58 protein-coding genes and 2 tRNA genes (2 of these 60 only partly in view) are annotated in these 54,140 nt (G+C 62.6%); 28 read left to right on the top strand and 32 right to left on the bottom strand.

Annotated elements, in window-relative coordinates; all coding sequences use genetic code 11:
• Nucleotides 1–643, bottom strand: the 5' portion of a protein-coding gene (locus AC0L3U_RS16975; RefSeq protein ID WP_473362480.1) for a hypothetical protein. Its footprint begins 116 nt before the window's first position; the window shows 643 of its 759 coding nt (coding positions 1–643); the start codon lies at nucleotides 641–643; its stop codon lies off the left edge, out of view.
• An 849-nt stretch (nucleotides 644–1,492) separates the two neighbouring features.
• On the opposite strand from AC0L3U_RS16975, the gene AC0L3U_RS16970 reads away from it, so the two are divergent.
• The 3 genes from AC0L3U_RS16970 (at nucleotide 1,493) to AC0L3U_RS16960 (ending at nucleotide 4,719) form a co-directional block, all read left to right on the top strand.
• Nucleotides 1,493–2,872, top strand: coding sequence for a hypothetical protein (locus AC0L3U_RS16970; RefSeq protein ID WP_473362479.1), 1,380 nt, complete (start codon nucleotides 1,493–1,495; stop codon nucleotides 2,870–2,872).
• A 399-nt stretch (nucleotides 2,873–3,271) separates the two neighbouring features.
• Complete coding sequence (locus AC0L3U_RS16965; RefSeq protein WP_473362478.1) at nucleotides 3,272–4,306, top strand: hypothetical protein; 1,035 nt, start codon at nucleotides 3,272–3,274, stop codon at nucleotides 4,304–4,306.
• Between the two features lie 68 nt (nucleotides 4,307–4,374).
• Nucleotides 4,375–4,719: a MarR family transcriptional regulator gene (locus tag AC0L3U_RS16960; protein WP_473362477.1), complete on the top strand. Its 345-nt coding sequence runs from the start codon at nucleotides 4,375–4,377 to the stop codon at nucleotides 4,717–4,719.
• A gap of 465 nt (nucleotides 4,720–5,184) precedes the next feature.
• Here AC0L3U_RS16960 and AC0L3U_RS16955 read toward each other — a convergent pair whose 3' ends face one another.
• From AC0L3U_RS16955 to AC0L3U_RS16915, 9 genes are all read right to left on the bottom strand, one after another.
• A complete protein-coding gene (locus tag AC0L3U_RS16955; RefSeq protein ID WP_473362476.1) occupies nucleotides 5,185–6,918 on the bottom strand; it encodes a DUF3987 domain-containing protein in 1,734 nt (577 codons plus the stop codon).
• Entirely contained in the window at nucleotides 6,915–7,415 is a 501-nt protein-coding gene (locus tag AC0L3U_RS16950) for a bifunctional DNA primase/polymerase (RefSeq protein ID WP_473362475.1), read from the bottom strand. The genes AC0L3U_RS16955 and AC0L3U_RS16950 overlap by 4 nt, the downstream gene beginning before the upstream one ends.
• Before the next feature lie 416 nt (nucleotides 7,416–7,831).
• The gene (locus AC0L3U_RS16945) at nucleotides 7,832–8,029 is read right to left on the bottom strand and encodes a hypothetical protein (protein WP_473362474.1); all 198 of its coding nucleotides are present in this window, start codon (nucleotides 8,027–8,029) and stop codon (nucleotides 7,832–7,834) included.
• Nucleotides 8,030–8,213: 184 nt separating this feature from the next.
• On the bottom strand, nucleotides 8,214–8,378 hold the full coding sequence (locus AC0L3U_RS16940; RefSeq protein ID WP_473362473.1) for a hypothetical protein: 165 nt from the start codon (nucleotides 8,376–8,378) through the stop codon (nucleotides 8,214–8,216).
• Nucleotides 8,379–8,393: 15 nt separating this feature from the next.
• Nucleotides 8,394–8,585, bottom strand: coding sequence for a helix-turn-helix transcriptional regulator (locus AC0L3U_RS16935; protein WP_473362472.1), 192 nt, complete (start codon nucleotides 8,583–8,585; stop codon nucleotides 8,394–8,396).
• A gap of 121 nt (nucleotides 8,586–8,706) precedes the next feature.
• A complete protein-coding gene (locus AC0L3U_RS16930; protein WP_473362471.1) occupies nucleotides 8,707–9,162 on the bottom strand; it encodes a hypothetical protein in 456 nt (151 codons plus the stop codon).
• 2 nt (nucleotides 9,163–9,164) lie between these two features.
• Nucleotides 9,165–10,436 carry a tyrosine-type recombinase/integrase gene (locus AC0L3U_RS16925; RefSeq protein WP_473362470.1) on the bottom strand — a complete coding sequence of 424 codons (1,272 nt, stop codon included), beginning with the start codon at nucleotides 10,434–10,436 and terminating at the stop codon, nucleotides 9,165–9,167.
• Between the two features lie 340 nt (nucleotides 10,437–10,776).
• Nucleotides 10,777–11,808: an LLM class flavin-dependent oxidoreductase gene (locus tag AC0L3U_RS16920; RefSeq protein WP_473362469.1), complete on the bottom strand. Its 1,032-nt coding sequence runs from the start codon at nucleotides 11,806–11,808 to the stop codon at nucleotides 10,777–10,779.
• Nucleotides 11,809–11,957: 149 nt separating this feature from the next.
• Nucleotides 11,958–12,887, bottom strand: coding sequence for a LysR family transcriptional regulator (locus AC0L3U_RS16915; protein ID WP_473362468.1), 930 nt, complete (start codon nucleotides 12,885–12,887; stop codon nucleotides 11,958–11,960).
• A gap of 109 nt (nucleotides 12,888–12,996) precedes the next feature.
• On the opposite strand from AC0L3U_RS16915, the gene AC0L3U_RS16910 reads away from it, so the two are divergent.
• Genes AC0L3U_RS16910 through AC0L3U_RS16900 form a run of 3 tightly spaced genes read left to right on the top strand, consistent with a single transcriptional unit; the run spans nucleotide 12,997 to nucleotide 16,114 of the window.
• A complete protein-coding gene (locus AC0L3U_RS16910) occupies nucleotides 12,997–14,355 on the top strand; it encodes an MFS transporter (protein ID WP_247437775.1) in 1,359 nt (452 codons plus the stop codon).
• Nucleotides 14,352–14,849 (top strand): GAF domain-containing protein, encoded by a 498-nt coding sequence (locus AC0L3U_RS16905; protein ID WP_473362467.1) that lies wholly within the window; start codon nucleotides 14,352–14,354, stop codon nucleotides 14,847–14,849. Before AC0L3U_RS16910 ends, AC0L3U_RS16905 begins: the two co-directional genes overlap by 4 nt.
• Before the next feature lie 17 nt (nucleotides 14,850–14,866).
• Nucleotides 14,867–16,114 (top strand): metal-dependent hydrolase family protein, encoded by a 1,248-nt coding sequence (locus AC0L3U_RS16900; protein ID WP_473362466.1) that lies wholly within the window; start codon nucleotides 14,867–14,869, stop codon nucleotides 16,112–16,114.
• Between the two features lie 30 nt (nucleotides 16,115–16,144).
• Here AC0L3U_RS16900 and AC0L3U_RS16895 read toward each other — a convergent pair whose 3' ends face one another.
• Together AC0L3U_RS16895 and AC0L3U_RS16890 are read right to left on the bottom strand one after the other, a co-directional pair.
• A complete protein-coding gene (locus tag AC0L3U_RS16895) occupies nucleotides 16,145–17,125 on the bottom strand; it encodes an NADPH:quinone oxidoreductase family protein (RefSeq protein WP_473362465.1) in 981 nt (326 codons plus the stop codon).
• Between the two features lie 57 nt (nucleotides 17,126–17,182).
• Nucleotides 17,183–19,240, bottom strand: coding sequence for an ATP-dependent helicase (locus AC0L3U_RS16890; RefSeq protein WP_473362464.1), 2,058 nt, complete (start codon nucleotides 19,238–19,240; stop codon nucleotides 17,183–17,185).
• 128 nt (nucleotides 19,241–19,368) lie between these two features.
• Between AC0L3U_RS16890 and AC0L3U_RS16885 the strand changes: the two genes are divergently transcribed.
• Nucleotides 19,369–19,959 (top strand): TMEM175 family protein, encoded by a 591-nt coding sequence (locus AC0L3U_RS16885; protein WP_473287611.1) that lies wholly within the window; start codon nucleotides 19,369–19,371, stop codon nucleotides 19,957–19,959.
• A 9-nt stretch (nucleotides 19,960–19,968) separates the two neighbouring features.
• On the opposite strand, the gene AC0L3U_RS16880 is transcribed toward AC0L3U_RS16885, so the two are convergent.
• On the bottom strand, nucleotides 19,969–20,349 hold the full coding sequence (locus AC0L3U_RS16880; RefSeq protein WP_473287610.1) for a YciI family protein: 381 nt from the start codon (nucleotides 20,347–20,349) through the stop codon (nucleotides 19,969–19,971).
• A gap of 197 nt (nucleotides 20,350–20,546) precedes the next feature.
• Here AC0L3U_RS16880 and AC0L3U_RS16875 point away from each other — a divergent pair, with 197 nt between their 5' ends.
• Nucleotides 20,547–20,738, top strand: coding sequence for a hypothetical protein (locus tag AC0L3U_RS16875; RefSeq protein ID WP_473348110.1), 192 nt, complete (start codon nucleotides 20,547–20,549; stop codon nucleotides 20,736–20,738).
• Between the two features lie 29 nt (nucleotides 20,739–20,767).
• Nucleotides 20,768–20,971, top strand: a complete 204-nt coding sequence (locus tag AC0L3U_RS16870) for a hypothetical protein (protein ID WP_473362463.1) — start codon at nucleotides 20,768–20,770, stop codon at nucleotides 20,969–20,971.
• A gap of 7 nt (nucleotides 20,972–20,978) precedes the next feature.
• Here AC0L3U_RS16870 and AC0L3U_RS16865 read toward each other — a convergent pair whose 3' ends face one another.
• Entirely contained in the window at nucleotides 20,979–21,692 is a 714-nt protein-coding gene (locus tag AC0L3U_RS16865; protein ID WP_473362462.1) for a substrate-binding periplasmic protein, read from the bottom strand.
• 361 nt (nucleotides 21,693–22,053) lie between these two features.
• Here AC0L3U_RS16865 and AC0L3U_RS16860 point away from each other — a divergent pair, with 361 nt between their 5' ends.
• Together AC0L3U_RS16860 and AC0L3U_RS16855 are read left to right on the top strand one after the other, a co-directional pair.
• Nucleotides 22,054–24,465, top strand: coding sequence for an ATP-binding protein (locus AC0L3U_RS16860; RefSeq protein WP_473362461.1), 2,412 nt, complete (start codon nucleotides 22,054–22,056; stop codon nucleotides 24,463–24,465).
• Nucleotides 24,466–24,811: 346 nt separating this feature from the next.
• Nucleotides 24,812–24,885: transfer RNA gene (locus AC0L3U_RS16855), tRNA-Gly, on the top strand.
• A gap of 889 nt (nucleotides 24,886–25,774) precedes the next feature.
• Here the strand turns inward: AC0L3U_RS16855 and AC0L3U_RS16850 are convergent.
• From AC0L3U_RS16850 to AC0L3U_RS16830, 5 genes are all read right to left on the bottom strand, one after another.
• Entirely contained in the window at nucleotides 25,775–26,107 is a 333-nt protein-coding gene (locus AC0L3U_RS16850) for a hypothetical protein (protein WP_247287070.1), read from the bottom strand.
• A 64-nt stretch (nucleotides 26,108–26,171) separates the two neighbouring features.
• A complete protein-coding gene (locus AC0L3U_RS16845) occupies nucleotides 26,172–26,435 on the bottom strand; it encodes a GlsB/YeaQ/YmgE family stress response membrane protein (protein ID WP_018459399.1) in 264 nt (87 codons plus the stop codon).
• Nucleotides 26,436–26,460: 25 nt separating this feature from the next.
• Nucleotides 26,461–26,919: a YidB family protein gene (locus AC0L3U_RS16840; RefSeq protein ID WP_473362460.1), complete on the bottom strand. Its 459-nt coding sequence runs from the start codon at nucleotides 26,917–26,919 to the stop codon at nucleotides 26,461–26,463.
• A gap of 227 nt (nucleotides 26,920–27,146) precedes the next feature.
• Complete coding sequence (locus tag AC0L3U_RS16835; protein ID WP_473362459.1) at nucleotides 27,147–27,353, bottom strand: hypothetical protein; 207 nt, start codon at nucleotides 27,351–27,353, stop codon at nucleotides 27,147–27,149.
• Between the two features lie 95 nt (nucleotides 27,354–27,448).
• Nucleotides 27,449–28,312: a formate/nitrite transporter family protein gene (locus AC0L3U_RS16830; RefSeq protein WP_473362458.1), complete on the bottom strand. Its 864-nt coding sequence runs from the start codon at nucleotides 28,310–28,312 to the stop codon at nucleotides 27,449–27,451.
• A gap of 209 nt (nucleotides 28,313–28,521) precedes the next feature.
• Here AC0L3U_RS16830 and AC0L3U_RS16825 point away from each other — a divergent pair, with 209 nt between their 5' ends.
• From AC0L3U_RS16825 to AC0L3U_RS16810, 4 genes are read left to right on the top strand one after another with little or no spacing between them, the layout of a single operon-like run.
• Nucleotides 28,522–28,974, top strand: a complete 453-nt coding sequence (locus tag AC0L3U_RS16825) for a DUF2231 domain-containing protein (protein WP_473362457.1) — start codon at nucleotides 28,522–28,524, stop codon at nucleotides 28,972–28,974.
• Nucleotides 28,971–30,305 carry a PQQ-dependent sugar dehydrogenase gene (locus tag AC0L3U_RS16820; protein WP_473362456.1) on the top strand — a complete coding sequence of 445 codons (1,335 nt, stop codon included), beginning with the start codon at nucleotides 28,971–28,973 and terminating at the stop codon, nucleotides 30,303–30,305. The genes AC0L3U_RS16825 and AC0L3U_RS16820 overlap by 4 nt, the downstream gene beginning before the upstream one ends.
• A gap of 18 nt (nucleotides 30,306–30,323) precedes the next feature.
• A complete protein-coding gene (locus AC0L3U_RS16815; RefSeq protein WP_007611681.1) occupies nucleotides 30,324–30,527 on the top strand; it encodes a hypothetical protein in 204 nt (67 codons plus the stop codon).
• A gap of 36 nt (nucleotides 30,528–30,563) precedes the next feature.
• A complete protein-coding gene (locus AC0L3U_RS16810; protein WP_473287601.1) occupies nucleotides 30,564–30,734 on the top strand; it encodes a hypothetical protein in 171 nt (56 codons plus the stop codon).
• A gap of 55 nt (nucleotides 30,735–30,789) precedes the next feature.
• Here the strand turns inward: AC0L3U_RS16810 and AC0L3U_RS16805 are convergent, their stop codons facing one another.
• Together AC0L3U_RS16805 and AC0L3U_RS16800 are read right to left on the bottom strand one after the other, a co-directional pair.
• Nucleotides 30,790–31,173 (bottom strand): type II toxin-antitoxin system VapC family toxin, encoded by a 384-nt coding sequence (locus AC0L3U_RS16805; RefSeq protein ID WP_473362455.1) that lies wholly within the window; start codon nucleotides 31,171–31,173, stop codon nucleotides 30,790–30,792.
• A complete protein-coding gene (locus AC0L3U_RS16800) occupies nucleotides 31,170–31,427 on the bottom strand; it encodes a type II toxin-antitoxin system Phd/YefM family antitoxin (protein WP_456769398.1) in 258 nt (85 codons plus the stop codon). The genes AC0L3U_RS16805 and AC0L3U_RS16800 overlap by 4 nt, the downstream gene beginning before the upstream one ends.
• Before the next feature lie 348 nt (nucleotides 31,428–31,775).
• On the opposite strand from AC0L3U_RS16800, the gene AC0L3U_RS16795 reads away from it, so the two are divergent.
• From AC0L3U_RS16795 to AC0L3U_RS16765, 7 genes are all read left to right on the top strand, one after another.
• A complete protein-coding gene (locus tag AC0L3U_RS16795; RefSeq protein WP_473362454.1) occupies nucleotides 31,776–33,167 on the top strand; it encodes an MFS transporter in 1,392 nt (463 codons plus the stop codon).
• A gap of 123 nt (nucleotides 33,168–33,290) precedes the next feature.
• Nucleotides 33,291–34,139: a 3-oxoadipate:acetyl-CoA acetyltransferase gene (locus tag AC0L3U_RS16790; RefSeq protein ID WP_473362453.1), complete on the top strand. Its 849-nt coding sequence runs from the start codon at nucleotides 33,291–33,293 to the stop codon at nucleotides 34,137–34,139.
• A 114-nt stretch (nucleotides 34,140–34,253) separates the two neighbouring features.
• On the top strand, nucleotides 34,254–35,459 hold the full coding sequence (locus tag AC0L3U_RS16785; protein ID WP_473362452.1) for an MFS transporter: 1,206 nt from the start codon (nucleotides 34,254–34,256) through the stop codon (nucleotides 35,457–35,459).
• A gap of 170 nt (nucleotides 35,460–35,629) precedes the next feature.
• Nucleotides 35,630–36,859 (top strand): CaiB/BaiF CoA transferase family protein, encoded by a 1,230-nt coding sequence (locus tag AC0L3U_RS16780; RefSeq protein ID WP_473362451.1) that lies wholly within the window; start codon nucleotides 35,630–35,632, stop codon nucleotides 36,857–36,859.
• Nucleotides 36,860–37,059: 200 nt separating this feature from the next.
• On the top strand, nucleotides 37,060–37,938 hold the full coding sequence (locus AC0L3U_RS16775) for a beta-keto acid cleavage family enzyme (RefSeq protein WP_473362450.1): 879 nt from the start codon (nucleotides 37,060–37,062) through the stop codon (nucleotides 37,936–37,938).
• 103 nt (nucleotides 37,939–38,041) lie between these two features.
• The gene (locus tag AC0L3U_RS16770) at nucleotides 38,042–38,257 is read left to right on the top strand and encodes a hypothetical protein (RefSeq protein ID WP_007602925.1); all 216 of its coding nucleotides are present in this window, start codon (nucleotides 38,042–38,044) and stop codon (nucleotides 38,255–38,257) included.
• Between the two features lie 103 nt (nucleotides 38,258–38,360).
• Nucleotides 38,361–38,753: a RidA family protein gene (locus AC0L3U_RS16765; RefSeq protein WP_473362524.1), complete on the top strand. Its 393-nt coding sequence runs from the start codon at nucleotides 38,361–38,363 to the stop codon at nucleotides 38,751–38,753.
• 202 nt (nucleotides 38,754–38,955) lie between these two features.
• Here the strand turns inward: AC0L3U_RS16765 and AC0L3U_RS16760 are convergent, their stop codons facing one another.
• Nucleotides 38,956–39,618, bottom strand: coding sequence for a TetR/AcrR family transcriptional regulator (locus tag AC0L3U_RS16760; protein ID WP_473362449.1), 663 nt, complete (start codon nucleotides 39,616–39,618; stop codon nucleotides 38,956–38,958).
• A 214-nt stretch (nucleotides 39,619–39,832) separates the two neighbouring features.
• Between AC0L3U_RS16760 and AC0L3U_RS16755 the strand changes: the two genes are divergently transcribed.
• The 3 genes from AC0L3U_RS16755 to AC0L3U_RS16745 all read left to right on the top strand — a co-directional run bounded on the left by AC0L3U_RS16755 (nucleotide 39,833) and on the right by AC0L3U_RS16745 (nucleotide 42,613).
• The gene (locus AC0L3U_RS16755; RefSeq protein ID WP_275168169.1) at nucleotides 39,833–41,068 is read left to right on the top strand and encodes an acyl-CoA dehydrogenase family protein; all 1,236 of its coding nucleotides are present in this window, start codon (nucleotides 39,833–39,835) and stop codon (nucleotides 41,066–41,068) included.
• Nucleotides 41,069–41,200: 132 nt separating this feature from the next.
• Nucleotides 41,201–42,259, top strand: a complete 1,059-nt coding sequence (locus tag AC0L3U_RS16750; RefSeq protein WP_473362448.1) for a phosphotransferase family protein — start codon at nucleotides 41,201–41,203, stop codon at nucleotides 42,257–42,259.
• A gap of 66 nt (nucleotides 42,260–42,325) precedes the next feature.
• Nucleotides 42,326–42,613, top strand: coding sequence for a tetratricopeptide repeat protein (locus tag AC0L3U_RS16745; protein WP_473362447.1), 288 nt, complete (start codon nucleotides 42,326–42,328; stop codon nucleotides 42,611–42,613).
• 141 nt (nucleotides 42,614–42,754) lie between these two features.
• On the opposite strand, the gene argE is transcribed toward AC0L3U_RS16745, so the two are convergent.
• Nucleotides 42,755–43,933, bottom strand: coding sequence for an acetylornithine deacetylase (gene argE / locus AC0L3U_RS16740; RefSeq protein WP_473362446.1), 1,179 nt, complete (start codon nucleotides 43,931–43,933; stop codon nucleotides 42,755–42,757).
• Nucleotides 43,934–44,307: 374 nt separating this feature from the next.
• Nucleotides 44,308–45,093: an SDR family NAD(P)-dependent oxidoreductase gene (locus AC0L3U_RS16735; protein WP_473362445.1), complete on the bottom strand. Its 786-nt coding sequence runs from the start codon at nucleotides 45,091–45,093 to the stop codon at nucleotides 44,308–44,310.
• 134 nt (nucleotides 45,094–45,227) lie between these two features.
• Between AC0L3U_RS16735 and AC0L3U_RS16730 the strand changes: the two genes are divergently transcribed.
• Nucleotides 45,228–45,926: a histidine phosphatase family protein gene (locus AC0L3U_RS16730; RefSeq protein WP_473362444.1), complete on the top strand. Its 699-nt coding sequence runs from the start codon at nucleotides 45,228–45,230 to the stop codon at nucleotides 45,924–45,926.
• Between the two features lie 67 nt (nucleotides 45,927–45,993).
• The gene (locus AC0L3U_RS16725) at nucleotides 45,994–46,761 is read left to right on the top strand and encodes an SDR family NAD(P)-dependent oxidoreductase (protein ID WP_473362443.1); all 768 of its coding nucleotides are present in this window, start codon (nucleotides 45,994–45,996) and stop codon (nucleotides 46,759–46,761) included.
• A 156-nt stretch (nucleotides 46,762–46,917) separates the two neighbouring features.
• Here the strand turns inward: AC0L3U_RS16725 and AC0L3U_RS16720 are convergent, their stop codons facing one another.
• The gene (locus AC0L3U_RS16720) at nucleotides 46,918–48,171 is read right to left on the bottom strand and encodes a serine hydrolase domain-containing protein (protein WP_473362442.1); all 1,254 of its coding nucleotides are present in this window, start codon (nucleotides 48,169–48,171) and stop codon (nucleotides 46,918–46,920) included.
• Nucleotides 48,172–48,332: 161 nt separating this feature from the next.
• Here AC0L3U_RS16720 and AC0L3U_RS16715 point away from each other — a divergent pair.
• Nucleotides 48,333–48,408 (top strand) — tRNA-Trp (locus tag AC0L3U_RS16715).
• A gap of 71 nt (nucleotides 48,409–48,479) precedes the next feature.
• Here the strand turns inward: AC0L3U_RS16715 and AC0L3U_RS16710 are convergent.
• The 7 genes in view from AC0L3U_RS16710 to AC0L3U_RS16680 are tightly spaced (at most 25 nt apart) and all read right to left on the bottom strand, a layout consistent with a single transcriptional unit that may run on beyond the window.
• Nucleotides 48,480–49,514, bottom strand: coding sequence for a Gfo/Idh/MocA family protein (locus tag AC0L3U_RS16710; RefSeq protein ID WP_473362441.1), 1,035 nt, complete (start codon nucleotides 49,512–49,514; stop codon nucleotides 48,480–48,482).
• 3 nt (nucleotides 49,515–49,517) lie between these two features.
• A complete protein-coding gene (locus AC0L3U_RS16705) occupies nucleotides 49,518–50,723 on the bottom strand; it encodes a class I SAM-dependent methyltransferase (protein WP_473362440.1) in 1,206 nt (401 codons plus the stop codon).
• Nucleotides 50,716–51,933 (bottom strand): class I SAM-dependent methyltransferase, encoded by a 1,218-nt coding sequence (locus AC0L3U_RS16700; RefSeq protein WP_473362439.1) that lies wholly within the window; start codon nucleotides 51,931–51,933, stop codon nucleotides 50,716–50,718. The genes AC0L3U_RS16705 and AC0L3U_RS16700 overlap by 8 nt, the downstream gene beginning before the upstream one ends.
• Nucleotides 51,930–52,547, bottom strand: coding sequence for a WbuC family cupin fold metalloprotein (locus AC0L3U_RS16695; protein ID WP_473362438.1), 618 nt, complete (start codon nucleotides 52,545–52,547; stop codon nucleotides 51,930–51,932). Before AC0L3U_RS16695 ends, AC0L3U_RS16700 begins: the two co-directional genes overlap by 4 nt.
• Complete coding sequence (locus AC0L3U_RS16690) at nucleotides 52,525–53,190, bottom strand: class I SAM-dependent methyltransferase (protein WP_473362437.1); 666 nt, start codon at nucleotides 53,188–53,190, stop codon at nucleotides 52,525–52,527. The genes AC0L3U_RS16695 and AC0L3U_RS16690 overlap by 23 nt, the downstream gene beginning before the upstream one ends.
• Nucleotides 53,191–53,215: 25 nt before the next feature.
• Complete coding sequence (locus AC0L3U_RS16685; protein WP_247396583.1) at nucleotides 53,216–53,608, bottom strand: LIC12192 family sporadic carbohydrate cluster protein; 393 nt, start codon at nucleotides 53,606–53,608, stop codon at nucleotides 53,216–53,218.
• Nucleotides 53,601–54,140: the 3' portion of a sporadic carbohydrate cluster 2OG-Fe(II) oxygenase gene (locus tag AC0L3U_RS16680; RefSeq protein WP_473362436.1), read on the bottom strand. The gene runs 267 nt beyond the window's last position; only the last 540 of its 807 coding nucleotides appear in the window; its start codon lies off the right edge, out of view; the stop codon is at nucleotides 53,601–53,603. The genes AC0L3U_RS16685 and AC0L3U_RS16680 overlap by 8 nt, the downstream gene beginning before the upstream one ends.

The following is a 54,140-nucleotide window of genomic DNA, read 5'->3' as shown; positions in this document are numbered from 1 at the left end:
CTCCATCGTATCCGCGTTGTACGGCTGCGCTGAGCTTGTCGAATAGGTCCGACGACATCGAATTTTCGTAGCGAGGCCTGATGTCGGTCAACTTACATCCGTCGAATCCGCCAATCGCTTGTAAGATGTCCCGTGTGATCGCAGTCTCGGATGTCAGGGCCTGGATCTGGGCGGGGCGCGTTTCTGACAGAATACGAGTGGCAAAATCGCTAAGAACGTGGTCGAGGATCGGAGGCATAGCCGGTATAAGATTGTCATGACCGACCGCGCAGAACTGAAATTCACAATCGTCGATACCATAGGCACGGAGGTGATAAGGCGTCTCCGCTGAAACGCGGAACCGAACTCCGCCGGCAAATTGCTCGCCTTCGCTGGGAAAAAGATTGGACTGCTCAAAAAGTATATCAAGCGGGAGCTTCGCCATATCTCCCGCAACATCGGTGTCATCGCCGTAGAAACCGTGCGCGACGTCGACCTCGGCAGTAACTTTGGCCTCGAAAGTGTGGGTCGAATAGCCGTTACCAAAACAGCCATAGCAGTTGACACGGCAAGAGCCACCGCAATTGGAACAGGTGGTCTTTCCCCGCCCGTAGCACGAACCACACGTGAGCCAAACTTCGCGATAAACGCCGGGGGCCGTCATCGTAGGCTCGTTACGATGCTCGCCCCCTCGACCACCGCAAAATGTGCATTTTGTCTCGCCTCCGTAGCAAGACATGCAAATTACGTTTCCGTTGCCATGGCAGCCCGCGCATTGTTCGTGACAATGCCACCTCACGGGTAAGTGTCTGACGTCGAACTTGGTGCCATGCTTTGCAACAAGCAACAGCGCTTGATCTTTCCACGTCTCCTGAAGCGCAGCTGCTTCCGTTTGGTTGGCTATGATCGCATCTAGATACTCGCGAGAACTCTGATCCACATCGGCCAAGTCGCGGCAGCAGTATGAATCGCTCGGGTGGAAAGCTCCAAGGCTAGATTGGCTCGTCCGCCACCACCCCAACGACAGCGTGATAACAGCCTGACTTCGGAGCGCCCCGCTTTCGCTAGAGATTGGTTTTGGCTTGCCAGCCGTGTTTCCATCGAAGATCCGATCAATTCGCTCGTCGAGCGAGTCCGTGACTGCGGCTAAACCTGTTGGCGCGGATGGGTGTCTATCGTCGAGCAATTGCATCAGGGAAAGCTAAGCAGAGGGTTCTTACAGATTGTTGGAGCGGTACTTAAAATTGAACGAGACGCTGTGCGCAACGGCCGATAGGTTCAAGACACAAGCAAGAGCGTTAACGAGTCCTCGACAAACGATGGAGTCACGAGCTGATCGGAGTTCAGTTAGTGCGGGCGTTCTTAGATGAAATCCATCAAAGTTTAGTGGAGGTGCACGCGCCAGCTTAAATCCTCGCGGGTACAAGACGCAACCATAGGTGCGTTAAGAGCGCCTTAGCGCCTCAATCGTAAGTCTTAAACGTTGAAAAAGCTGGTTTCGGGATTCCACGCGATGCGTCTTTTCGAAAGCATGTTAGCTCTGCTCGTCGCTTTATCAGTTTCTATTCCCACCCATGCCGCTGAAAGCGTCGTTCTTCCTGCAGGAGGGGATGCTTGTAAATCACTACCCGCTGATCAGGAGTCGTCGTATCGGCGGTGCCCAGGCCCCGGCGGATACGGTTTCACCTATTTCGACCATGTTACGCAAGGTGGACTGGCATTTGGTCTTTGGGGGCGCGAGAGCGCGCTCAGCGATGATCTGAACTGGGCACCTGCGGGCGACGGCATCGGAAGCCGTATCGAGTGGCGAACTTCAAACGGGAAACCGTTCGCGGCAATCATTGCACGATGGCGCCGGGTCGACACCAGGACGGGTGATCAGTCTGCACTAGAGTTCTTGGTCGTCAAGGTTTCGGAAAGTCGTGGCTGCTTGGTTACCGCGCTTGCAGCCCTTCGGCCGAATGCACTGTTTGACGCAGAAAGTATCGCTGACCGCCTCGCACCGGCCTTCCGCTGCGGTGTAGACAAGCCTGGGCTCGTATCCGACGACGAGGTAGCATTGAGCACCGTTTCGAAGCTGGATGCATCGCTTAGTCCCGTAGAGAACCTTGAGCACAATGGCTCCTTGGTGACGATGACTCACTCGAATCGAGGGGCCGTAGAAATTCGGTATAAGGAACCGCGCAAGGTGCTGCAGATCGAGCCCGGGACTGTGCTGTTTAGCGGGCAGGAGCACGCCGGGCAAATTCAGGGTGAAGCTTTTGTTTTCAAGGCGGGGTGTGCACCACTAGGGTATCGCGTTGCAGGCCGTAGGACCGACGGCGTTTTGTTACTCGCGGGCGCAGCGCCTCGTCGCGGCCGTGGGTGCGAGATTCTGGGTGAATCCAAGGATTCGAAACATACCAGATTGGCATTCAATTACGATCCGTTGCTGAACTCGCCGGAAGTGAGCGCGCCGAAGGCCGAGACTCTTGCGGAATGCAGCCGGTGTGTTTCGGCCTCCATCACGTCGATACAAGGCGTCGGCACGGAGAATGCTATCGTAGAGGCGCGAGTTAGTCGGCAAGACATCGAGCGCTATTGTCTCGACGAAGACGGAGATATGTCTTCCTCGCAATTGTCTGATTGCGTCCGGAATAACTCTAGCGAATTGAACAAGACATTACGCGCCGAGGCGAACTGTCTGCACCGGACGGTCAGACCCGCGAGTGGTGGAACCTACCGGTTCTTAGTCATGGGTGAAGATTACGGAGGGCGCGCCCCTAGCTGGACTAATCTAGCAAACGGAAAGGTTGAATGCGGTGCGCGCGCATGCAATAGCGCAGTCGCGACTTGGGATTTCACGTTGCTATGTCCAGCCGCCATTCCAGGCTGGAGTGGACGTCACTATTAAGCTCGCCTACTTATAAACCATGAAGTGCAGGGCGAGCAGGTTTGATGTCCGCATGTCCCTCAGCAGCGTCACGTAAGCGGACATCTCGGGAGGTCCGAGAGGGCCAAAAGCGGCTGCCCAGGCAGCGTCCGACTTGGGCCGCTGATGGCCTACACGACGACAGTATGGCGAGCGAAACAGATGGTGCTTAGGCCCGCACGGACAGGAAGTCTGAATCCCTGCCGAACGGCGGCGGCAACATCGTTCGCATGGATCGCAAGATCCTCTGGCGTCCAGACGAAGTGGTAGTGAGAGTTCCTGCCTGGAACACCTTTAGAGCTAAGGTGCAGCATCAACCTTCGACGAATTTCTTTGATGAGTAGAATCATACTACACGGCTCGCTCAGGTCACACCGAGGAGTGAAGGTCATCGTGCGAGCGAAGGGTGTTAAGTTTGTTCGTTTCGGAGTCATGTTCGTTGGCGTTCTATTCGCGGGTTCGTCGGAGCTGCGCGCCCAGCCCGCCAATCAGGGTTGGGTGTCCACCTACGTATTTGCGCACGGCGGATGCAAGTCACACCGGGACTTGTTCCAAGGCTTCATCCTAAATCGGGGAGCCTCACGAAACCTACTCGGTCGGTCAGCCACTGACTGGAACGAAGCGGATGCTGCCGAAGCACTGCGCGTCTATAAGGAATGCGACGCTTTGTTTATTGCCCAAGGGCAAAGTGGAGATTCCCGGCAGCAGCTTATGGCAAGAATGTATGCGGCGAACGCTGCCACACAGGCCGTTGCTTTGCAGAGCGCGCTCTCAAATTTTGTTAGTACTGGTCTGGTCCAGCAAGGGCAGAGCCGCCTTGAGGAGGAGGCCAGGTTAGCGCAATTGAGAGCTGACGCGCTGCGAAAGGTGGAAGAAGAAGGTCGGAAGGCCCAATCCCAACGGGACAAACTCTTGGAACAGTCAAAGATTGACCAAGAGGCGGCTGAAGAATCCGCTCGAAGAGCAAATGAAGAGGCTCCAAAAATAGCTCAGGTTACGAAACAAGCCGAAGAGGCGCGCGCCGCGCGACAAGCTGCTGAGGCACGGTTGGCGGAAGTGCGGAGTCAGATCGCCGCCGAGAACGCCAAAGGAGCGACCGAACTGGCGAAGCGGCAATCGATCGAAGCAGCGCAGCAGGCGGAGCAACGAAAACAAGCCGACCAGGAAGAGGATGTTAGACTCTCGCGGAAGTGCCAGGTGACCCTTGAAAGATTCAACCAAGCCCGGTTCGGAATGCAACTTCGGGAAGTTGAGCGGCTGTTCGGATGCAAGGGGAGCCAAACCTCTGGTACGCGTATCGGGGGGTATGGGGTGGTTTCCACGTATTCCTGGGAAGGGACCGCTTTCCCTTCTACCGTCACCGCGACTTTCCGCAACTCAAGCTTAGAGTCCAAGGCGCAGGTGGGTCTAGACTAACTCGGTCGCAGATCATTGAACTTCGACGATCGAATGATCTAAGTCGCCATCAAAAAAGAGACTTCAACTTGACCAACGAAGATGCGAGCTGGGTTGGAACACTCACGCTTATCATAAACGAGTTCCGGAAGATCAGTCCTGACATCACTGCAAACCAGATGCTGGTTCTACTTCAAGCTGGCGCGAAGCCGGGCATAACTCAGAAAGAGCTGTCCTTGGTTTGCGGAGTGGCAGACGGGACCGTCTCGCGCATCTGCGCCCTCATGTCCGACCGAGGGCACCAAGGCCGCGAAGGACTGAACGTCTTAAGCATCGATCCCGTACCAGGCGACTTCCGCTCGAAGGGCCAGAAATTAGTCGGCGCTGGCAAAAAGATGTACGGCAACGTCCGGACTCTGATGACCTCGAAATGAGCGAGACTATCGAACCGCTCTACATCTTCAGCGGTGGGCTGCAAGGTCGATCCGGCTAGGCAACTTACGCGCTTCAGCGGTTGTCAGCATATCGGTGTCACACCCCGATCAGCTTGATGAACGCCATGCCAGCCGAACAGCGCCGCGCCAGCGAACTTCCCGCCGATGGCCGTAACGTCTGAAAAGCCTGCCGGGGGTTTTTGGGCTTTTTGTCCGCCCCTAAAACAGCGGAGGGCAGAGCCACCTAAATACAGGTGGAAGTGGGCGTAGAGGACAGAAACCTCCTAAACTACTGCTACATACATGTATATCATTGATACTATTATGTATTTAACGGGGAGGTTTTGGTCCGAGCCTATGGACAAAATCCGGTCAAAAACTAGGACAGAAACCAAGAACCTACTGTTTTGTGCCGGACAGAAACCCCTTTCTGTCCGGGGCATCGGGCCAAGAACCCTGGTGCGCTTAGATCAAGAACTCCCGGTGGATGTAACGCTCGCTCGGCCGTCCCCCCGCCGCAGTGGGGAGATTTCTGCGCAGCCGAATGTCGCCGCCCTGTTGCGCGTCCTTAATGATTTCATCCCGCAGGGCCAAGGGAACGCTACCAGCGAGGCGTTTTGCGATTCGGCTCATAGTGATGCCGTCAAGACCGGCCTTCTTAATAATGTCAACGATCCGCTTGAAGGTGCGCTGGCGTTCGTTGTCTGCGATGCGCGCGTCCGCCTCGTCGATCATCGAGCACGTCGCAAGCCATGCCAGATCAATGCCCCACTGCATGATAGGCAGATCAATCGTAGGACTCTTCGGATTGACGCCGACCGCAACGGTCAGAGCGAGCTTCCATGCGTGTTCTGCCGCCCGATCAAGGAAAGATTCGCGTTGATCTTCCCCGGCCACTTTCGCGGCTTGCGTCCGAGCGTAGAACGCATTTACCGCAGTCGTTGCATCTTCAGTCACGGTAACTCGCTTTGCCTTGACCTTGTTTGCACCGGATGACAGGGCAGCAACAAGGTTCCCGTCACCATACAGGTTGCGGTAGATTTCTTGTGATGCCTGAATCAAATTGGCCGGAGGGACAGCTTCGTCTGCCGTGGGCGTTGTCAATCCGGGCTTCTTTGCCGTGACATTAAAGATCAGGAATCGCGCGAGGAACCCGTCAAAAGTCCGGGCGGATGAAACTGCCGACCAGAAGTCACCCGGAGTAGACATGCCCAGCATGACAAGATTCGGATTATAAAGCCTGACAGCGCGGCTTCCCGCATAGGCGGCGCCTGCATAGAAATCCTTCGCGCGCGAAAAAAGTTGCATTAAATCCGTGCGGATCAATGCGCTGTGAATCCCGACCTTCGGACCATCGATTTCCCTCAGAAAGCCAGCGAACTCATCATTGATACAGAATACGGACGGCTGCTCCATAAGCGTTTCGCGCAATCCCGATGCGCTCATGAAACGAGCGGGACCGATAAAACGATCAAGGCCGCATGCGCTCGCAAGACTGTTGATGCAAGCACCCGGATGATCCTTCCCGAATCCGGACGGTGCGATCGTGATCATATAGAGATTCGTGCGAGCGCGGCGGGGCGTCTCAAAACCCCGGCCAGCAAGCGCCGCCACCCAACCCAGGGCCGCCGGCAAAGCCACCTCGCGACTAGGCATAGATGAAGACGCATCGATCCAGTCAATGATCTCGCCGACAAGACCGGGCGGGCGCGTCAGGTCGGCGAGAGACAGGTCAGACTTGGGCCCCGGTGAAGTCGGCTCGACGTCGTTGGTATCGTCCTCAACGATTGCGGCATCTTCTAAAGAAATAGGATGCTCGTTGCCCTTACCGATGCCACTGGCAATCGTTTTCTCAACGGCGGCGATTCCGTCATCCGCCGCCAAGCTGTTGCGGTGGCAGGCCATCGTCAGCGATGCCTCCACTTCATCCCGCGTGATGGCACCCGTAGCGATGTGTCCGCCCATCGTGTAGGCGGCCCTGTTGAGCATGTCATTCCGACCGCCGCGACTCTCACGGGCTAGCTCGTCGGACAATTTGTCGAGCGTCGCACGAGCACGGGACGACGACTCATTCAGCGAATGAATCAACGCGACTTCAAGGTTTCCAGGCTTGGCACTTGCCTTCTTGATGTCAGGCGGCGGATTCACGATCCAATCCGGCGCAAACGGAACGTCCTTCAGGTATTCTTCACGGCTCATTGGATCACTTCCCAAAACTGACCGGTGTAGTAGATCGAGGGCGGGCAGATGACGTACCCGCCATCACCCTTCACCTCGATCCCCCGGCGCTTGAATTTGAAACTTCCACGCCCGCTCGGCGGGCAGCGATAATAGACGTGTCGTCCGCCGCTCCAAGTTCGGACGGTGCAGATGCTGTTGGGCAGGCGGAAGCCTTCGGCTGCGAGAGCTTCCAAGTCCGCGTCGCCATCAACTCCGTGCCCTTCTAGGGACTCGACATCGACGACGATCACGCCGTTGATCCCACCCGTGGGCAGTCCGATCATCGCTCCGGAGCCAACATTATTGAACATCTTGGCGACATCGCCAGGAATGCTCGTGGCATCGTAAAAGCCATTTGAGGTCAGCGGGCGCTTATTTGCGGGATTGCACGGAAAGACAGCGAAGCCACGACGCGCTAATTCCACGGCGGCTGCGCGCGAATCGATCGGAAGCCCGGAAAAGAGATGCTTATGCACGGCAGCTGATCCAGTCTTCGAACGTTACGCCAAGCCACTTCCTTCCACCTTTAGACCGAAAGAGTGAGCGTGCGATCTTGATTGCGAGCGCAGGCAGAGGGTCGCTCTGCATGTTCCGGAGGTCATGCTTCAGCCAGTAGTGCAGGCAGTCACGATCAACAACGACAGAAACCTTGTTGCGGAACGTGAAGCGAATACCGACGGTCAACCCGCCGTCTCGTTCCAAGGTCAGCGAGACAACCCCATCGGGCGTGCTTTGGAGATGCTCCACATCAACCAACCAAGAGGCGCGATGCCAGTGAGAGCGGTCAGAATACGTTGCGTGGTGACGACGATTTGCATACATGTTGCGGGCTTTCGGAGGATATCTGTCGCATTACCTGCGGCCTGCCAGCGCGCGGGTTGTGCTCTTGGGGTTACGCGGCATCGACCTTCGTGCCGTTGATGAATGAAACTACGTCGTCGAGACAGAACATCACCCGGCCGCCAATTCGATGATATGCCGGCCCGTAGCCGCGAACGCGCCACGCGGCCAGGCACTTCTCCGTCCGCGATAAAAGTCCCGCGCATGCCTTCTGGTCGATGTAGGTCTTACCGTTCACTTCAATCCGCATTTTGGTTCTCCGAGTAGAGGATTTAGGTTAGTCGGGGATAAGGCTAGGCGCGCGTCGGAGTTGTTAGGAGTCCATTCGAGTATCCTTCGCCGAGAACCCACTCGCGCAAGATAGAGAAACACCGGCGCGAAGATACGCGCTGCCTCAACCGCAATGTTTCAGTGATAGTTGTTGCAGAGAGTTGTCAGACGAGGCCGGCGTCGATCAGCGCTGCACGGTCACGAAGCGCGAGGGCGCAAAGCTCCTGGTCGCTCGGACCAAGCGTGACCTCTTCGTTTCTTTCGAGGACTTCAGCCAGAGCAAGAGCATATCTGGCCGGATCAGCTTCCATGTCGAGATTGAAAACCATGACCATGTCAGCAACTCACAGCGAGCAGTTACGGGACGCAAGACAGGCCATCCAAGCCTCGATCTCTGCCGCGTCAAAGAATCGCGAACGGGAAATGTAGAGTGCGGCGGGAAAACCGTCCGTTCGCAGCTTGACCATGCGTTCGAAAGAGGACTTCGGCATGTCAAGTTTTTCCCGAACGGTTTCGGACTTAATCAGTTGTTTCATATTGCACCTCGTGAGATTTGATGATGGCTCAGAGGTATCCGGAACGGCGCGGGGTTGTCGCACCCAAAATAGCTGACCTTCGTTAGGTGAAAGGAACCTGCCGACATCCGACGTTTAGTTGCTAGCGCTCCGCGCCAAGCCGTCTCCAGAGATTTTCGAGCGACCTTTCGCTTAGGACCACGCCTTTCATAGCCCCCACCTCATGGGCAGCCTCGGCAACCGTCAACCCCCGATCCACCCGGTTGCGCATTTCCCAATAAAGCTGATAGTCGCGCCACTCCTTTTGAAGCCGACCAACGGGGTCGCGTTTGTCCTTGCCGCGCCAGATCGTGCCCAGCTCTTCGGACGTGAGCGTTACCGGCCTTTCTCCAACTTCAGCCGTGATCGCCTTCTCAGCCGTCAAAGCAACTTTCGCGGCGAATCGTTCCACTTCTTTAAAAATAGCATCTGGAATCTCCCGTCCGTGCGTAAAGGCGATGCTGAATGCGCACCAAGCAGCCGCGACGTTCCCCGTGGTTTCGTAGAACTTTGTCATCAGGTCGATGTTGCTATCGTACACGTCACGATCATCGCTCATCGTCACGCCTCGGCCTTGAAAGGAACGACGTTCGACTCTCGCACCGTCGTGAGATTGGTGAGAAAATCCGCCCATACATTCAGTGCATGCCGCTTCGCGACGGCGAAGGTATTTAGCTGATAGACCGCCATCACGCCGCGCATTTGATGGTTCAGCACCCGTTCAACCACTACAACCTCTACCCCCAAATCAGGCATCGTGGTAGCGGCGGTGCGTCGCAAATCATGCAGTCGCCAAGGCTCGATTCTAACTTTGTCTGGATCGTCACCGACCGCCACCGCATCCTCTCGCGCGACCTCCAGCATCACCTCGTCAATGCGCGCCTTAACATGGGTAGCAGAGAACGAGGCGAATACACGGGGCGATTCCTTGACTCGATCCATACCGGTCAGAATCTCGACAGCGACTGGGGCAAGGGGGACAATATGAGGGTTTCCGTTCTTCGAGTCTGGAAGGGTCCACAACGGCTTGTCGCTGGTCAGGTCGAGTTTCGACCATTCCATATTCGCGACCTCGCTAAACCGCTGCGCCGTGAGCAAGAGCAGATGGAGGAATTGGCGCCGAGGCCATTCGAGCCGATCGATTGCCCGCAGCAGGAGCCGCAGTTCGTCTTTGGTTAGGAGTCGCTTTCGCGAAATTTCCTTGACCATAGCGGTTCCGTCAAACGGGTTCTTTTCGACCAGTTCCTTGGTGATGCACCATTGAAAGAAATGCCGCCCATACGCGCGGAGCCGCTTCGACTGGATCGGCGCACGCACCTTGATCGTGTCGAGAACGCGGTTCGCATCGCTGCGTCGGATTTCATCCACACGCCTCTTTGCCCAGCTCTTTAGTTCCCTGTTGAGAACGCGCCGCACCTCTCGGCCGGACTTCAGTTTAACGACATGGTCGGCGTAATAGCGCTGCAGCACGTTAGCTACTGTATCTTCTCGGCGGCGGGCTTCCTGCTCCTCGGCAGCAATCCGAGCGGCTTCCGCCTTACGCGTAGCCCGCTTCTGGTCAGCTGGATCGGAACCCATCGCGCGTTGCCGACGGGCGTCGCCAGCCGCATCTCGGGCCTGTGCTAGCGTGAGTGCACCCGGACCGCTGGCCGGACCCAGCACTACAGTTACGTCTTGCTTCTCACCACGTCGGAATCTGTAAACGAACGTTCGCACGCCGGATGGATACACCAGTACGCGGAGACCAGGATGCCCTACGTCCGGCAGGGCGTAGCGCTTCGCTCGCGGCTTCGCATGTTCGATCGCAAACGCAGTGAGCGGTTTTTTCATCATCAGCCCCCTTCCAAGCCCCGCACCAAGCCCCACAAAATACCTAGCTTTAGTGGTATTTCCTGGGATGTCGTTAGCTATCAATAAGGATCTAGCCCATTGATTGGAAGTGGTTTTTTCAACACGTGTGGGGTCTTGTGGTAGCGATTAAAAGCACAAGATGTCTGACTGTAAATCAGCCGCCTTATGGCTTCGCAGGTTCGAGTCCTGCCTCCCCCACCAGCCTTCGCTCGCTTCGCGAGCTACGGCTTGGCAAGCCGGCACCGATGGTCATGGCGCGAAGTGAGCGAAGGCTGTCGCGCCGTAGCCCGCAGGGCGCAGGCGGACTGGCGCAGCGCGCAAGTCACCCCATCATCTCCCTGACCATCGGCACCACCTTCCGCCCGTAGAGCTCGATGCTCTTCATCAGCTTCTCGTGCGGCAGCGGGCCCGCCGAATACTTCAGCTGAAACCGCGAAACGCCGAGTGCCTTTGCCGTCTTGGCGATCTTGCGCGCGACCGTCTGCGGCGAGCCGAGATAGAGCGAGCCGTGCTCGGCCTCGTTGACGAACTCGTCGCGGCCCATCGGTGGCCAGCCGCGTTCCTTGCCGATACGGTCGCGCATCGCCTTGTAGTCGGGCCACAGCTCCTCGCGAGCCTGTTCGTCGGTCTCGGCGATATAGCCTGGCGAGTGCACGCCGATCGGTTGGGCCGGGCGGCCGAACTCCCTGAACGCGCGATGATAGAGATCGACGAAGGGTGCGAAGCGCGCGGGATCGCCGCCGATGATCGCGAGCATCAAGGGCAGGTCGTAATGCGCGGCGCGCACCACCGATTGCGGACTGCCGCCGACGCCGATCCAGGTCTTCAGCGTGCCGTTCTCGACCGGGGGATAGACCAGTTGATCCTTCAGCGGCGGACGCAGCTTGCCTTCCCAGGTCACCGGCTTCTGCGACAGCAGTGCTGCGAACAGATCGAGCTTCTCCTCGAACAGCTCTTCGTACTTGCGCAAATCAAAGCCGAACAGCGGGAAGGATTCCGTGAACGAGCCGCGGCCGAGGATCACCTCGGCGCGCCCGTTCGAGAGTGCATCGAGCGTGGCAAAGCGCTGGAAGACGCGGATCGGATCGTCCGAGCTCAACACCGTCACGGCCGAGCCGAGATGGATGCGCCTGGTCCGCGATGCGATTGCCGCCAGCACGGTCTCAGGGGACGAGATCGCGAAGTCGGCGCGGTGATGCTCGCCGAGGCCGATGAAGTCGAGGCCGAGCTCGTCGGCGAGCACCGCCTCGTCGACGACATTGCGGATCGCTTGCGCGTGCGGAACCATCGCGCCGGGGGCGTCCCTGGTGACGTCGCCAAAGGTGTCCAGTCCGAATTCGAGCGGTGCGGTCATTGATGAGATCTCTGCGGGCGCGGCTTGCGCGCCTGTCACTGTGGGGAGGGGATTGCTTTGGTTGGAGCTAAGCAGCAGGGACTGGAACACAATGCTGCTTCGAGAAACCCATTGTTTCCCTTTCTTCTTGGTGTCGGGGGCCCGCGGCTTCAGTCGGACCTGGCGAACATCTCGACCAGGGTGTCGCGCAGCCAGCGCTGCGCCGGTACGGTGTCGTTGCGCTGGTGCCAGAACAGGCTGACGATGCGCGGCGGCGCCTTGAGCGGAAGCGGCATCGCGTGCAGGAACGGCGCGTGCCGGGATTGCGAGCGCAAATCGCTCGGCAGCACGGCGATCAAGTCGGACTGGCGCACGATTTCGTAGGCGGCGCTGTAGTGATTGACGGTCGCGACCAGGTTGCGCGATAGCCCGCGCGAGGCGAGGAAGAGGTCGTAGGACGGCAGGGTCTTGCCGGCGAGGCTCACATCGACATGCCCCGCGTTGAGGAAGCTGCGCGTGCTCAGCCGCTTCATCGCCGCGAGCGTATGGCCGCGCCGCATGAAGCAGGCGTAGTCGACGGTCCACAGCGAGCGCGAGCGGATGGCGGCCGGCTGCTGCGCCTCGTTGACATAGACGCTGAGCACGCAATCAACGCGATTGTCCTCGAGCTGGTCGGCGATCTCCACGACCGTGTTGGGGACGGTATGGATGCGCGATTTGGGCGCGATACTGCCGAAATGGTTCAGCAGGTTCGGCATCACCAGCGAGGCGACGTAGTCCGACATCGACAGGCTGAACTCGGTCTGCGCACGGCGCGGATCGAACACCTGCTCGTCAAGCGCGCCGCGGACGGTTTCGAGCGCTTCGCCGATCGGCTCCCACAGCACCACGGCGCGCTGGGTCGGACGGATGCCGGTGCCGGACCTGACGAACAGGGGATCGCCGAGCGCGTCCCGCAGGCGTGCGAGCGCGTTGCTGACCGCCGGCTGCGTCATCAGAAGCGCGTTGGCGGCGCGCGTGACGCTGCCCTCGGTCATCAGCGCCTCGAACACTTTCAGCAGGTTGAGGTCGAGCTTTCGGAACGACAGAACATTCACCACAGTGATGTACTAGATCATGATTATAAATTATGACGATAATATCTCCTTGTCTATGGTTTCCCCCCAGGGAATGAGCGGAGTGCCGGGCCGCCAGACAGAGGGGACTTTCATGTCGATGATCTCGGCGCGCATCGAGCGCCTTCCATTTGCGCGCTTCCACGGGCATCTGCTGCTGATGGGCGGGCTCGGCTACATGTTCGACGCGATGGACGCGGCCGTGCTGGCGTTCATCCTGCCGGTGCTGCGCACGACCTGGAATCTGTCGAGCGTGCAGATCGGCGTGCTCGGCAGCAGCACCTATATCGGCTTCCTGTTCGGCGCGCTGCTGGCGGGCACGCTGGGTGACCTGATCGGCCGTCGCGCGGTGATGATGTCGGCGCTGGCGCTCTATTGCGTCGCATCCATCGTCAGCGCGGCGGTGAACGACTGGTCGTCCTTCTTCGCCGCCCGCGTCGTCGCGGGCATGGGGACCGGCGCAGAGAGCGCAATCATTGCGCCCTATCTGGCGGAATTCGTCGCACGGCGTTACCGCGGCAGCTTTACCGGCGCGCTGGCCGGCTTCTTCTCCTTCGGTTTCGTCGCGGCCGCCTTGCTCGGCTATTTCATCGTGCCCGCCTATGAGAACGGCTGGCGCATCGTTCTGGTCATCACCGCGGTGCCGGTCGTCATGCTGCTGTGGTGGCGCAGGGCGCTGCCGGAATCGCCGCGCTGGCTGGAAAGCCGGGGCCGCGAGAAGGAAGCCGCAGCCGTGCTGGACAGGATCGAGGCCGGATTTGTGAGCCAAGGCCACGTCCTGCCGCAACCGGTCGTCGAAATCACGGCGCCCGCCGTGACTGGTGGGACGCTGCTTGCCAATTTCGCCGCGCTCCTCGCCGGCCGCCAGGCGCGCATCACCATCATGACCTGGATCATGTGGCTTACGATCACGTTCAGCTATTATTCCTTCTTCGTCTGGATCCCCGGCCTTCTGGTCCAGAACGGCATGAGCATCACCAAGAGCTTCGCCTATTCGATCGCGATCTACTGCGCGCAGATTCCCGGCTATTTCAGCGCCGCGTACTTTAACGAGCGCATCGGCCGCCAGGCGACGATTGCCTCCTACATGGTGCTCGGCGGCGCCAGCGCGCTCGGACTTGCATTCGCGCAGAGCGACCAGCACATCATGGTCGCCGGAATCTTGCTGTCCTTCTTCATGAACGGAACCTATGCGGGCGTCTATGCCTATACCGCCGAGGTATTTCCGACGGCGGTCAGAACCACCGGCGCCGGGCTCGCCTCCGCAATCGGCCGCATCGGTGCGATCGTCTCGCCGATCCTGGTCGGCTATCTCTATCCCAATTTCGGCTTCGCCGGCGTGTTCGGCCTCACCACAAGCGTGCTGCTGTTAGGCGCGCTCACCGTGGTGCTGATGGGGGTGCCGACGCGCGGCCGTTCGCTGGAAGAGATTGCGGCGGGCGAAGTCGCATGAGGGAAACGAAACACCGGTCCGATCCGCTGCTCTGCGCCGTCGCGGCCGCGCAGGGCAGGGCGGATCAGCCGGATGCCCTGTACTCGGCGCTGGACGACGCCTTGAAGTCGGCGATCGGGCACAAGCTGTTCACGATCCTGACCTATGACGCCGACACGAGGGAAGCAGCGCGGGTGTATTCCAATCTGCCCGGACCTTACCCCGCGGGCGGACGCAAACGCCTGGCGCCGGGGCCGTGGACCGAGGCCGTGCTCGACCGCGGCGAGGCCTATATCGGCCGCACCCGGGACGATCTGCGCGAGGTGTTTTCCGATCACGAGCTGATCGCTTCGCTCGGCTGCGAAAGCGTGCTCAACATGCCCGTGCGCTGGCGCGGGCGCACGCTCGGCTCGCTCAATCTGCTCCATGAGGCAGGCTGGTACGGCGAGGACGATATCGCAGCGTGTCTCCCATTCGCCCAGCTCGCCTTGCCCGCGCTGCTCATCCAGTCCTGATTAGACAGGAAGTCGTCATGTCCCGTGTGCTCTTCAACAACGCCGCTCTGCTCGACCCGCTTCAGCCGGACCTCCTGGAGGGACATCACGTGCTGGTCGAGGACAATCTGATCAAGGAGGTCTCAGATCGGCCGCTCCAGGTGGAAGCCGACCGCACCGTCGATCTGAAGGGCAAGACGCTGATGCCCGGCCTGATCGACCTGCATGTACATGCGATCGCCGTGGAGCTCAATCTGGCGCAACAGGTGCACATGCCGAACGTGCTGGTGACGCTGCGCTCGACGCTGCTGCTGCGCGGCATGCTGCGGCGGGGCTTCACCACCGTGCGCGACGCCGGCGGCGCCGGCCATGCGCTGAAGCAGGCGATCGAGACCGGTCTCACCGACGGTCCGCGGCTGTTCGTCTCGGGACGTGCGCTCAGCCAGACCGGCGGCCACGGCGACATGCGGGCCCGCTCGGACTACCTCGCCAGCGATGCACCGTGCCCCTGTTGCGTGCGTGTCGGCGCGCTGGCGCGCGTTGCCGATGGTGTCGACGGCGTGCGCAGGGCGGCGCGCGAGGAGCTCCAGATGGGCGCCGACCAGATCAAGATCATGGCCTCCGGCGGCGTTGCTTCGCCGACCGACCCGGTCGGCGCCTTCGGCTACTCCGAGGACGAGATTCGCGCCATCGTCGAGGAGGCGCGCGGGCGTCAGACCTATGTGCTCGCCCACGCCTACACCGCTGCCGCGATCGAACGCGCCGTTCGCTGCGGCGTGCGCACCATCGAGCACGGCAATCTGGTCGATGCTCCGACCGCGCAGCTGATGGCCGAGAAGGGCGCCTATGTGGTGCCGACGCTCGTCACCTACGAGGCGCTGACCAACGAGGGCGCTCAGTATGGCCTGCCGCCGGAGAGCGTGGCCAAGATCGCCGATGTTCGCGACGCCGGCCTGCGTTCGCTCACGATCTACCGCGATGCCGGCGTGAAGATGGGGTTCGGCAGCGACCTGCTCGGACCGTCGCAGCGTCTGCAGAGCGACGAATTCCGCATCCGCGCCGAGATTCTCGGTCCGCGCGCCGTCATTGCCAGCGCGACATTGGTCGGCGCCGAGGTGCTCGGCATGGAAGGCAAGCTCGGCCGGGTCGCGCCCGAAGCCATTGCGGACCTGCTGGTGGTCGACGGCAATCCGCTGCGCGACGTGGCCTGCCTGCTGGGCCAGGGCGAGCACATTCCGCTGGTGATGAAGGCAGGCAAGGTCCAGTTCGACCGGCTGGGCGCCTAGCTGCCGCCGCATCCCGCGCGCCGGTGCGTCCTATTTCGAGATACGCACGACCATCTTGCCAAGCGCCCCGCGCGTCTGCATGGTCCTGAACGCTTCCCGGAAATCATCCAGCGCGAAGACGCGACCGACCACGGGCTTCAGCTGGCCTTCGGCCAACCATGCCGTCAGCTCCGACATCAGGCGCTTCTGCACCTCGGGCTCGCGGATTGGAAGCTGCGCGAGGTCGACGCCGAGCAGGGCGCCACCCTTCAGCAGTGGCAGGTTGAACGGCAATGCAGGGATCGCGCCGGCGGCAAAACCGACCACGAGATGACGGCCGCGCCATGCGATCGAGCGAAAGGCCTGAACCGAGACTTCGCCGCCGACGGGGTCGAAGATCACGTCGGCGCCGTGTCCTCCCGTCAATTCCTTCAATGTGTCGCGCCAGTTGGTCTGCGTGTAGTCAACCACGGCATCGGCGCCGTGCTGTCGCGCGAACTCGCGCTTGTCTGGTGTCGACGCCGCTGCGATCACGCGGGCGCCGAGCAGCCTGCCAATCTGGACAGCCGCGATTCCCGTGCCGCCCGCTGCGCCCAACACCAGAAGCTGTTCGCCTGCGCCGAGCGACGCGCGCGCACTCAGCGCATAGAGGGCGGTCAGGTAATTGGCACGAAACGAGGCGGCGACCTCCGCCGCGACGCCGTCCGGCAGGGGATAGAGCGCTTCGGGGGTGACGACGATCTCTTCGGCGAGCGCGCCCGACCGCGTCATGCCCATCACGCGCATGCCGGGTCGATAGCCGCCCGGTGCACCGGGCGCTTCGTCCACGATCCCTGCGAATTCGGTTCCGGGAATGAAGGGCAGGGGATCCTTGGTCTGGTAGAGACCCCGGATCTTCAAGCCGTCGACAAATCCGATTCCCGCAGCCTCTACCCGGATGCGCAGCTGTCCGGGCCCGAGGCGCGGAGACGCAACGTCCTTCAGCTCAATTTGATCGATGGGCGCGTATTGTTCGACGACGACGGCTTTCATGTCGGACCTCTGTTGTTCCAGTTATCCTGACAGGTCCCGACACCAGCCTCTTGTGTCTTACCGCCACATCCCCCGCATCCGCGCGCCGATGTCGACCTTTGGCCCTTGCGCGGCAGTGCGCGCTGAGCTTGCGCCGGCTTTGGGCCAGGCGGTCCGCTCGAACAGATAGACGAGCTGCTCCGGGATGAAGCGGGTGCGCGAGGCGTAGACGTGGCGGTCGCCCTTGGCGGCCTGGCCGTGTGTGAAGAAGCGCTGCGGCACCACGAGGTGCAGATCGTCCTTGGCGCGCGTCATCGCGACATAGAGCAGGCGGCGTTCCTCCTCGAGCTCGGCGCTGGTGCCGGCGCCGAGATCCGACGGCATGCAGCCGTCGACGACGTTGAGCACGAACACCGATTTCCACTCCTGGCCCTTGGCGGAGTGGATGGTGGAGAGGATCAGATAGTCCTCGTCGCGCAAGGGTGGCCCGGATTTGTCGCTGGTCGCATCCGGCGGGTCGAGCGTGAGCTCGGTCAGGAATTTCTCGCGCGAGGCATAGCCGCTCGCGATCTGCTCGAGCTGCATCAGATCGGCGCGGCGCGTCTCGGAATCCTCGTGCAGGCGATCGAGATGCGGTTCATACCACAGCCGCACGCGTTCGAGATCGGCCGGCCATTCCGAATAGCGCAGATTTTCGACGGTGCGGACGAAGTCGGTCCAATCCGCGCCGGTGCGCGCCGGCACCGGGAGCTGGCCGAGCGCGGCGAGCGGATCGGTGCTCTCGGCCATCTGGTCGAGCACACGCTGCGCCGTCGCGGGTCCGATCCCCGGCAACAGATGCAGGATGCGAAAGCCGGCGACGCGGTCGCGCGGATTCTCCGTGAAGCGCAGCAAGGCCAGCACGTCCTTGACATGCGCGGCATCGAGAAACTTGAGCCCTCCGAACTTGACGAAGGGAATGTTGCGGCGGGTGAGCTCGATCTCCAGCGGGCCCGAATGCGAGGACGTCCGGAACAGCACCGCCTGGTGCTTCAAGAGCGCGCCTTGCTCGCGATTGGCCAGCACCTCCTCGACGATGTAACGGGCCTGGTCCGCCTCGTCATGCACGGTGACGAGCTGTGGTTTTTGCGTGCCGGCGCGGTCGGTCCAGAGGTTCTTGGTAAAGCGCTCGCGCGCCAGGCCAATGACGCCGTTGGCCGCCGCCAGCACGGGTTGCGTCGAGCGGTAATTGCGGTCGAGCGTGATCATCTCGGCGCGGGGCGAGAAGCTCTGCGGAAAATCCAGGATGTTGCGGACGGTGGCGGCGCGGAACGAATAGATCGACTGCGCGTCGTCGCCGACCACGGTGAGGCCGCGCCCGTCCGGCTTCAGCGCCAGCAGGATCGAGGATTGCAGGCGGTTGGTGTCCTGATACTCGTCGACCAATATGTGATCGAAGCGGCCGCCGATTTCTTCCGCGATCAGGGCATCGCTCATCATCTGCGACCAGTAGAGCAGGAGGTCGTCGTAATCGAGCACGTGCTGGGCCTGCTTGGCCTCGACATAGGCCGCGAACAGGCCCTTCAGCTCGGCCGCCCAGCCTGCGCACCAGGGATATTGTGCCCCCAAAACCTTCTCGGTCTCCATCTCGGCATTGACGCAGCGCGAGTAGATCGACAGGCAGGTGCCTTTGGCGGGAAAGCGGCTCTCCGTCTTCGACAATCCGCGCTCGTGCCGGACCAGGTTCATCAGGTCGGCGGAATCCTCCCGGTCGTGGATGGTGAAGGCAGGATCGACACCGATCCGCTCGGCATATTCGCGCAGCAACCGTGCGCCGATGCCGTGGAACGTGCCGGCCCAGGTGAGCGCGTCGCGCATGATCGCGGCATTGTTCTCGCCGAGGACTTTTCGGGCGATGCGCTCGACCCGGCCAGCCATCTCGGCCGCGGCGCGGCGCGAGAACGTCATCAGGAGGATGCGGCGCGGATCGCTGCCCGCGACGATCAGGTGCGCGACGCGGTGGGCCAGCGTGTTGGTTTTGCCGGAGCCCGCACCGGCGATGACGAGCAGGGGCGCGCCCACGGTCGCACCATCGGCCACGCCATGCTCCACGGCGCGGCGCTGCTCCGCATTGAGCGTGTCCAGATATGTCGCCACGAATCGCCCCGGTGAAACAGCCAGAGTCGGCGATCCCGCTGCGAATCGCAATGCGTCTGGACGGGACCGATGTTAAGACCTAGGGACAAGACGGCCCAAGGTTCCATTCCGAAAAAGCGCCACCCGGCATGACCGAGCTCAAATCCGACCAATTCGAGATGCGACGGCTGGAATCGCTCAGCAACACCATCTTTGGCGTCGCCATGACGCTGCTCGCCTACGACCTGCCCAGGGCCGCGGTGTTCAGCAGCGCGCCCGACTGGAACGATCTCGCCCGGGTCTATTCCGGCAAGCTCGCGGGTCTAGCGCTCAGCTTCATCATCGCCGGCGTGTTCTGGATCAGCCATCACCGGCGGCTGGCGCGCCAGCCGGTCGGCAGCCGCGGCGCGGTGATCCTCAATCTGTTCTTCCTGCTGTCGATCGTGCTGCTGCCGGTGACCAACGGCCTCTACACCAACTACCCCACGAGCAGTGCGGTCGCGGTGCTCTACGGCCTGCACCTGACTGCGATCGCCGGCCTCAATGCCTGGCTGTGGTTCAGGATCCTGGGCGGCTGGCGCCAGGAGATCATGGCTTCGCTGTTTCCGCTGCTGGTATTCATCCCGGGCACGGTCGTTGCGGCGTTCGCGCCGCAAGTCGCGCCGTTCGTGTGGTTCATCGCCTTCGGCGGCCTGCTGATCCAGCGCTTCTATGCCTCCCCGGCCGGGACGGACGCATAGGGCCGCGGCTCAGTCTTGCGTCGTGCCGAACCCGTCGGCCGGCACGTAAAGCTTGACCGGGCGGATTTCGTAGACCGCTGACGGATTAACCTGGCGCAGGGTCCGCGCGGCCGCGATCGCCTCCTCGTCCGTGTCGTATTCGACGAGGTGGAAGCCCAGGAGCTGCTCCTTGGTCTCGGCAAACGGGCCATCCAGCACGACGCCCGCGCCGGGGCCGCGCAAGGTGCGGGCCTTTCGGGTCTCATCCAGGCGAGCGGCCGGGCCGAAATGCCCGCTTGCCCGGAGGGGCGCCTGAACCTCGATGACTTTGGCCACAACTGCGGCGTCCTTTTCGGGCGTCCAGGACAAGATCTCGTCTTCCACGTGATAGGCCAGGATGGCGTAAAGCATCGTCACCTCGTTGATTTTCGCTGCGCGCGTCCAAAGGACGTATCACCACCATCGCAGCCGACAATGGGGCTGCGGAAAATATTGCGTCGCGGGGTGCGGCGACGAAACCCTCCCGAAACCCGATTGCGGCCGAAAGGTGTGAACGCCGCCCGAATGCGGCGCGACTGATTGCCACCAAGAACACTTCGGAGGCGGCCATGTCGACCATCAAGATCATCTGCAAGATCATCTGCGACGCGCGTCGGGCGGGAAAGTCGGACGCTGCGGATCTGCACGACCAGAGCGGCCACCATCGCTATTACGGCAGCTCGGCCGAGAGCGGCGGCGAGCGCATCGTCGAAAGCCGGCGCGGCAAGCGCCCGCCCGCAATGAGCGTTTGCGGCTTCTAAGCCCGACGCTTGCGAAACAGCCTGCAACCATGAACGTCGTGCAGATATCGATCGCCGCGATGCCGTTTCTGCTCTCGCTCGCGAGCAGGTCCGGCAAGGCGATCGCGCCATGCCTGCTTGCGGGCATCTTCACCGTGCTTCTCGGCGACGAGCCGCCGCGGGCGGCCATGGCCTGGTGCGTCGGGCTGCTGATCGCGGCGGTAGCGGTGCGGGAGCGACCTCGCACGAACTGACTGCGTGTCACATCCCGCTCAGCACCTGCTTGATCAGGGTTTCCCGCAACTGGGCGAGGTCGCCGCTCGCCTCCATCTGCGCGATCATCCTTCCGACCTTCGGCACGAGATCGCGATGCCGTTCATGCAGATGGTGGTAGATGCTGATGCGCTCGAGTGGCGGTGAGAGCGGATGGATCCTGGCCTGGAGATTGAGTTTCTTCACCGCAGCCAACCCGCTGAAGAGGTCGGTGACCATCACGTCGAAGCGGTCGGCATCGAGCATCTTGACCATGTTGTCGAGGCTTGTGGTTGCCGTGACCCGGGTCATGCCGCGCGTACCGGCTTCCGACGAGCCGACGCCGCGTACGATGCCGATGCTGTAGTCCCTGATTGAATTCCAGCCGGCGACGTCGAACTGCAGTTTCGTGGTGAAGACAGCGGGCTCGATGTAATTGATCGCGGGTGTCACCTGGATCAGCGTCGGGTAGTCGCGAGACAACGTTCCGATCCGCTGGACCTCGCCGTCGACCTCGCCGGTGCTCGACAGCGCGAGCGCGCGCTTGCCGGGGACATCCTCGAATTCGAGTTTGATGTTCAGCCTGGCATAGACCGCGCGGAGCATCTCGCCGCCGACATATTGATCGGGGATATCGGCGATGCGTGCCAGCCGCATGACCTCTTGCGCCTGCGACGGCCCTGCCGCGAGCAGCAACAGGCAGACCACGACTATCCGCCTCATGACGCATCTCCCTGGCCATGCCTTTTGGCGTGCTCTGCTACCATCGGACTCCGGTGCCGCGGGTCTACTGGAGATGGCAGCTGCGCCGGTCCGCAACGTTGACAGCGCCTTCCCGCTGTGGGGGCGGCTCCGGACTTTCACCGATGTCATTCTAGCACGCGAGGTGGTAGTTTGCCCGGGAATCCTGCTGCTGGGCGCAAGATATGACCCCGTCGAACTCAGGCCGCCCATGGGCCGACAGGATCATGGGCCGACAGGATCGCCACGTGTATCGCGTGACGCGGCAAAGCCTCACCGTTCACTTTGCGCGCGGCTGCGGCCGGTAGGCCGAGCAGGTGCCGCCATTTCGGGGACGTGGTGCATGGGCAACGCAGGTGACGACGATACCAAGCGCGGCCGCGCCATTGCGCCGGCGGCTGCGAAGCAGGATTTGACCGGCATCGGCGCCGCGCTCGCGCCTGCGATGTTCGCGGCGCTCCTGTCGCGGATCTTCAACTGGTCGCGCACCGGCGTCGGGCCCCGGCTGCTGGCCGCCGTGCTGCTGTTCTCATCGGTCGTGACGCTGACCCTGACCGCGCTCCAGCTCTATCTGGATTACAATCGTGAGGTCGGACTGATCGAGACGCGGCTGGACGAGATCGGCCGCAGCACCACAGGCAGCCTTGGAGAGAGCCTGTGGAATCTCGACCAGAACCAGCTCAAGCTGCAGCTCGATGGCATTCTGCGGCTGCCCGACATCCGTGCGGCGGAGGTCCGCGAGATCGCCGATCGGCCCAATCCGATCCGGGTCGAAGTCGGCGAGCGAAACACCCGTTCGATCATGACCCGGGAATTTCCGCTGAGCACGATGGTGCAGGGGACCTCGCGCGCCATCGGCACGCTCCGGGTCGAGGCGACGCTGACCGACGTCTATCAGCAATTGCTGAACAGGGCCCTCGTCATTCTGGCAAGCCAGGCGGCAAAGACGTTCCTCGTCTCGTTGTTCATCATCTACATGTTTCATCTGCTGGTGACGCGGCATCTCGTCGCCATCGCCGAGTACGTCGGCAAGTACAGCCTCGGACGGCCGCCGCCGCCGCTGCGCCTGGAGCGCCGGCCGCCTTACGAGGCCGACGAGCTGGACAAGGTGGTCGTTGCTTTCAACGCCATGTGCGCCAACCTCGAACATGCCTATGGCGAGCTGCGCGAGGCCAATGGGAATCTCGAGCGTGACCTGAAGATCCGGCGGCACGCCGAGGAGAACGCCCGAGCGAGCGAGCAGCGCTTCCGTGACTATGCCGAGACCGCATCCGACTGGTTCTGGGAGACCGGCCCGGATCACGTGTTCACCTACATTTCAGATCGGGCCGATGCTTTCGGCATGGACCACACGGCGCTGATCGGGAGGCGCCGTTCAGATGCCGCCTTCGACCGCGATGCCGAGCCGCAGAAATGGCGCGGTCACCTGGCGACGCTGGATCGCCACGAGCCGTTCCGGAAGTTCGAGTATCGCGGCCGCGATGCGGCTGGACGCGCGCGCCATTTCAGCGTCAACGGCCAGCCGGTGTTCGGCGCCGACGGGCGCTTTATGGGGTATCGTGGTTCGGCCACCGATCTGACCGAGCAGCACGAGACGGAGGAGCGGCTTCGCCAGTCGCAGAAGATGGATGCGATCGGCCAGCTCACCGGTGGCGTCGCGCACGACTTCAACAACGTGCTCACCGTCATCATCGGCACCATCGAGATCATCCGGGAGGGGCTGGCGGACAAGCCCGACCTCGCCGCGATCGCCCAGCTCATCGACGATGCGGCGGCGCGAGGCGCGGAGATCACCTCGCAGCTCCTGACCTTTGCGCGTCGGCAGCCGCTGGAACCGCGCGAGATCGACGTGAACGGCCTCGTGCTCGAGACGGCGAAGCTGTTGAAGCCGACCCTGGGCGGAAACGTCGAAATCGTGACCCACCTCGCGGACGACGCCTGGCCGGCGATGGCCGATCCGTCGCAGCTGTCGTCGGCGATCATCAATCTCGCCGTCAATGCGCGCGATGCGATGGCTGGTGGCGGCACGCTGACGCTCGAGACCGCGAACCGCGAATTCGATGGCGCGAATGGTGCCGGTGAAGGCGACGCCACGCGCGGCGCCTTCATCATGGTCGCGGTGGCCGACACCGGCCATGGGATCCCCGCCGACCTCCGCGACCGCGTGTTCGAGCCGTTCTTTACCACCAAAGGGGTCGGTCGCGGCACCGGGCTCGGCCTCAGTATGGTCTACGGCTTCGCCAAGCAGAGCGGCGGCAGCGTTGCGATCGAGAGTGAGGAAGGCCGCGGCACCGTGATTCGGCTGTTTCTGCCGCGCTCTGCGGGCGGAGCGCGGGCCAGGACCGGGCCACTGCAGGCGCCCGCGGCGGCACGCGGCCACGAGACGATTCTCGTCGTCGAGGACGATCCGCTGGTGCAGGGCTATGTCATCGCCCAGCTCGGCAGCCTCGGCTATCGCACCCTCGCAGCCGGCGACGGCGCAACCGCGCTTGCGCTGGTGCAGCAGGGCGCCCAATTCGATCTGCTGTTCACCGACATCATCATGCCCGGCGGCATGAACGGGCAGGAATTGGCCGAGGCCGTGCGCTGCCTGCGCCCGGGGATGAGGGTGCTCTATACGTCCGGCTATACCGACAACGCCCTCGACCACGAGGGGCATCTCGGTCCCGGCGTTGCGTTGCTGAGGAAGCCGTACCGGAAGGCGGACCTGTCATCGAGGATCCGCGAGGTGCTCGCCGGCGAGCCGCCCGCCTGAGCAGCCGGCGCGTGACCTACGAAAAAGGCGCGGCGGGGAGACCCCGTCGCGCCCGATTTCTTGCTGGCTGGTCCAGGGCTGAGAGCGCCCCGATGCCAAGCCTTTATTCAAAGCTTAGCGGGCGATCCCAGCGAGGTGACAGCGCTTGGTAAAAGACACTGGATCACCTCCTTTCGTTGGTTGCGGAAGACATCAATATAGGCGGCAATTCCGGAGTTGTTAAGGGGAGGCGGGTCGGGAGGAACCAGCGGCTGTTCGCAAGGCCGGGAAGGCGCTGGAAAGACGACGATTGGGCAGTTGATGGGCAGTTGAGACCGCCGCCCGGCCGTGTTAGGGAGCCCCTGTCGCGGGTGTAGCTCAATGGTAGAGCAGCAGCCTTCCAAGCTGAATACGAGGGTTCGATTCCCTTCACCCGCTCCAAGGCTTTCGATGTCCGGCCCGAAGATGGGTAACGGAACGTACCTAAGACATAGGTGACAGCCTCGTGCCGAACGGGTTGTCGAGAGGTTGCACGGTTTTCTGCTCGAGGTCGAAGTATCTCAGATCGTAATGCATGAAGCTGACGGGCCAAATGCCCTCGCTCAGCGCGAGGTTCTTGCAGCTGCACTCGGAGGTGTGGCTCGTGTGTCGAATACCGGGAGCGGTAAGTTGAAGGCAAAGGCGAGCGCTCCCCGGAAAAGGCAGCGAGCTGCCTAAGCCCAGCGCCTCTTGGCCGTAGCGTCCAGCGCCGAGCGAAGGAAACCACGCGCTCAATTGGTTCGGTCGCCGGACCTTGCCTTCTTGGGTGAAGCAACACCTCGCTCCCGGCGGGACTTCGCAGGAGCTTCAGGTTCGATCCCATTCTGCTGGTCGAACTTCCTGATCCACGATTGAATGTAGCCCGGATCGTCCGGACAAAGCTGCTCAAGTAAACGAAGGTTCTGCGCTCTGAATTCCACTAGGGTTTTCGGCAATTGTGCCTCCTCAAAACCCTGCCCATATCTAGGCTGCTGCATCGGGAAAAAGTGGTCAAGCCAAAAGGGCGCTTGAAAAGATCGGTGCGTTGATGCAGCGCCGACAGCAAAAACCCCGCCTGGGGGAAGCGGGGCTTTCGGGTGAAGCTTAGGGACGCTTCGACTGTATGACGCGCGATCGCGGAAAAAGTTCAAAGCTAGAAAGCGAACCACGCCAACACCGCAACGATCGGGATAATTGCCACGCCGAGAAGCACCAAGGGTGCAGGTTCATTGCCGGTCCTGTCGCTCAATGCTGATCTCCTTAAAAAGTCTCGGGTTAGCGGCGTGCCAGGGGGCTTTTAGGGGCTCAAACGTCACGTTTTCGGACTTGGCTGCGGCGCAGGTGTGGCTTGCGGAGAAGGTGCCGGATTGCTCAATTGCTGAGGCGCTGCGGCTTCGCCGCCTGCGTGAGGAACGCACGTACCGATGTTGCTGAGCAGCCGTTTGGCCTGGAGGTCGCGCACCTTTGAGTATTCGCGTCGTCGCTCGATATTGGCCGCGGCCCATCGGTCCCAGGCCTCGAAAGCGTCCGTATAGTGCTTTCGCATCTGCTCCTCGGCGGCAAGGCAATCGGCAAACTTGTCGAAAACCAGGTCGGTGTTGACCGGGGTCATGCCTCCTACCAGGACAACAAGCATCCATTTCATCTTGCCGATCGCCTTTCGCGCCGGGCGAATTCTCCGCTAACGCGCGGAATTCCGTCCACTGTGGTTAGATGGCCCGACGGCTGCGACCGGCTACAAAACCGTAGACGAAAAGCACGATGATGGCGCCTACCACTGCCCCCACGAGTCCTGCGCCTTCTCCTGGCCGGTACCAGCCGAGTGATTGGCCAAGATAGGTCGCAACGAACGCGCCTACTATTCCCAGGATCGTGGTCAGGATGAAACCCGAGGGCTCGTTGTCACCGGGCATGATGAACTTCGCGATGACGCCTGCGATGAAACCGATGATGATCGTCCAGATGATGCTCATATCTTTTCTCGAGTCTTGAGGAGTGTTATCCCGAGGATTGCGCCGGAAGACGTCCCTCGGGCGTGTATTTGTCCACCGCTGCCGGAAGCTCGCGCGACAATCGGTCGAGGATCTCCTGCTGAGACAGGCCGGTCTGCTGCTCAAGTTTTTGAAGAACGTCCGGACCGATAGCCTGCCGGAGTTCGGGCGGGGTGACTTCGCGGTTTGGCCCCTGATTGATCCAGGATTGAGCCGCATCGCCTTGCCCGTTCTGTCTGAAGTGCTCGAGCAACTCGCCGATCCCGCCGTTCAGCAGCGAACCGACGCCGCCGCCTCCCACAAGGCCGCCAAGGTTGCCGAGCATGCCGCTCAGCGAATCCTTGGTGCCCGACGGCTGACCGGAGGTAGCGTTGCGAAACATGTCGGCGAGCTTGTCCCGATTTTGATAGCCGGCGATTGCGAGCATACCCAAGAGGGCGGTCATCGATGGCATTCCGCGGCTCATTTCGGGCTCCTGAGTTCGATGATGGGCAAGCGTGCGTAAGCAATAGCGGCCCGCCTTGCGCTGGCCGCCACATCACTCATCGCCCACAACATACGCGGTGCTGGGAAGTTCCACGTTTCCCCAGAACCACGTTTCCTCAGAACGATGGGCTGTCAGTCATTGCCAGTCCCGAACAAATTGATGCGTCTCGCTTGACCGACTTGGCGTTTCGGGTCGGCAGAGCGACTCTATTCCTGTTCGCTATCCTTCTCCTCGCGCTGCTTCCGGGCACGATCGACTGCGCCGCCCTGGGGCTGCCCGCTGACCTTCACGCCGGGGAGATGATCGACCTTGTTGTTGGCGGCCTCTTCGGCACGCTGCAATTCGCGATCGATGATGTCGCGTGATCCTTCGGCCGGTTCCTTGTCGAATGGGCTCTTGATGTTGGTGCTCATGACTGATCCTGCTTGTCGGCGCACGTTGATTTGTTGAGGCAAGCGCGGCTCGCGCCCATCGTTCCTGTCGAGGCGGCAGCGTTTGTGCAGCCTCTTTATTCCCTGTGGTCGTCGATTTCGGGGGCGACCTGTCCGTAGTTCAGCAGGGCCACCAGTGTCGTTCCGCCCAGAATATTGCCGAGGAGTGTGGGTACGAAGAAGTCCGAGGCATATTGTGAAAGCGATGCCCGGCCGCTCTGGACCAGGAAGGCGCACTCGACCGAGCCCGCGATGATGTGCGCGAACTGGCCGAGCGCGACCACATAGGTCATCACGACGACGAGGTGCGGGCGCGATCCCTTCACGGCAGGCAGTAGCCACGCCATCAAGGCGATCAGCCAGCCGGCAAAGATCGCCCGGACAAGGGTCGTCGTGAACGTGCCCTCGATGGTGTGGCGGCTGAGGTCCACGAAGGCGTCCACGATGCGTGGTTCGAAGATGCTTGTGTGCGCGAGCACGGATCCGACCGCCCAGGTTCCCGCGATGTTGGAGGCGAGGACCAGGCCCCATAGTTTGATCACGCTTCCGAGCGTGCCGAGATCCCTGTTGTGCAACAGCGGCAGGATCGGTGTCAGTGTGTTCTCGGTGAAGAGCTGCTGCCGTCCCAGCACCACGACCAGGAAACCGACCGTGTAGCCGAGCGGAGCCACCAGGCGCCGGGTGGCCTCGTCGGAGATCAGCGCGTGAAACTCGCCCTGGACGATCAGGGACAATCCCATCGAAAGACCGGCGGCGAGGCCGGACAGCACGATAGCCCACCATCGCCGCTCCAGTTCCTGCTCACCCTCGGCGCGGATCGTCTCGTGGATGAGTGCGGCGTTCGGCCGGCTTTGGGATTCGATCTGCTCGGTCTGGCGCCGCGAGACGCCGTCGAGCTTCGAGGCTGGATTGAAGGAGGCGCCGTCGCCAGGCTGGTCCACTCCGCGGTCTCCTGAAGGGCAGGTTCATCTCAAGGCCCGGATCAAGGCTCGGAGCGGCGATGGGTTCCTCGTGAGCGCTTCGCCGCCGCAGCGCTGTTGAGGAGCGGCGGCGCTGAGGCCGACGATCAGGAACCTTCGCTGGAAGCGGGTGTTTTCCAACGGGGAGGGGTGGCGATCTGACAAGAGGCCAACCGTGCAAGATGCCAACCGTGCAAGATAACGTGCGCGTGCGCGCGACCGCACAAATCGCGGGCCATCCGATTCATCCGATGCTGGTGCCGATCCCGGTCGCGTGCTTCATTGGAGCGCTGCTGACCGACATCGCCTATGTCGTCAGTGCCGAGATCATGTGGGCGGATTTTTCGGCCTGGCTTCTGGTCGTCGGCGTGATCTTCGGCGTGCTGGCAGCCATCGCCGGCCTGACCGATTTCCTCGGCAACCGCCTGGTGCGGGCGCAGTCGCCGGCCTGGCCGCATCTGATCGGCAACGCGCTGGCGCTGATCCTGGCCACCGTCAATGCGTTGATCCATACGCGCGATGCCTGGACCTCCGTGTGGCCGACCGGGCTCCTTCTTTCAGCCATCACCGTATTGATCCTGCCGGTCACCGGCTGGCTCGGCTGGGCCATGGTGTACCGCCACGGCGTAGGAGTTGCGCGATGAGCTCCGCAATCGCTCGGGCGCTGTTGTGCGCCTCGCTGCTGTCTCTCGCCGGCTGCAATGACGGCAGTGGCGATCCGAAGGCGCAAACCGGCGCCAACCCGACGCTTCCCGACATCCAGCAATATCTGCTGCCGCCGATGCACATCGCCCGTATCGTCGGCTGGAAAAAGGACGAGACGCCGGCCGTTGCGCAGGGCTTGCAGGCCAAGGCCTTCGCGACCGGCTTGCAGCACCCCAGATTTCTCTACGTCCTTCCCAACGGCGACGTGCTGGTGGTGGAATCCAAGGCGCCGAAGGGCGCTCCGATCAAGCGGCCCAAGGAAATCGTGATGGGATACATCGAGTCCTGGGCGACATCAGGCGGCGACACCGGCGAGAGCAACCGCATCACGCTGCTGCGCGACAGCAACGGCGACGGCGTCCCGGACACGCAAAGCGTCTTCCTCGACCATCTCAACTCGCCGTTCGGCGTCGCGCTGGTCGGCAACGATCTCTATGTCGCCAACACCGATGCGATCGTCAAATATCCCTATACCGAAGGCGATACCAAGATCACCGCGCCGGGCACGGTGCTGACGCAGCTGCCGGGCGGACCGATCGACCATCACTGGACCAAGAGCCTGGTCGCAAGCCCCGACGGTTCAAAGTTGTATGCCGGCGTCGGCTCCAACAGCAACATCACCGAGAACGGCATGGAGGCCGAGCACAATCGCGCCGCCATCCTCGAGATCGACCGTGCCAGCGGCCGCTGGCGCATCTTCGCAAGCGGCTTGCGCAATCCCAACGGCCTCAGCTTCGAGCCGCAGACCGGCGCGCTGTGGACAGTCGTGAACGAGCGCGACGAACTCGGCCCCGACCTCGTGCCAGACTACATGACATCGGTGAAGGACGGCGGCTTCTACGGCTGGCCCTACAGCTATTACGGCCAGCACGTCGATCCGCGCGTCAAGCCGGAGCGTCCCGACCTCGTCGCCAAGGCGATCGTGCCTGACTACGCGCTGAGCTCGCATGTCGCGCCGCTCGGAATGGCCTTCAACACCAGCGCGAGTCTGCCGGCGGCCTATCGCAACGGCGCGTTCGTCGGCGAGCACGGCAGTTGGAACAGGCAGGTCTTGAACGGCTACAAGGTGGTGTTCGTGCCGTTCACGGATGGCAAGCCGAGCGGCCCGCCGCAGGATGTCGTCACCGGCTTCCTCAACAGCGACAACCAGGCGCGCGGGCGGCCCGTCGGCGTCGCCATCGACAAGACCGGCGCGCTGCTGGTCGCCGATGACAGCGGCAACACGGTGTGGCGCGTGTCGGCGGCGCACCCGCAGCTCACGCAGCGATAGATCTCGAGGAGTTAAATGATGGGCCTTGCTCAATACACGATCGTGCCGGTGCAGGACGAATGGGGCGTGCTGCACGACGGCGACGTCAAGAACAGATACTCCACCAAGGAAGCGGCCTTCGAGTCGGCGGTGGCTGCCGCCTCGCTCGCGCTTCGCGAGGGACACGAAGTCCATGTCAGCGTACCCGGCCGCGAAGCCGGCGAGAACGCGCTGGGAATTTGACGGGACACTCCGAGCAGAACACATCAGGAGGCTGCGATGACCAAGCCCCGTGAGCCGAACGGCATTGAACCCTCCCGTTCCGAAGACGACATTCAGCGCGACCAGCTCGGGCCGCGCGGCGTGCCGAACGCGCCGGATCCGGCCAAGATGACACCCCAACGCGACAAGAAAACGCCGAAGCACGTCGATCCCGGCCATACAGCCTGACGGCTGCCCCGCGGCTTTTCTGTTCGGCCGTTAAGTCGCCGCACCGGCAGTCGACTTACGCCGCTGCAACGATATCCGTCTTGGCAAAGTCGTCGCCGACGTAAAGAAGTGCGCAGCCATGCTCCTTGGCGACATCGTAGGCGAAGCAGTCACCAAAGTTGAGACCGGCAGGACGAATTCCTTTGCCCCAACGCGAGTAGATCTGCGCCACGCGTTCGGCCGAAGCTTGGGTCACCGAGATCACGTTCAAACCGAGATCGTTGATCAGCCTGCTCATCTCTTCGTCGACGCCCCGCCGTGCCGCGACGATCAGGCTTTCTGCAACGGAGGCGGCCGAGATCAGGATTTCGTCGGCGGTCTCCAGCGCGGTGATGCAAGCATCGGCTTGCGGTTCGTCGAGCACGATCGCCATCAGCGCGGAAGTGTCGACTGCGATCATTCCGGCAGTCCGTCATCGCCGAAAAGAAAGTCCTGACTGCGCGCGGCGCTCGGTCCGGGAATAGCTTTGGCCCCGCCGGTCCTTCGTGCCGCCTCGAGCAGGGTCCGGCGGGCGGCGCGGTCCGGCGGAACCTTGACCGGAACGAGCCGCACCGCGGGATGTCCATGCCGCGTCAGGATCACCTCGTCGCCGGCCTCTGCGCGGCGGACAAGATCGGTCAATTGTCCTTTTGCGTCGGTAACGGAGACCCGCATCTCATTGTCCTTCCTCAAGTTTCATAAATTGGACCATGCAATGGTCCAATGTCAACTACCTCCCACCCGCTATCGTCGGAGGCGATCTCGCGGCCGATCTCGGCATGAGCCTGCCGGCGGTGTCGCCGGGACGCGGGTTCTCCCGCGCAAATAACATCACGTTAGGTTTGTCGCATAACAGGGTAATTGTGTTAGCCCGGCGAAAGCCTATCGTCGCCACCAAGCAGACACCCATCGGCAATGACAAGCGCTCGCGAAACTCCGCAGAGCGGCCGGAGAGTGCTGCCCAATTTTGAGCGAAGCCCGTCAACGGGACGTCAGTCAAAAACCCAAGGGAGGAATCTTGAGATGACCGCGACCAATCAGATGAGTCAGTCCAGGAAAGCCGCTGCCAGCGGCTGGATCGGGTCGGCTCTCGAATATTATGACTTCTTCATCTACGCGACCGCCGCGTCACTGATCTTCCCGCAAATCTTCTTCCCGTCGGAGAACCCCACCGTCGCGATCGTTGCGTCGCTGGCGACCTATGGCGTCGGGTATGTGGCCCGGCCGATCGGTGCCTTCGTGCTCGGGCACTGGGGCGACACCCATGGCCGCAAGACGGTTCTCATCATCTGCATGTTCCTGATGGGTATCTCGACGATGGCCGTGGGTATCCTGCCGACCTACCAGCAGGTTGGCATCTTGGCGCCAATTCTGCTCGTCATTCTGCGCCTCGTGCAGGGATTTGCCGTTGCCGGCGAAATCTCAGGCGCAAGCTCGATGATCCTGGAGCACGCGCCGTTCGGTCGGCGGGGCTTCTATGCCAGCTTCGCCCTTCAGGGCGTGCAGGCCGGACAGATCCTCGCCGCAGCAATCTTCCTGCCCTTGGCGGCCTACATGCCGACCGAGGCCTTCAACAGCTGGGGCTGGCGGATTCCCTTCCTGCTCAGCTTCTTCGTCATCGTCGCGGGCTACATCATTCGTCGCGAAGTCGACGAGACCCCTGCCTTTGCCCGCGAGGGCGAACGGGGAGAAACGCCGCGCGCGCCCATCGTCCAGGCCATCAAGCTGAGCTGGCGCGACATGCTCAGGGTCATCTGCATGGCGCTGATGAATGTCATTCCTGTCGTTGCGACCATCTTCGGCGCGGCCTATGCGGTGCAGCCGGCCTACGGGATCGGTTTTGCCAAGGACGTCTATCTCTGGATCCCCGTGCTCGGAAACATGCTGGCGGTGTTCGTCATTCCCTTCGTCGGCAATCTCTCCGACAAGGTCGGTCGCAAGCCTCCGATCATCGTCGGCGCGCTTCTCTCCGGCTTGCTCGCCTTTTGCTATCTCTATGCCATCAGCATCAGGAATGTGCCGCTGGCAATATTGGTGTCGCTGCTGATGTGGGGCGTGGTCTATCAGGGCTACAACGCGATCTTTCCGAGCTTTTACCCGGAGCTGTTTCCGACGCGCACCCGCGTCTCGGCCATGGCTATCTCGCAGAACATCGGAACCACCATCACCGCATTGCTTCCCGCCCTGTTTGCGACCGTCGCGCCTCCCGGCTCGACCAACATTCCGTTGACGGTGGGGGCGATTGCCTTCGCTATCACGGTCATCGCCGCGCTGGCGGCCCTGACCGCGCGGGAAACCTATCGGATCAGGATCGACGATCTCGGCAATCCCAATGCGGTTCCGATGCCGCGGGCAGATTATGACCGTCAGCGCGCCGGCGATGCGGTGAGCGGGGCTGCCACGGTTCGGACCTGACGGGTATGGTAAAGGCAACTGCCGCCGCGATCGATGATGTTCGCGGCGGCAGGGCCCCACTGCAGAGTCAGCCTGCCGATTCGAGTTTGGTGCGCGTGAGCGCAATCAATATGAGGTTGCAAGATGAACCCCGTCGTCGTCGCTGTCGCCATCACCGGCTCCGTTCCGCGCAAGAAGGACAATCCCGCGGTCCCGATCCTGCCGTCCGAGCAGATCGAGTCGACGCACCAGGCCTTCGAAGCCGGTGCCACGCTCGCCCATATCCATGTTCGAAACGACGACGAGACGCCGTCCTCCGATCCCGAGCGTTTCGCCGTGGTGCAGGAGGGCATCAAGAAGCACTGTCCTGACATGATCGTTCAGTTCTCGACCGGCGGGCGGGGCCGCGATCCCTCGGCGCGCGGATCGTCGCTCTATCTGAAGCCGGACATGGCCTCGCTGTCCACGGGATCGGTGAACTTTCCGACCATCGTCTACGAGAACAGCGCCGCCCTGGTCGAGACTCTCGCCACCGGGATGAAGGCGAATGGCATCCGGCCGGAAATCGAGATCTTCGATCTGTCGCATCTGCACGGGGCCCGCCGCTTGATCGAGGCTGGGCTGATCGACGCGCGTCCGCACGTGCAGTTCGTCATGGGCGTCAAGAACGCCATGCCCGCGGACGAGCATGTCCTCGACATTCTGCTGGGAGAGCTCAGGCGGCTGATCCCGAAGGCGACGTGGACCGCAGCCGGAATCGGACGCCACCAGGCCGAGGTCATGGGCTGGGCGCTCGCGCGGGGCGCCGATGCGGTCCGCACCGGACTCGAGGACAATATCAGGATCGACAAGGCGCGCCTCGCGGCCAGCAACGCCGAGCTCGTGGCCATCGCCGGTGAGGCTGTCGTGCGCTACGGCCGGCGCGTGGCGACTGCGGCCGAGGCGCGATCCCTGCTCGGGATCGCGGGGCAGGGAGCTCCTGCCGCCTCCTGACATGCTCCCGGCCGCCTGCTGCCATTCGACAGCCGGCGTTTCCGTGCGCCGAGTCTCCGGGTAAGACTGCCGTCACAGGCGTGATCTGCGCCTGGCGGGCAGGCGACGGTTGGAATGCGGTTTCTGAAATCTGACAGCAGGCTCATCGGGGTCCTGCTGGTGCTCGCGGTCTCCCAGCTTGTTGGGTGGGGTACGATAGGTCTTCCCGCCATCGTCGGACGCGATCTCGCGGCCGATCTCGGCATGAGCTTGCCGGCGGTGTTCGCCGGGACGTCCGTGCTCTATGTGTCGATGGGACTGTGCGCGCCCTGGCTCGCCAAATCGTTTGCACGGCACGGTGCACGAAAGGTGATGATCTCAGGCACGGTCCTCACCGTGCCGGGCTTCATACTGCTGTCCCTCGCGCGCGAGCCGATGCTGTATTTCGCCGCCTGGATCGTCCTCGGCATCGCCGGCAGCGCCACGCTTTCGACCGGCGCCTATATCATGCTGAACGAGGTCGCCGGGCGGCAGGCCAAGAATGCCATCGGCGCGCTGATGCTGGTGACGGGCCTTTCGAGCAGCATCTTCTGGCCGACGACGTCGTTCCTCAGCGGTCTGCTCGGCTGGCGCGGGACGTGCCTGGTCTATGCGGCGATGATGATCGTCATCAACCTTCCGCTCTACGCGTTTCTCGCACCGCGCCGGAAAATCGCCGCGGGTCATGGCGGTGAGCCGGTGAAGTCTTCGCCGCCGCCGGCGATTCCCAGGAGCACCTTCAGCCTCGTCGTCGCCGCGATCACGCTCAATGCCTTCGTCAATTTCGGCATCGGCGCCATCATGATCGAATTGTTGAGAGCGGAGGGGCTTCCCCCGGCGCAGGCGCTTGCGTTCGGCTCGATGCTGGGCGTGATCCAGGTCAGCGCGCGCGGGCTCGATTTTCTCGGCGGAGGGCGGTGGGACGGAATCACGACCGGGCTCGTCGCCGGCACGGCGCTGCCGATCGCCATGCTGCTGCTGATGACGAGCGAGGGCGCGACCTGGGCGGTTGCGGCCTTCATCCTGCTCTACGGCGCCGGCAGCGGCGCGATGGCGGTGGCGCGGGCAACGATCCCGCTCGTGTTCTACGATCAGACCGAGTTCGCCAAGGCGATGTCGATGATCGCGCTGCCGCTCAATCTCGCCTCCGCGGTTTCGCCCCCGCTCCTTGTCGGCCTGCTCACCCAGTTCGGCAGCCGCGGCGCGCTCGGTCTCACCTTCGTCTGCTCCTGCGCCACGGTGCTGATCCTGGTCCTGCTCGGCCGACGGCGGCCGCAAGTGGCTGCAGCGGCCGTGACCTGAGAATATTCGCGCTGCGGAAATTCACCGCGCGGATGACCTGCGCCGGGCGGGCGGGGGGATAGCCGTATGCCCCCAGTGCAGTGCTCGGACCGCCAAAATAGTGTATCCGCAGGGAGCGCGGCCCGCGATTTCGCCGCCGCGCCAATATCCAGTTCCCGGAGGAATTCGACATGTCGGCCCTGCCGCTCTCAGGCATCAAGATCCTTGACCTCACCCGCGTGCTTGCCGGGCCCTTGTCGGCCCAGATGCTGGGCGATTTGGGCGCGGAGGTGATCAAGATCGAGCGGCCGGGCACCGGTGACGACGCGCGCGCCTTCGGCCCGCCCTATCTGACCGACCCTGATGGCAAGGCCAACAACAACAACTCGTTCTACCTCTGCGCCAACCGCAACAAGAAGTCGGTCACGGTCAACATCGCCAAGCCCGAAGGGCAGGCGATCATCCGCGAGCTCGCCAAGGACGTGGACGTCTTCATGGAGAACTACAAGGTCGGCGATCTCAAGCGCTACGGCCTCGACTACGAGACCATCAAGGCGATCAATCCCGGCATTATCTATTGCTCCGTGACCGGCTTCGGTCAGACGGGGCCTTACGCGCCGCGCGCCGGCTATGACGCTATCCTGCAGGCGATGGGCGGCCTGATGAGCGTCACCGGCCATATCGACGGCGAGCCCGGCGAGGGCCCGATGAAGGTCGGCCCGTCGATCGTCGACTACATGACCGGCATGAACACCTCGATCGGGATACTTTCGGCGCTGTACCATCGCGACGCCAATGATGGCGTGGGACAGCATATCGACGTCTGCCTGTTCGACACCGTGATCGCGTCGTTGTCGCACTGGCTGCAGATCTACCTCGTCAACGGCAAGACGCCGCCGCGCCGCGGCACCTGGGGCAATGGCGGCATGCCGGCCGGCGTGTTCCGCTGCACCGACGGCGAGCTCATGCTGGTGGTCGGCAATGACGGCCAGTTCCAGCGCACCTGCGCCGTGCTCGGCGAGCCCGAGCTCGCGAACGACAAGCGCTTCGTCAAGAACAACGATCGCGTCGTGCACGGCAAGGAGATCATGGCGATCTTCGCCGGCCTGTTCCTGAAGCAGCCGGTGGCCTATTGGCTGGACAGACTGGAGGAGGCCGGCGTGCCGTCGGGTCCGATCAACAATTTCGAGCAGGTGTTTTCCGATCCCCACGTCCAGTCGCGCGGCATGCGGGTGAAGGTCGACCATCCCTTCCAGCCCGATCTCTCGCTGATCCGCAACGCGCTGACGCTCTCGGAAACCCCGATCAAGGATTACCGCGCCCCGCCGTTGCTCGGTGAGCACACCCAGGAGGTGCTCGCCGGCAAGCTCGGCTATGATGCCGGCAAGATCGAGGCGCTGAAGCAGCAGGGCATTATCTGATCTTGTTTCCCTCTCCCCTTGTGGGAGAGGGTGGCTTCGCGAAGCGAAGACGGGTGAGGGGTTCTCTCCGCGAGTCGAACTCTTACGTGAGCGCGTGGATAGAACCCCTCATCCGGCGCTTCGCGGCCACCTTCTCCCGCGGGGGGAGAAGGGAAGACGGCGCCGATCGTGTTGAGAGAGACGAGCAAGGGACAGCACGCATGACCGCCACCAAAACCATCATCACCTGCGCGATCACCGGCAATCTGACAAAGCCCGAGCAATCGCCGCATCTGCCGATCACGCCCGAGCAGATCGCGACATCGGCGCTGGAAGCGGCCGAAGCCGGCGCCGCGATTGCCCATATCCATGTCCGCGATCCCGCAACGGGGCGGCCTTCGATGGAGATCGATCTCTATCGCGATGTGGTGGATCGCATTCGCGCCCGCAACACGTCTCTCGTCATCAACCTCACGACCGGTCCCGGCGGGCGCTTTGTGCCTTCGGTCGAAGACCCTCGCGTCGCCGCTGCAGGCACCACGCTGCTGCAACCCGAAAAGCGCGTCGAGCATATCGAGCTGCTCAAGCCCGACATCTGCACGCTCGATCTCAACACCATGAACTCGGGTGGCGAGGTCGTGATCAACACCCCGCGCAACGTCCGCATCATGGCCGAGCGGATGAAGGCGGCCGGCGTGCTGCCGGAGATCGAGCTGTTCGATTCCGGCGACTGCCATCTGGCCCGCGATCTCCTTGCCGACGGCACGCTGAAGGGACCGGGCCTGTTTTCGCTCGTGCTCGGCGTCAAGTACGGCTTCTCCGCCACGCCCGAGACGATGTTCTATGCCCGCAGCCTGTTGCCGCCGGGCGCGATCTGGTCGGGCTTCGGTATCGGCCGCGCTGAATTTCCGATGGTGGCGCAGGCCTATTTGCTCGGCGGCCACGTCCGCGTCGGGATGGAGGACAATCTTTATATGTCCAAGGGCGTGCTGGCGAAGTCCAATGCCGAGCTGGTCGCGCATGCCGGCGGCATCGTCAAGAGCCTGGGTGCGAGCGTCGCGACCGCCAACGAGGCGCGCGCGATGCTCGGGCTTGCCTGAGCCTTGCGGGCCATCCCCAGATAATCCCGGTCCGTACTTACACAGGCTTCCGCTCCGCGCGCGACTCAGATTCGATCGGTCCACTCAGTCCGGGAGGGAACGCATGTCCTACACGATCGGGTTTCAGGCCAAGAACCAGAAGGCAATTCTGGCGACCGAGGCGGCAACGGCCAATCAGGCCGTCGCGATCGTTGCCGCGTTGCGGCAAAGCGCCGACGAAATAAAGTTCATCCGCTCGCCGCAGGAAGGCGACATGGGCATCGAGATGCTGCTGCTGCTTGCCAAGGAAGAGGCCGAGGAGATGCCGCAGCACGCCTAGGCGGCGGCGATCACACTTCGATCGGAAGCGAGGCATGGCGGCTGCAAGATGATGTAGCAAGCCGTCATCTCGCTTGAACCGAAGGTGGCCGCCCATGAACGGAATGAAACGCGAAGCGCTCCGCGTCGAACCGATCTCGACGTTCCTCGACCGCCGGAACGCCCCGGTCTCGCCGGTCACGCGCGCCGGCAACATGATCTTCGTCGCCGGCCTGCCGCCGTTCGACCCCGAGACGGGCGAGATCGCGGATGTACCGATCGAACGGCAGAGCGAACTGATCATGGAGCAGATGAAGCTGTGCATTCAGACGGCGGGCGCGAGCCTCGACAACGTCATGAAATGCAACGTCTATTGCACCTCGACAAAACACTTCGCCGCGTTCAACGCCGTCTATGCGCGCTATTTCCCGCACGATCCGCCGGCGCGGATCTTCGTCTGCACGCCGGAATGGTTCGGCCCCTTCGACGTCGAGATCGACTGCATCGCGATGATGTGAGGTTAACGCGCTTACTTACCTCGGCCCGCTTGCGGGGAGAGGTCGGATCGCCTCGGCGATGCGAAGCATCGTCCGGTGCGATCCGGGTGAGGGGGTACAGGTCCCTCGACGATCTCATACGCGGAGAGAGACCCCTCACCCCAACCCTCTCCCCGTAAGAACGGGGCGAGGGAGCGCACCGTCAGTGCGGCAACGAGTTGTGTTAGCGTGCCGCCACCTTTGACGGCGCCTTCGCCTCTGTCCGGCCCGCCGTCAGCGCCATCGTCGCCACGCTGACCACGCGGGCGACCACGTCTTCGACGTCGTCGAGATCGCATTTGCCTTCCGATAATTTCGTCAGCCGCTCGCTCTCGCGGATGGTGTGGTGCGCCATGGCGAGCGCGAAATTCAGGCCCCAGTAGATATCGACGTCGCTGCGATCGGGCAGGGACCTTCGCATCGCGCCGGCGAATTTCCGCAAATGGTCGATCTCGCGGTTCTTGATGCGGCGGATCGGGGGCACGGATTCGATCGAGGCGCGGATCATGAAGCGTGCCGCGCTCGAGCGCTGGTTCTCGGGGCCAAGGCAGCCGCGCAGCGTCGGGCCGACCAGGGCATGCAGGATCATTTCGATCGGCGCACGGCCGCCGCCTTGTTCTTCCGCCGCCTTCAATTCGCGCAAACGCTCGCGGTTGGTGGCGATCGAGCGTGTCACGAACAGCTCCGCGATCAACTCGTCCTTGGAGCCGAAATGATAGTTCACCGCCGCGAGATTGACATTGGCCTCCGCGACGATGTCGCGCAGCGTCACGTCGCCGAACCCGCGATCGGCATAGAGCCGTTCGGCGGCGGCGAGAATGGCAGTCCGGGTATGATCGCTGGCCATGGAAGCCCCTCGGGGAGGGAGTTGCAATTCAAACAGTTGTATGAAACTATCGTTTGAAGGCCGGGAAAGTCAATCCGCAATCGGGACTCGTTCGCAAATGCGCGAACCGGTTCCGGAGCGTCCGCAAGCCGCGCATTCGCACTTGCGGGTCGCACAATGCGGGTGGACAGTCCGGCGCAAAACAAGTTCGCAAAGAGACAACGAGGAGCGTCCCATGGATTTCGATCTGTCGCCGAAGCAGAAGGAATGGCTCGACCGCGTGCAGTCCTTCATGGCCAAGCACGTGCGTCCGGCGGTGCCGGTCTATGATGAGCAGGATCGCAGCGGCGAGCGCTGGAAGGTGATCCCGGTGCTCGAGGATCTCAAGAAGAAGGCGAAGGCCGAAGGTCTCTGGAACATGTTCATGCCGCCCAACGAGCATGAGGATGACGAATTCCGTGGCGCGGGACTGACCAATCTCGAATACGCGCTGCTTTCCGAGCAGATGGGCCACATCTCCTGGGCTTCGGAAGTCTTCAATTGTTCCGCGCCCGACACCGGCAACATGGAAGTGTTCATGCGCTACGGCTCCAAGGAGCAGAAGCGCAAATGGCTGCGTCCGCTGATGGATGGCGAGATCCGCTCCGCCTTCCTGATGACGGAGCCGGCCGTGGCCTCGTCTGACGCCACCAACATCGAGACCAGCATCGCGCGCGACGGCGATCACTACGTCATCAACGGCCGCAAATGGTGGTCGTCCGGCGTCGGCGATCCCCGCTGCAAGATCGCGATCCTGATGGGCAAGACCGATTTCAAGGCGGCCAAGCACCAGCAGCAGTCGCAGATCCTGGTTCCGCTCGACACCCCCGGCATCAAGGTCGAGAAGATGCTGCCCGTGTTCGGCTTCGACGACGCGCCGCATGGCCATGCCCAGGTGCTGCTCGAGAACGTGCGGGTGCCGAAGGAGAACATCCTGCTCGGCGAAGGCCGCGGCTTCGAGATCGCGCAGGGCCGCCTCGGTCCGGGCCGTATTCATCACTGCATGCGCACCATCGGCAAGGCCGAGGAGGCGCTGGAGAAAATGGTGAAGCGGCTCACCTCGCGCACGGCCTTCGGCAAGCGGATCGTCGAGCATTCGGTGTGGGAGCAGCGCATCGGCGAAGCCCGCACCAATATCGAGATGACGCGGCTGTTGTGCCTCAAGGCCGCCGACATGATGGACAAGGTCGGCAACAAGACCGCGCAGGCGGAGATCGCCATGATCAAGGTCGCAGCCCCCAACATGGCGCTGAAGATCATCGACGAGGCGATCCAGGCCTTCGGCGGTGCAGGCGTCTCGGACGAAGCCGGCCTTGCCAAGGACTATGCCCACATCCGCACACTCCGTCTCGCCGACGGCCCGGACGAGGTGCACAATCGCGCCATTGCCAGGCTCGAGGTTCGGAAGTATGCAAACTCTTCCAGTCATTAAGCGGGAGAGCATGCTGGCGCTCCCGATTTGAAGAAACGACAGGGCATGATCCGTGATCCGATGACCGCTTGACGCAAGTGCGCTGGGGGTTACCGATTAGGATCATGTCCGGACTGAAGAGGGAGCGTCATCGTGGCTGACGGCGTCAGGAAAGACGAAGAATTCTCGGGCACCAAGCCCGTCGAGGAGCGTCATCGTATCGACGAGATGCGGCTCGAAGCCTGGATGCGCGACAACGTCGAAGGCTATGAGGGCCCGTTGGTCGTGCTCCAGTTTAGGGGTGGCCAGTCCAACCCGACCTACCGGCTCGATACGCCGAACCGCTCCTATGTGATGCGCCGAAAGCCGTTCGGCAAATTGTTGCCGTCGGCGCATGCGGTCGATCGCGAATATCGGGTGATCGCGGCGCTGGGAAAGCAGGGCTTTCCGGTCGCGAAGGCCTATGCGCTGTGCCAGGACGACAGCATCATCGGTTCAGCGTTCTACATCATGTCGATGGAAGACGGCCGGGTGTTCTGGGATCCGACGCTACCGAGCCAGACGCCGGAAGACCGTAAAAAGATCTTCACCAGCAAGATCGAGACGCTGGCCAAGCTCCATATGTTCGATCCCGTCGCAATCGGTCTTGGCGACTTCGGCAAGCCTGGCAATTATTTCGCGCGCCAGATCGACCGCTGGACCAAGCAGTACCGCGCGTCCGAGACCCAGACCATTCCGGAGTTCGAGAAGGTCGCCGAATGGTTGCCGAAGACCGTGCCGGAGCAGGCGCGCGTCTCTATCGTCCACGGCGACTATCGCCTCGACAACATGATTTTCCATGCGACGGAACCGCGCGTGCAAGCCGTGCTCGATTGGGAATTGTCGACGCTCGGCGATCCCATGGCCGACTTCACCTATCTGCTGATGCAGTGGGTGATGCCCGGCCTGGACGGCGCCGACCTCAAGGCGCTGAACATTCCGAGCGTGGAAGAGGCCGCGCAGATCTATTGCAACGTCACCAAGATGACGGTGCCTGATCTCAACTGGTATTTTGCTTACAACCTGTTCCGCCTCGCCGGCATCACGCAAGGCATCGCTGGCCGCGTCCGCGATGGCACCGCGGCGAATGCCAAGGCGCTGGAGTCAGCCAAGCGCACCGTGCCGCTGTCGAAAGCGTCATGGGAATACGCACAGAAGGCCGGCGCGGTTTAAGGACTCCGAAGGCGCGGCCGGCGGCTGCGCCTAGTTGCGATGTAAGTTTCCGACCCAGGATCACATTTGGCCCGTACAGCTATCGAGCTGCTGGAGCTAGAACGACGCGCGCTCGGTGCCATGAATGCGGGGCACCTGAAGGAAGCCGCCGTCCTTTACGCTGAGATCGTAGCGCAGAATCCGGACTGGGAGCACGGAACGGCATTGTACGGTCTTGCTTGCTGTTACGAAGATTTAGGCGAGCTTACCCTTGCCGAGGAGTGCTACCGCAGAGCATTGAGCTATGAGCCGGCGAACTCGATCTTCATCGGTGGTCTCGCCTCGTTTCTGCATCTTCACGGTGGCAAGTCGTAGTCACATCGTTGTCTCGCGCTTCGTAGGGCATGACAGATTTCGTAGGGTGGGCAAAAGCGCGTAGCGCTGTGCCCACCATCTCTCCAGGACCGCGGCGACAATGGTGGGCACGCTTCCGCTTTGCCCACCCTACGGTACCGCCTACGACGTGGCCTTCACGCAATGCGCGATCAGCTTCTCCACGAAGCTTGCGCATTTCTCCAGCTCTGCCATTTCCACGAACTCGTCCGGCGTGTGCGCCTGTGCGATCGAGCCGGGGCCAATCACCACCGACGGGATATCGGCCATGCTGGCGAACAGGCTTGCCTCGGTGCCGAACGCTACCTTGGCGTGGTCGTTGCGCCCTGCGAGGCTCTTGGCCAGCGTGACAATGGCCGCGTCGGCGGCGGTGTCGAGCGCGGGATAGTCGAGGATCTCCTCGAAATCGATTCCGCACTCCGGATGTCTGGCTTTCATCGCGGGTTCGATCTCCGCCTTGGCCCAGGCGACGATCGCATCCGTAACCTCGCGCGATTCGGTGATGCCGATGCCGCGGCATTCGAAATCGACCGTGCAAGTGTCGGGCACGATGTTCAGCGCGGCGCCGCCATGGACGATGCTGGTGAGCAGCGTCGAGTGCGGGACGTCGTAGAGGCTGTCGGCCGCTCGCACGGCTGCGAGCGCCACGGCGCGCCGTCGAATCTCGACGATCAGCTCGGCGGCGTATTCGATGGCGTTGACTCCGTCAGGCGCGATCGAGGAGTGGCGGGCGAGCCCCTTGAACGTCGCGCGCACGCCATGCTTGCCCTTGTGCCCGATGATGACCTTCATCTCCGTCGGCTCGCCGATGAAGGCGCCGAGCGGCTTGATCCGTTTCTTCGCGACCTCGCGCAGCATCGGCCGCACGCCGACGCAGCCGATCTCCTCGTCATACGAGATAGCGAGATGGATCGGTGTTGCGAGCTTCGCTTCCAGCATCTCCGGCACCATGGCGAGGCACACCGCGACGAATCCCTTCATGTCGGTAGTGCCGCGGCCATAGAGCCTGCCGTCGCGCTCGACCAGCTTGAACGGATCGTGGCTCCAGTCCTGGCCGATGACGGGCACGACGTCGGTATGTCCGGACAGGACGAGGCCGGGGCGGTCCTCCGGCCCGATCGTAACCCAGAGCGAGGCCTTCTGTCCGGTCTCGTCAACGATGCGCTCGCTCTTGACGTCGAGCGTGGCGAGATAGCTCTCGATATGCGCGATCAGGGGCAGGTTGGAGCGATCGCTGATCGTGTCGAAGCCGACGAGGTCGGCGAGCAGCTTGCGAATACGGTCGGGTCTTGAGCTTGGCATTGTCACGTTCTTGTCAGGGGGATGGAAGCTGAGATGCTTGCACGAACCATACCAACGCCGCCTCTGGTAGAGCAAATCAACGCAGACCGGTAGCCCGGGTGAGCGAAGCGATACCCGGGACAGCTCGTGGTAGGAATCCCGGATGTCGCTTCGCTCATCCGGGCTACAAGACCTTGCATTGCCCGTCGGGCAAAACACTCCAATTGTCGGTCAACGCTGGGCGGCCGCGGAAAGACTCTGAATTGCTTCGCTGCGCCGCTGCGCTCGCAATGACGGTGCTGAAGCAGTTGCGCGACAAAACTCCTGTCTCCTGCCGCGGACGCTGCGCAACGCCAAGAACGTTGCGGCGCGTCCGCGACACGAGAACCCGCCTGCTAAACCGGCTTCCCCGTATACGGCATCGACGCCGTGAGGCCACCGTCCACCGGGAAGGCCTGGCCGTTGACATACGACGCCTCGTCGCTGGCCAAGAACAATCCCATCGCGGCGAGCTCGTGCGGCTGGCCGGGGCGCTTGAGCGGATTGAGCTGGCCGATCTTGTCGGCGGTACCGCGCTCCTTGGCGCGGTCGAAGATCGGCTTGGTCATGCCGGTCTCGATCAGGCCCGGGCACACCGCGTTGATGCGCACGCCGGTGCCGGTGAGCGAATACGCCGTGGTCTGCACCAGGGAGATGACGCCGGCCTTGCTCGCGGCATAGGGGTGACCGCTGGCGCCGGCCTTGAGGCCCGCTACGGACGCGGTCAGCACGATCGCGCCGGACTGCTGCTTCACCATGTGCGGCATCGCATGCTTCACCGCGAGAAACGGCCCGATCAGATTGATGCGCAAGACCTCCTGCCATTGCTCGACGGTCTGCTCGCCGAGCGGAACGAGTCCGCCGGAGACGCCGGCATTGGCCCAGATCACGTCGAGCAGGCCGTGCGTCTTCACCGCCTTATCGATCACGGCGATGACGTCCTGTTCGGAGCCGGCGTCCGCCATCATGGCTTCCGCGACACCGCCGGCCTTCTTCACTTCCTCGACTGTCTCCTTCACTGCCTCGGTGCGATCGACCGCGATCAGCTTGGCGCCTTCTTTGGTGAACAGCAGCGCGGCCGCGCGGCCGATGCCGCTGCCGGCACCGGTGATGATGACGGATTTGCCTTGCAGACGGCCCATGCGGTTTCTCCCTTTGGTTCGCACGCGACGCTTGCCGCGCGACGGAATTTCAAACAAGATTTCAAACGGTAAAGTGTCTTGAGACACGTTCGCTACTGACGTACAGCGACATCAAACGGGATGGAAGGGTTTCGATGGCAGGTGCAGACAAGCCCAAAGTGGTCACGACACGCTGGTGGTGGGTCCGTCACGCGCCCGTGCGCAATGACGGCGGCAACATCTACGGTCAGTCCGATCTCGCCTGCGACACCAGCGATACCTACGTCTTCAATGCTGTTGCCAAGGTGCTGCCACGCAAGGCGGTCTGGTATTCGAGCAACCTGATGCGCACGCATCAGACCGCCGAAGCGATCTGGGCGGCCGGCTTCCCGAGGCCCGCATCGATGACATGGGAAGCGGACCTCGCCGAACAAAATCTCGGCCGCTGGCAGGGCATGAACCGCGCCGAGTTCATCGCCAGCCGTCCCGTCGGCTCGAGCTGGTTTGCCGATATCAACGAGCCTGCGCCCGGCGGCGAAAGCTTCATGGACCTCTACAACCGTGCCCGCCGCACCATCGAGCGGATCAACAATGAGGCAGCCGGGCAGGACGTGATCGCCGTCGCGCATGGCGGCACCATCAAGGCGGCGCTGGGGCTGGCGCTCGACGATCAGCCGGAGCGGGGGCTCGCGTTCGATATCGACAATTGTTCGGTGACGCGGCTCGACTATTTCGCAAGCCCAGAACGCAGTGTCTGGCGGCTGCCAATGGTGAACCAGCAGCCGTGGATCGCGGACGACGCGCATGCGGCGATGCATCAACCCGCGGGACCGGAAGTCAAGAAGCTCGCCTGAGCAATTGCCTGGTCGGGCGGACGCGGCGTAAGTTTCAAGCCATCAAAACGCACTCTGGGAGAGAAACATGACCTTGTTCGACATGAAGGGGAAAGTCGCCGTCATCACCGGCTCGACGCGCGGCATCGGGCTTGCGATCGCCGAGCGCATGGCCGAGCACGGCGCCAAGGTGGTGATCTCCTCGCGCAAGGCCGACGTTTGCGACCAGGTCGCGAAGGGCATCAACGACAAATTCGGCAAGGGCACGGCGCTGGCGATCGCCGCCAACATTTCCTCGAAGGAAAACCTGCAAAACCTCATCGACGAGAGCAACCGCGCCTTCGGCAAGATCGACGTGCTGGTCTGCAACGCCGCGTCGAACCCGTATTACGGCCCGCTCGCCGGCATCTCCGACGATCAGTTCAGGAAGATTCTGGACAACAACATCGTCGCCAACAACTGGCTGATCTCGATGGTGGTGCCGCAGATGATCGAGCGCAAGGACGGCTCGATCATCATCGTGTCCTCGATCGGCGGCCTGAAAGGCTCGACCATCCTCGGCGCCTACGCGATCTCGAAGGCAGCCGACATGCAGCTCGCGCGGAATTTGGCCTGCGAATACGGCCCGCACAACATCCGCGTGAACTGCATCGCGCCCGGCCTGATCAAGACCGATTTTGCGAAAGCCTTGTGGGACAATCCGGAGAATTTGAAAGCCTCGACCGCGCGTTCGCCGCTGCTGCGCATCGGCGTCCCCGACGAGATCGCGGGCGCCGCGGTGTTCCTGGGCTCGAAGGCCGGCGACTTCATGACCGGCCAGACCATGGTGATCGACGGCGGCGCCACGATCAGTTGAGGCCCCAGTAGGTGTCATCGTCCGCGAAGGCGGACGATCCAGTACTCCGCGGCTGTAGTCGTGTGAACCAATTGCCGCTGCGGAGTACTGGATGCCCCGCCTTCGCGGGGCATGACAGCAAGTGTGGAGGTGCGACGCTGCGACCAGGCGAAGCCCTCAATCCACCGCCGCGTACACCAGATCCCGCACCAGCGTTCGCGTAAAATCGCGCTGCCCCGGGCCCTGGCTCATGAACACGACGAACAGATCCTCCTTCGGATCGATCCAGAAGAACGTCCCCGCAATGCCGCTCCAGAAAAACTGGCCGACGCTGCCGGGGAAGGGCGCGATGCCGGCCTCGCGGCGCACCGCGAAGCCGAGGCCGAAACCATGGCCGGGTGACAGCAGAGTGCCGTTGGTCACGACGTGAGGTCCGAGATGATCGGAGGCCATCAGCTCCAGCGTCTTGCGGCCGATGATCCTGTTGCCGTCGAGCGTGCCGCCATTGCGCAGCATCAGTGCGAAGCGAGCATAGTCCATGGTGGTGGAGACGAGGCCGCCGCCGCCGGACTCCATGATTGGCTGCTCGAGCATGTTGAACAGCGCGACCTTGTCGCCGGTCCAGGGATCGGCCGCGAACGGCTCGGCGAGCCGGCCGGCATTGGCCTCGGCTGTCGCAAAGCCAGTCTCGGCCATCTGCAAGGGCGTTAGAATGCGCTCAGCGAGGTACGTGCCGAGCGACTTGCCGCTGACCACCTCGATGATGCGACCGAGGATGTCAGTGGAGCGGCTGTAGTTGAACTCGTCGCCGGGATGGCAGACCAGCGGGAAGCTCGCCACCAAGGCGGCGTGCTCGGCATTGGTGATCTTGCGGCTGCGGACGCGGGACTCCTGGTAGAGCTTGTGCACGGGGCCGTCGCCCTGGTGCTCGTAGGTCAGGCCAGAGGTGTGGCGGAGCAGGTCTTGCACCGTCATCGGGCGTTTCGGCGGAACCAGTTCCAGCTTGCCGCTGCTGACCACGCCGACCTTCTGGTCGGCGAACTCCGGGATGAATTTAGCGACGAGGTCGGCAAGAATCAGGTGGCCGTCCTCGACCAGCGTCATGATGCCGACCGACACGATCGGCTTGGTCATCGAGAAGATACGGAAGATCGAATCATGCGCCATCGGCGCTGCGCCGGTCGGGCTCTGTCTGCCGAGGGCCTCGAACCAGCCGACCTGACCGTGCCGTGCCACCAGCACTGTGACGCCCGGAACGGTTCCCTTGTCGATCTCGCGCTTGAAGGCATCCGACATGGCCTGGAGGCGAGGGCGCGACAGCCCGAGCGTCTCGGGGCGGGATTCCGGCAGAGGCGGGGTTTTCGGCGCGGTCGAGGGGCGGTGGGCGGCTGTCGCGGACGCTTGGGCAGTCGCAGAGGCTTGGGCAGTCATGGGCACTCCCGGTGCTTATTATTGTTCGGAGCGGACTGTGGCCCAGAAGGCGCGGCACAAACAAGCGAAGCCAGCGCGCTTCACCCTTGCAATCCGGCCTTGCAATCCGGCCGCCCCCTGTGCTTCAAAGCGGCCTGATCCGGGCGGCAACGCTGGGTCGTAGGAGTGTAGCTCAATTGGTAGAGCACCGGTCTCCAAAACCGGGGGTCGCAGGTTCGAGCCCTGCCACTCCTGCCAGCGAAATCAATCACTTAACCCAGGACACGGGCGATCAGCCATCGGCCGGATATTGCTGGATGGCGTGAGCCCTAGGCGATGATCTGCCGTTGCCAGATCGCCTCCGCAAGGGCGATGTCGGCCACGGACTCTGCGCCGGACGCCAGCGGCGTCCTCTGTTCCACCATATCGGCGACGAATGCATCGGCTTGACGCCGAAACGCCCAGCTCGTGTCGCGCGGCAATTGCGTGCGTTGTCCTTGCTGATCGAGGATGACCTCCGCCTCTTGCTCGGCAAAAGGCGGGGGCAGTTCGATGGTCAGCTTGCCCCGCTCGAATTCGATGCTCAGCCCCTCGCGCCAGACGCCTTCGGATCCATTCGCGAGTTGCAGCGTGCAGGCGACGCCGTGGAAGTCGAGTGTCACGGTCGCCGCGCCCGAGGTCTCGACGGTGCTTTCCGCAACTGTCGGTGACGATCCGAGCACGTAGCGCGCGAGGTTGATGATATGGCTGAACACGTTCAGAAAATTGTCGTAGCCGGGTCGCATCGCGCCCGGCATCCAGTCGGGGCCGTCCTGCCAGAGCTCGAGCCCGTCCGGCCGCACTTCGCCGGTCATGACGAAATTGTCCTGCGACCGGCCAGTGTTGCCGCCGAAGCACCAGCCGCGCGCGCCGACAATGCGTCCAAGCGATTGATCCGCTCGCAGGCGCGCCAACTCGGCCATCGCGCGCGCCACCCCAGCGTCGTGACGCTTCATGTAGCCGATGCTGTAGACGAGGTTGTGCCGTCGCGCCGCCTCGGCCAGTGAGACGGCCTGAGCCGTGGTGTAGGCCATCGGCTTTTCCGACAGCACATGGCGGCCGCTGTTCAACGCATCCAGCACGATCGGGCCGGTGGCGCGACGCTTCGTCACGACGACAACGGCCGACACCTCGCTGTCCGCCAGCAATTCCCGGTGCGTGCCGTAGACCCGCGCGATGTCGAATTTCTCCGCCGCTGCGCCGGCGAGATCAGGCCTGAGATCCGCAATCGCGACAACGCGGCAGGTGGGGTTGGCGGCGAAATTGGCGAGGTGGCACATCTGACCGACCATGCCCGTTCCGATGATGCCAATGCCTGGCCTCACTTGCTAGGACCCCTCGAAGCGTTTCCGGAGAACGAGGAAATGCGCCGGCTGTCCCCAGGTGTTGATGAACGCCTGATCGGATTGGGTGAGGGCGGTGACTGTGGACACGTCCCGCCGCCCGATCGCGACAAAGATACGATGGAAACTGTCGAGGGTCGCAATGATGGCGTCGATGTCGGACGCATCGTCGGCAAGAATGTCCGTCGCCGGTATCGTCTCGCGCAGCGAAGCGAGGCTTGCGATCACACGGGGCAGGCTGGCGCCGAAGGGATCGTCGATCATCGCATCGACATCGACAACCAGTGTCTCGATCGAAGCCGAGATCGCCTCGACCGCTTCGGTCTTGCCGGCCAGATAGAGCTTCCGTCCGCCGAGAAAGCTCAGACGGCTGCGGCCGAGGTGGCGCGTCGCGCGCCGCAGCTTCTCGTCGTCGGACAGGACCTTCTTGTGCCAGTAGACGTCCAGGCTGTCGCGATAAGCGGGCCAAGCCGAATGGATATCGAATCCCTGCTCGTGCGCCGCCGTGCACAAGGCGCCCGCGTCGAGGAAGTAGCGGTGCCGGACGAAAGGATTTTCGAGCACGTCCATCAGCCAGGATTCGAAGCTGCGCGTGTGCGGGATGCTGTTCCATTTCGCATCGAACAGCAGCTTCGCCGTTTCGAGTCCGGGACGGCCCGTCAGTGCCTTGCCGGCCGCATGAATCGCCTTGAGCGCGAGCTCGAAGAAGCCGCCGTAGCGCTCGTAGTAGGAAACGACGGCGTAACCGTCCGGATTGAGCAGCCGGTGAAAGATGCCGAGCCAATTTTCAGTCGGCTGCACCGTGTAGATAAATCCTTCGGCATCGATGATGTCGAAACGACGATCGCTGTGAAATCCTTCGACGTCGAACGATACGAGTTCGCGGAGACGTTGGGCCTGGCTGAAATGCGCGAAGTAAGCCTGGATTTTCGCGTGCGCATGCCGGTTCGGCTCGGCAAGCGTCATGTTTGCGCCCCAACTGGCGAACACCAGCGCGTTCTCGCCGGAATCAGGGCCGAATTCGAGCACGTCTGCGTCGCGGAACAACCGCGGCGGCAGCACCAGCTTGTCGGAAAACAACTCACGCCGCAGGCCGGCATAGGCTTCGAGTTCGGCGGCGGATTTGAAATTGCCGAACGTCGGCAGGACGTCCTGACGTTCGTAATAGTTGAAGAGCTTGTCCTCAGCCATGCCGCGACCCTGCGGCGGCCTCGAGGCGATCGAGCTCGCTCCAGATGTCCGATGGCGCGAAGATCGAAACGATGTGGAGCGGACGCTTCACGTTTTCGCGCAGCCGGCTGCCGACCTTGTCTTCGTTCTCCTGGTTCACCGCCAGAAGACAGACGAGCGGCTCCGACTTGCCGGCAAGGTCCTCCGGCGGGCGGATCGGAATGCCGGTGCCGGGCAGAAACAAGCCCTGGCGCTCCTTCTGGTCGTCGACCGAGAGGTCGACGAGATCCGCGAGTTCATGGGCATTGGTGAAGGTGCAGGCGCGGCAGCCGGCGCCGTAGATGGCGATCTCGGCACCGTTGGCGCGGGCCTTGGCGAGGATCGGGCGAAGACGCGCGCCGTACTCCCTGGCGCGCCGACCGAATTTCTCGCCGACGCCGGACGGCGCGGGTGGGGCCGTCACGTCGCGCGCGGCGCGTCTCGCTGCGATCGCGAGGCTGCCGCCGCTGAAATTGTATTTCTTCACCGAGACCGACTCGAAGCCGTGGCGCGCCAGCAGCGCGAGCAGCGTCGGCTCAGTGAAGTAGCTGACGTGCTCCTCCCACAGGACCGAGAGATCACCCGCCGTCGAGCCGGGCGCGAAATCAGGCACGTCGATGAACAGCAGCCCGTCATCGCGCAGCGCGATTTTCACGCAGTCGAAAAAGTTCTCGAAATCGACGATGTGCTCCAGCACCTGGCGCGAGACGACGAGGTCGAACTTGCCGGCCTCCGCGACCGCATCGTGACACAGCGCCGGGCTGATCATGTCGGCATAGACCTTGATGCCGCGTTCGCGGGCGATCTTGCCGGACACCGGGTTGGGCTCGACGCCCACCAAAACCTTCGCACCGCGTTCGCGAAGCCTGTCCATGAACAGGCCGTCGTTGCATCCGATCTCGAACACGGATTGGTGGGCCGAGAATTTGGCGATGGTGTCGAGCTCGTCGACCTGGTGCGGCTCCGGCTTCCAGCTGCTGAAATTGTAGTTGAACTGCCGGTACAGAATGTCGGGATCGATCGGCTTGACGATCTGGGGCAGGCCGCATTCGCCGCAGGCGAACACCTCGAACGGATACCGTTCGTCCTGTTCGTCGCGGCTGTGCCGAAGCCGATGCGCTATCGGCATCTGTCCGAGGTCGATGACCGGGCGCAAATTGGTCGAATGGCAGAGGCGGCAATGATCAGTCATCGAATAGGAACCTCTGCTGGAATGGCTCGTGAAGCATGGCGATGGGCCAGATGCTCCGCGGCGAGCGCACCGGTCCTAGCGACATAGACCTGCACTTCCGCGGCATCGCCGCCATCCGGTGCCCAGTCGGGAAACGCCGTGCGGGAGGGATCGAACGGACCGGCGGTGGTTTCGTGAAACACCAGCCACTCCGAGGTGATCAGGATCGAGTGAAACACCTGCTCGGGCATCCGGTAATAGCAAAGCGCGCCCCGGCCGTACGGCGCCATCTCGAGCACGTCGCGAATGCGGCCGTCGTCCTCGAAGATCACGACCTGCGCTGTGCCCTCGATCAGGTGAAACGATTCAGGTTTGCCAAAATGCTTGTGAGGCCGCACATAGGCCTCGCGGTGATGCACGATCAGCATCTCGTGCAGGCCGGACGAAGGATCGGGATGCGTGCACAGCCGGCTACGCAGACGCGGATTGCCTGCGGCGATGCGCTTCAGCTCCGCGATCGTGGCATCGTCCGCCGTGACGATAGCGTCGTCCGAATAATACACTTCGGGATTTTGCGCCCGCAACGAGGCCGGCCGGCGCAGGCCCGTTGCTTCATTCGAAGAAGATGAACCCATGGTCGCCCCGGTAGCCGCATTTGTCGTAGATCCAGGCCCACGTCTCCGGACCATGGAAACTCAGGCAGGTGAGCTGCCAGTAGAGCAGGTTCGCCTTCTCGCGCTCGTCGCGGAACGATTCCACCATCAGATATTTCGAGGCGCCGCGTCCCACGCGCTCGATCTCCGACACGGCGCGGAAGACGTCCTCGAGCGGAAGATTGTGGAGCACGCCGAGCGACACCACGAGATCGAAGCTGTGGTCGGGGTAGGGGAGCTCGACGGCGCTGCCGACCTTCAATTGCGGTCGCACCTCCTCCTTGGCGTTGGCGATGCCATAATCCGAGATGTCGATGCCGGCGATGGTGAGGCCGGGTACGAGCTGGGTGAATTCGTAGAGCAGATAGCCCTTGCCGCAGCCGACATCGAGCACGCTCATCCCTGATTTGACGCCATAGCGGTCGATCAGGGTCTGCGCGAGCGGGCGCCATCGTCCGTCGTAGCGGTAACCGCCGTAGCCATAGCGGCGATCGCCGTCCCAGTAGTCGTGTCCCCATTGCCGCGCGACAGTGGCGGATTCCGCCTTGTCGTGCTCGACGACCCGCTGAACGTAGTTCCGCTTGGTCGATGCGTGCATCGGCTGGAGCAGGTTGATCTCGGCCATTGTCCTCAACCGGTCCGCGGCATCGTCACAGGATGGTCGCGAATTTGTTGACGAGCAGGATGTCCTCGACGGCCTGGATGTTGTCGCGCGAGGACAGCGTGATCTCCTCGACGGCCGCGTGCAGGTCGCAGCCCTCGCTCAGCACGCGGTCATAGATCTCCCGCCGCCGTGCCTCGTCGGGCGGCAGCATGAAGATGCTGTAGAGAATCAGGCCGCGCAACCGCGGCAGCTCGTCCAGGATGTCCTCGAGCACCATGTAGCTGCCGGGCATGGTGTGCTCGGCGGCGCTGAGCAGATAATGCAGATTCTTCCGCCGCGCATAGTCGCGGATCACGATGTTCTGGACGTGCTGCGGGGTGCGGCTGCCGTTCAGCGGCCGGGCGCCGATATAGCCGCGATGGCCGGCTCGCTCAGCCATGGAAGCCTCCCGGGAGCTTGTATTGCATGCCGACGCGTGTCGCCGGACGCAGCAAGATCGGTTCGAAGAATTCGCCGAATCGTTTGTCCGCATAGGGCGACATGATGCTCTTGAAGCGGCAGTTCATGCTCCAGCGCGAGCCGGCTTCCTCGTTGACGCGATTGCCGTGCATCAGGGTCTGGTTGAACAGCATCACGTGACCGTAGGGTATCTCGATGAACGTCGCGTGCGGCTTGATGGTCTGGTAGAGTTCCTCGGCGCTGCGCAGGCTGGCCATCCGGTCCTGCATGTCGCCGTTCAGGGACGGCGGCAGCAGATACATCGATTTGGTGCGGTGGACGTCGACCAGCGGTACCCACACCACGACCTCGAACGGCGAGTCGCCAGACCAGACGTCGGAATGGGTGGCGAGCAGCGACGAATCGTCGCCCGGCAGCTGGATGCTGAGATTGACGCGTCGCTGCATGCAGAGCTCGTTGCCGACGATGGTCTCGATCGTCGAGCGCGCCAGACGGAAATAGGTCGGCCGGAA

It is taken from the genome of Bradyrhizobium sp. Kon69, assembly GCF_055807515.1.
The sequence above is the reverse complement of the archived record's forward strand: the minus strand, read 5'-3'. Positions and strand labels throughout refer to the sequence as shown.

What these genes read in the sequence shown, in the direction of transcription:
- AC0L3U_RS16775 (WP_473362450.1), top strand. Translation starts at nt 37,060, where the DNA reads ATGACCGCCACCAAAACCATCATCACCTGCGCGATCACCGGCAATCTG.
- AC0L3U_RS16850 (WP_247287070.1), bottom strand. Translation starts at nt 26,107, where the DNA reads ATGAAATGGATGCTTGTTGTCCTGGTAGGAGGCATGACCCCGGTCAAC.
- AC0L3U_RS16920 (WP_473362469.1), bottom strand. Translation starts at nt 11,808, where the DNA reads ATGACCGCACCGCTCGAATTCGGACTGGACACCTTTGGCGACGTCACC.
- AC0L3U_RS16955 (WP_473362476.1), bottom strand. Translation starts at nt 6,918, where the DNA reads ATGAGCCGTGAAGAATACCTGAAGGACGTTCCGTTTGCGCCGGATTGG.
- AC0L3U_RS16905 (WP_473362467.1), top strand. Translation starts at nt 14,352, where the DNA reads ATGAGGGAAACGAAACACCGGTCCGATCCGCTGCTCTGCGCCGTCGCG.
- AC0L3U_RS16815 (WP_007611681.1), top strand. Translation starts at nt 30,324, where the DNA reads ATGGGCCTTGCTCAATACACGATCGTGCCGGTGCAGGACGAATGGGGC.
- AC0L3U_RS16770 (WP_007602925.1), top strand. Translation starts at nt 38,042, where the DNA reads ATGTCCTACACGATCGGGTTTCAGGCCAAGAACCAGAAGGCAATTCTG.
- AC0L3U_RS16805 (WP_473362455.1), bottom strand. Translation starts at nt 31,173, where the DNA reads ATGATCGCAGTCGACACTTCCGCGCTGATGGCGATCGTGCTCGACGAA.
- AC0L3U_RS16785 (WP_473362452.1), top strand. Translation starts at nt 34,254, where the DNA reads ATGCGGTTTCTGAAATCTGACAGCAGGCTCATCGGGGTCCTGCTGGTG.
- AC0L3U_RS16735 (WP_473362445.1), bottom strand. Translation starts at nt 45,093, where the DNA reads ATGGGCCGTCTGCAAGGCAAATCCGTCATCATCACCGGTGCCGGCAGC.
- AC0L3U_RS16840 (WP_473362460.1), bottom strand. Translation starts at nt 26,919, where the DNA reads ATGAGCCGCGGAATGCCATCGATGACCGCCCTCTTGGGTATGCTCGCA.
- AC0L3U_RS16870 (WP_473362463.1), top strand. Translation starts at nt 20,768, where the DNA reads ATGAACGTCGTGCAGATATCGATCGCCGCGATGCCGTTTCTGCTCTCG.
- AC0L3U_RS16810 (WP_473287601.1), top strand. Translation starts at nt 30,564, where the DNA reads ATGACCAAGCCCCGTGAGCCGAACGGCATTGAACCCTCCCGTTCCGAA.
- AC0L3U_RS16910 (WP_247437775.1), top strand. Translation starts at nt 12,997, where the DNA reads ATGTCGATGATCTCGGCGCGCATCGAGCGCCTTCCATTTGCGCGCTTC.
- AC0L3U_RS16800 (WP_456769398.1), bottom strand. Translation starts at nt 31,427, where the DNA reads ATGCGGGTCTCCGTTACCGACGCAAAAGGACAATTGACCGATCTTGTC.
- AC0L3U_RS16795 (WP_473362454.1), top strand. Translation starts at nt 31,776, where the DNA reads ATGACCGCGACCAATCAGATGAGTCAGTCCAGGAAAGCCGCTGCCAGC.
- AC0L3U_RS16895 (WP_473362465.1), bottom strand. Translation starts at nt 17,125, where the DNA reads ATGAAAGCCGTCGTCGTCGAACAATACGCGCCCATCGATCAAATTGAG.
- AC0L3U_RS16865 (WP_473362462.1), bottom strand. Translation starts at nt 21,692, where the DNA reads ATGAGGCGGATAGTCGTGGTCTGCCTGTTGCTGCTCGCGGCAGGGCCG.
- AC0L3U_RS16685 (WP_247396583.1), bottom strand. Translation starts at nt 53,608, where the DNA reads ATGGCTGAGCGAGCCGGCCATCGCGGCTATATCGGCGCCCGGCCGCTG.
- AC0L3U_RS16695 (WP_473362438.1), bottom strand. Translation starts at nt 52,547, where the DNA reads ATGGGTTCATCTTCTTCGAATGAAGCAACGGGCCTGCGCCGGCCGGCC.
- AC0L3U_RS16940 (WP_473362473.1), bottom strand. Translation starts at nt 8,378, where the DNA reads ATGGTTTTCAATCTCGACATGGAAGCTGATCCGGCCAGATATGCTCTT.
- AC0L3U_RS16725 (WP_473362443.1), top strand. Translation starts at nt 45,994, where the DNA reads ATGACCTTGTTCGACATGAAGGGGAAAGTCGCCGTCATCACCGGCTCG.
- AC0L3U_RS16860 (WP_473362461.1), top strand. Translation starts at nt 22,054, where the DNA reads ATGGGCAACGCAGGTGACGACGATACCAAGCGCGGCCGCGCCATTGCG.
- AC0L3U_RS16760 (WP_473362449.1), bottom strand. Translation starts at nt 39,618, where the DNA reads ATGGCCAGCGATCATACCCGGACTGCCATTCTCGCCGCCGCCGAACGG.
- AC0L3U_RS16885 (WP_473287611.1), top strand. Translation starts at nt 19,369, where the DNA reads ATGACCGAGCTCAAATCCGACCAATTCGAGATGCGACGGCTGGAATCG.
- argE (WP_473362446.1), bottom strand. Translation starts at nt 43,933, where the DNA reads ATGCCAAGCTCAAGACCCGACCGTATTCGCAAGCTGCTCGCCGACCTC.
- AC0L3U_RS16820 (WP_473362456.1), top strand. Translation starts at nt 28,971, where the DNA reads ATGAGCTCCGCAATCGCTCGGGCGCTGTTGTGCGCCTCGCTGCTGTCT.
- AC0L3U_RS16765 (WP_473362524.1), top strand. Translation starts at nt 38,361, where the DNA reads ATGAAACGCGAAGCGCTCCGCGTCGAACCGATCTCGACGTTCCTCGAC.
- AC0L3U_RS16970 (WP_473362479.1), top strand. Translation starts at nt 1,493, where the DNA reads ATGCGTCTTTTCGAAAGCATGTTAGCTCTGCTCGTCGCTTTATCAGTT.
- AC0L3U_RS16925 (WP_473362470.1), bottom strand. Translation starts at nt 10,436, where the DNA reads ATGATGAAAAAACCGCTCACTGCGTTTGCGATCGAACATGCGAAGCCG.
- AC0L3U_RS16690 (WP_473362437.1), bottom strand. Translation starts at nt 53,190, where the DNA reads ATGGCCGAGATCAACCTGCTCCAGCCGATGCACGCATCGACCAAGCGG.
- AC0L3U_RS16720 (WP_473362442.1), bottom strand. Translation starts at nt 48,171, where the DNA reads ATGACTGCCCAAGCCTCTGCGACTGCCCAAGCGTCCGCGACAGCCGCC.
- AC0L3U_RS16845 (WP_018459399.1), bottom strand. Translation starts at nt 26,435, where the DNA reads ATGAGCATCATCTGGACGATCATCATCGGTTTCATCGCAGGCGTCATC.
- AC0L3U_RS16930 (WP_473362471.1), bottom strand. Translation starts at nt 9,162, where the DNA reads ATGAGCGATGATCGTGACGTGTACGATAGCAACATCGACCTGATGACA.
- AC0L3U_RS16705 (WP_473362440.1), bottom strand. Translation starts at nt 50,723, where the DNA reads ATGGCTGAGGACAAGCTCTTCAACTATTACGAACGTCAGGACGTCCTG.
- AC0L3U_RS16730 (WP_473362444.1), top strand. Translation starts at nt 45,228, where the DNA reads ATGGCAGGTGCAGACAAGCCCAAAGTGGTCACGACACGCTGGTGGTGG.
- AC0L3U_RS16790 (WP_473362453.1), top strand. Translation starts at nt 33,291, where the DNA reads ATGAACCCCGTCGTCGTCGCTGTCGCCATCACCGGCTCCGTTCCGCGC.
- AC0L3U_RS16755 (WP_275168169.1), top strand. Translation starts at nt 39,833, where the DNA reads ATGGATTTCGATCTGTCGCCGAAGCAGAAGGAATGGCTCGACCGCGTG.
- AC0L3U_RS16700 (WP_473362439.1), bottom strand. Translation starts at nt 51,933, where the DNA reads ATGACTGATCATTGCCGCCTCTGCCATTCGACCAATTTGCGCCCGGTC.
- AC0L3U_RS16945 (WP_473362474.1), bottom strand. Translation starts at nt 8,029, where the DNA reads ATGCGGATTGAAGTGAACGGTAAGACCTACATCGACCAGAAGGCATGC.
- AC0L3U_RS16835 (WP_473362459.1), bottom strand. Translation starts at nt 27,353, where the DNA reads ATGAGCACCAACATCAAGAGCCCATTCGACAAGGAACCGGCCGAAGGA.
- AC0L3U_RS16935 (WP_473362472.1), bottom strand. Translation starts at nt 8,585, where the DNA reads ATGAAACAACTGATTAAGTCCGAAACCGTTCGGGAAAAACTTGACATG.
- AC0L3U_RS16900 (WP_473362466.1), top strand. Translation starts at nt 14,867, where the DNA reads ATGTCCCGTGTGCTCTTCAACAACGCCGCTCTGCTCGACCCGCTTCAG.
- AC0L3U_RS16875 (WP_473348110.1), top strand. Translation starts at nt 20,547, where the DNA reads ATGTCGACCATCAAGATCATCTGCAAGATCATCTGCGACGCGCGTCGG.
- AC0L3U_RS16780 (WP_473362451.1), top strand. Translation starts at nt 35,630, where the DNA reads ATGTCGGCCCTGCCGCTCTCAGGCATCAAGATCCTTGACCTCACCCGC.
- AC0L3U_RS16880 (WP_473287610.1), bottom strand. Translation starts at nt 20,349, where the DNA reads ATGCTTTACGCCATCCTGGCCTATCACGTGGAAGACGAGATCTTGTCC.